This is a genomic window from Phocaeicola massiliensis B84634 = Timone 84634 = DSM 17679 = JCM 13223 (genome assembly GCF_000382445.1).
Taxonomy (GTDB): Bacteria; Bacteroidota; Bacteroidia; order Bacteroidales; family Bacteroidaceae; genus Phocaeicola; species Phocaeicola massiliensis.
Map to the genome: position 1 here is coordinate 632074 of NZ_KB905472.1, position 57671 is coordinate 689744.

Here is a 57671-nt window from a genome sequence, read left to right on the forward strand (position 1 = left end):
CTGATTCTGTTATCTATAAAGGTGACGATAACAAGTACTTCGAGAAGAATGGAAATACGGAAATGAATATTACTGACGAGATTCCATTTGAAATACCTGATAGCTGGAGTTGGGTAAGACTTAACGATATATGTTCTTATATCCAAAGAGGGAAGTCACCTAAATACTCTCTGATAAAGAAATACCCTGTTGTAGCGCAAAAGTGTAATCAATGGAGTGGTTTCTCAATAGATAAAGCCCAATTCATAGATCCAGATACTTTATCATCGTATGGTGAAGAACGTATTTTACAGGACGGAGATTTAATGTGGAACTCTACAGGATTGGGAACATTAGGACGAATGGCAATTTATTGTAGTACCTTAAACCCGTATGAATTGGCTGTGACAGATAGTCATGTTACTGTTATAAGAGCAATGAAAAAGTTTGTTCTGCCACAATACCTTTATTACTATTTCACAAGCAATACGGTACAATCTGTAATAGAAGATAAATCGGATGGTAGTACAAAACAAAAGGAGCTTGCAACTGCTACAGTAAAAACTTATCTAGTTCCGATTCCACCTCTGATGGAGCAAAGCCGAATTATCTCAAAGATTGAGCAATTAGCAAGTATTATGAGAGGATAAATGCGCAAACCGTTGAGATTGAGCTTCCTTTTGAATATCCTAACATTTGGTCTGTGCTACGTTTGAAAGACATATGCCAACTGATAGACGGTGAAAAAAGAAACGGAAAGGGCATCTGTCTGGATGCAAAATACCTACGTGGTAAATCATCTGCTACCATTGTAGAGAAAGGAAAATTTGTCTATGCCGGAGATAACATCATTCTTGTAGATGGTGAAAATTCAGGTGAAGTTTTCACTGTTCCGCAAGATGGGTATATGGGGAGTACATTCAAACAGTTATGGCTTTCTTCGGCTATATGGAAACCATATATTTTGGCTTTCATTCTGTTCTATAAAGAGGATTTGAGAAATTCAAAAAGAGGTGCGGCTATTCCGCACCTCAATAAAGAGTTATTCTACAATCTGCCTATTGGTATTCCACCTTATCAAGAACAGCAGCGTATTGCAGAACGGATAAATGAACTATCGCAGTTGCTCAAATAGTTTTTCTATTTGAGCAACAATGCGTTGTTGTTCTTTAATCGGAGGTAATGGTATTAATATTTCTTTTACTTTTGCTATACTTACACCACCTATAATGCCCGTTTTATTTAGGTTAAATAGTTCAAAGAACGATGGTGACTGTAGATAATAGTACATGTATTTCCCGATTCCAACAAATGGTGAGAAACAACATAACTTATTCCCAAAACATACATCTTGATTCAGTATTGCAATTTTTCTTCCGGCACTTCCACCTTCAATACACATCAATATTGAGTTATTGGGAGCAAGTCTAAAATCAGGTTCATATTGTTTCGGAATCGCAATGCCATTATCGTAAATAATCCGATTATTAAAATCAACATCCTTAGTTCCAATATAATAACGTCCTATAACATCTGTAAATTTTGATTTCTTTTCAGTTTCACTAATACTGTTGCCAGTGTAAATGTTTGCAATATGAGAAAGTCTTGTCCATACCCAATTCTTGGGAGTTTCAAAAGGTATCTGTTCTGTTATATCCAAGCACTTTTTACCTACCTGCTCATAATACTTGTTATCGTCACCTTTATAGATAACAGAATCAGACAGGACAGACTTCCTTAACTTACCCTCTTTTACGAGCTTTTGTTTCTCCTGCCGTATCTGCTCAAGTAATTCTCGTGCAGTTCCTTCTTCCGAAATCTGAGGGACGAGTTTACCCTGTATTGCTTCTTGAAGAATTGTTTTCTTTAGCCTTTCGCCAATAGTTGAATTCAGAGAATTCAATTCGCTTTGAAATTTATCATAATTATCTACGATTGGCAAGACTTCCTGTAATTTATCGCATATCCTATCTTGTTCCTTACGTGGTGGTATCGGAAGAAGTTTCGATTTTACATAATCGGATAAAACTCGTTGTTGTCCTGCAGTACCCTTGTATTTTGCTTCTTTGATAAAGAAGTCTGATTTAAGGATATATAGAAGATACCATCGAGCAAATGTATCAGCATATATCCTGATAACATTTAATTCTGTTGTTGCTGTTGCAATATTGCTTGGAACATCGCCAAGGATAAACGATTTCCTATTTTGGAAGCAGGGAGTAATTTTGGCATAAGCAATATCGCCCTTTTGCATTTTCGTAAAACCAGATTTGACATTCCTCCAATATCGTTTCTCAAAAGTATAAGAACTTCTATAACCTGCATCAATCAAAGCCATTGGCATAAAAGCAACTTCGAAATTATCTTCACAGATAACTTGTGGCGAATGATTGACTATATTCCCAAATCTTGCCCATTCCCACCCCTTTGGAATCTCAAACGGAATCTCCTCATCAATACATTTCACTTCCCCCGTAGCGAGAAACTTCTCATAATAGGAACTCAATGAATTTGTAAATACCATACATTATTAATGATAGTGAATTGTTTAACTAATAATGTATCAGACATGAACATTGAAAATTTTGGAACGTATCTTCGTCAAGGGAATATGGCGGAGAACACGATTGCGGCTTATCTATATGCCGTAAAAGAGTATTATTCCCGACATAAGGAACTGAACAAGCGCAACCTGCTTGTTTATAAGACTTATCTCATTGAAAAATTCAAGCCTAAAACCGTAAATCTACGTATTCAGGCAATGAACAAGTATCTTGACTATATGAATAAATCTCGTTTGAGATTAAAATCCGTCAAGGTACAACAGCGTAGTTATCTGGAAAATGTAATCAGCAATGCCGACTACGCTTTTCTGAAAAACAAACTAAAAAAGGAAGAAAACCAAGAATGGTATTTCGTAGTTCGTTTCCTTGCTGCTACAGGTGCACGAGTCAGTGAACTAATACAAATGAAGGTGGAACACGTGCAGATAGGTTATTTTGACATCTATACCAAAGGTGGCAAGATACGTCGTATCTATATTCCTAAATCACTCCGCAAGGAAGCTACGGAGTGGCTCAATAGCACCAATCGTACAAGCGGTTATCTATTCCTCAATCGCTTTGGCGAGCGTATCACCACCAGAGGTATTGCCCAACAGTTAAAAAACTATGCCACAAAATATGGTTTGAACGAGAAAGTGGTTTATCCTCATTCGTTCCGCCATCGCTTTGCCAAGAATTTCTTGGAGAAGTTCAACGATATTTCTTTACTTGCCGACCTGATGGGGCATGAAAGCATTGAAACCACTCGTATTTATTTGAGGCGTAGCAGTGCCGAGCAACAGGAAATTGTGGATAAGATTATAACTTGGTAAAGGCAATTTATCTGCGTTGCTGTGAGTTTTTCGTCTTCTGTTCTCCCCAAGGGAGTTCAGAGGATGAACCTCCGCTACCAGTTCCGACATGGACTTGCGCCTGACCACCTGCGGCAAGTTCAAAAGCCACTCCAAGTAGGTTGGCTTGTGCTTCATTGACCTGTTCCTGAGGCTCAAACACATCATTTATCAATTCATAGATGGTAGCTTCGTCTTTGGTGAAACTTTCCCATATCGGATTGAGCCAATCAACATGTTTTATAGAGTCGTATTTCTCATTACCTACCTGTGTCCAAATATGCAGACTGGGCTTATTATAATTGGGAATGAAATGGTGGATAAGTTCCGCCCCGGATGACAGACTGTAACGCTGAGGGTTAGCCTTACGGTCGAGCTGGTCAATGCGTAGATTCAACTTTTCTATAACAGAATCCTTTGCTTTGGATTGTCGGCCTGTTTTTTCTGCCATACGTATAGCCTTGTCTATCTCTTTCTGATAGCCGTTCCTTAATTGTTCAATCTCTTCCCTATGTTTTTCTTTCAGTTGAGACTTTTCAGACATTAGGGTTTTAATCTGATTTTTGAGTTTGGCAATCTGCTCATCCCTACTCGCAAGCTCTTTTTTCGCTTTAGCCAAATCCCCCTTGCCGAACCACGAAAGGATTGTGTTTTTCCCCTCTTGTGCTTTTTCAATGTCTGCCTGCAATTTGGCGATGTCTTCCTCATACCGATTTATTTGCTGTTTATAGTATTCTGAATTTGCCAGATGTTTTGCTGTAGAACCGACAATGCCACGCTGCAATCCGAATGGCTTCATGGCTGCTGCATAACTGTTCTGGTATTCGTGCAGTTTGCTACGTCGCATAACATCATCTGCCGATAGGCGTGCCCCGGACTTTGTTGCGTACTTCTTCTCACCCTCACGCTTTTTACGAAGTCGTTCTGTTGTTACAATGGGTACGATTGTGGCATGCAAGTGCGGAGTTTTCTCGTCCATGTGCAATACACAAGAAACAAGATTCTCGCTTCCGAAAGTATTTTTCAGCCATTTTAGATTGGCATCTATCCAATTATCCAACTTACCTTCCTTGGCAATCTTCATCATCTGTTCATGTGTTCCGGTCAAGATAATGCGGATGGCTTTCGTCTGGTTCTTGCCGACCTTGCGATGCAGTCTGGCATGGTCTATCCGATGTTGTATAGCATCCGTCCGGTTCTTCACCCCGGCAGGAAATACAACCAGTTCCCGATTGAGGTGCGTCCTATTTGCATCGGCATTGATGGGTACATATTTTTCCCTCTTGGCATCCTTCCTTTCTATATGGCATGACATACCAGAATCATTACCACTGCCACGTTGAAGGTGGCAGACTGCGTATTGCGTATTACTCATATCTTATTTCCTTTTCACTGATTCTTTGGTTGTAAAATCCCGCCTTTTGTGCCACAGGCATCCGGGTGTCGAGAGGGTATCCCTCCGCTTATGGGCTTTTTTACTGCCACTAGGAGAGTGAAAGCGGTGAAAATGCCCTAATAAGCTACGGGATTTTACAAACCCTTTCCCAAAGACAGCGAGCTGTCCTATTCATCTTTTTATTACATCTGTTCTACATCCACTAACTCCAATTTCAATTCATCAATGAGCATCTGCAAAGCCGGATTACGTTGTATCATTTTGGAGAGTATTATTTGCGGAGTATCTTTCATCAGAAGGAAATCTGCAATGTCCAATCCTTTTTTTCGTTGTTCATCTGTAGCGCATTGTTCCAGACTATCACTCAATACAACTTTGGAACATACGGAAGTAAGCAAAGGCATTTTGGTTTGCCAAACTTCTTTTGCTCCCAAGTCTGGGCATAGCATAACTGGCCTTCCTTTCAAAATACTTATCACATCAGGCTTGAAACATCCGTGCATTCCACCGGTAGCCAACCATATAAACTCCGGCATATAATGGGTCGCTACCAAAGCGGATTTTTCGCTTTCCACAATAGCTACTGGTTTGATCGGATTATCAGACAACAGATGTTCGCCAAACAGACATTGCTTCAAATGGTAATTTTGGAAATTTAGTTCCGTATGTACCCAACTTATATAACTTCTTGGCTCTTTTATCCGATGTCCTGTTTTTGAATCATACAACATTATTTTTCCTGTTCGTACATTACCCTGCCAATCAATTTGCCAATAGACGGTAGAACCGCCCCACTTCTTTGATGTACCAACATGATACAGTTGGAATATCCGGGAAGTCTCGTCTTTGCCCAATACTCCGGATAGGTAAATGTACAATGGATTCATGCCATAGTTGGTAAGAGTACGTTCCATTAGTTCATTGTCAACAAAAGAGGTAGGAGATGGCAAATGAGACTTAGGCTTGTCGACTTCAACGAAATCATCCTTTTTGTAATCCATCACCATTGGGTTATCATGAAAATAATCTGATGGAGTGTAATGGTATTGACAAGATTGTTCATGGTCGCATCTGCCTACATAATCAGGAAAAGTTATTTCTCCTTGACTATCTATGTACTTGACAAAGCATTGCTTCTTTCCACACTTCGGGCATGAAAGTTTTGAACCACGCTTATATTTTTGAAGAGAAAATCTATATTCAGCCATACTTCTTTGTCTTGTTATTGCAGTCCATGCAACTTGCACTTATTGCAGTTTTGCAGAAATCCTATGTAAGCGCAAAGTGCAAACTGCAACAACTGCAAACTGCAAAAGGTGTCGTTTATTGCAGTTTCTCATATTCACCTCGCTTTACCTTCTTGATAATCTTATTCGTGGCAAGATTAACCAAAGAGTACATCACCGACCTTTCCGACAACCCTACTTCTTTTCCGGCTTGAATAGCATCGGCAGTAGTGAAAGTTGCGGAAAGGCAATCAAGCAATTCTCTCTTTTGTGGTTCAACGCTCTCTCTCAGCATATATCTTTGAATGTTGGTATAACAGTTCTCAAAGTATTCACTCAATGCAATAGCTGATTTGGTTGAGTCAATATCCACAAAATCCTTGTGTGCTTCATTGCAAGCCCAGCGAAGAATCTGCAAGACTAAAGCCAAACGAGCCGTAATCATGGGAGCCTTAATCACTCTGCTATCCACCAATCCATCATCTTGGATTTGATTAACAGCCCGAATCGCATTATTGCGCCAGTTTGTAAAATAGGCTTTGGCTTCCGAAGAAAATTCCAGTACATTATGTATGGCTCTGTCATCTTCATTCTCTGTAAATGGCAAACTAATCACCTTATTTATAATAGAATCCCACATAGATGAGTATTTACCAAAAGTTGATACGGAAGAATCTTCATCCAAGCCCCAATCTGAAATTTCCTGAGACGATGGATAAACAAAAATTATTCTGTCTATCAGCCCATTGTCTTTATATCCTTTCTCTATTAGTTCGTGCATACGTGTCGTTTGCATCGTGCCGACAATATTTATAAAAGGATGCTCTATATGAATAGGTACAGGGATGCTGCACCTTGAAATATCCAATGGCTTTCCGCTGAATGCAGTCAATAACTGTTCAATGAGTTGCCCTTTGCTATATTGATTCACGGCATTAAACATTCCCATGATTTCATCCACATATACCACGACACCTCGCTGATTGTCATCCAGCGCACGCATTAAAGCCTCCGGTGTAAAATCGGATATGATGATTCTTCGTAAAACAGGTTTGTCCGGCAGTGAAGAGGATTTGTCTTTTTTGACCTTGTTGTTTTCAATCAAGCTATTATAATGCTCCATATCCAATTTGAATTGCTTGATGATTTTTGCATCATGCTTTCGGATAGGGCGGAATGCGAAATCCAAAGGTGGGGTTTTGCCCATTCCGGGACGACCTACCAATATCATATAGAGGGCAGGATTACTAATCCATCCACCACGAATACGGATATTGACAGCGTTGCCAATAGCGGTTGACACTGCCACCAAAAGAGAAGCCATCATGTACTCAATGGAATAATTTTCTTGCCGTGCTAAAGCCAATATCATATCTTGAATTTTGGCAGGAAAAGCATCCAAAGGAATCTTGCTTTCAAAGACCCCTTCAAATTCCATTCTGAGTGCATTGCATAAATTGGTTGAATCCATTAGAACCTGGTATTTCTTTTTGACTTTATGAATTGGGCGGCTTCATCCGCCAGTTCCTTCTGCGATTTCCGTTTGCCGTCATGAAGCCATGCGTCAATCTCCGATTTGAGAAACATGATACGCTTCCCTCTCTTATGAAACGGAATCTGGTGGCAACTCGTCCATCCGTAAACGGTCTGTTCCGCCGGATGGCTGGGTAGGTATTCGCACAGTTCTTTCAGGTTCATCCACTGGTCGACAGGCCGTACTTGTGGGATGTTGTTCAGACTGTCAATCTTGGAATCAAGTTTATTGAGCTTGTCCATCATCCATGACATTGCCTTAGGCAAATCTTCAAATGTAATGTTCATGTCTTCCATATCGTTATTAGTTGATTTTGCTGCAAAGTAATGGCAAATTTCAATACTGATTTATGGATGGCAAATATCACATAAAGAAACATCAGCAGGTCATAAGAATCATAAACTATATGCACTGATTATCAGTGCATATAATGACAAATTCCATTATTAGATTTTTTCGTTTATGCCTCTCGACATAAGGGAATCATCATCGAATCATAAGGTTGTGAAGATAAAAATGTATAGAAACAGAAAGCCACCCACATGAAAGATGCAGATGGCTTACAGAATAAGAAATCAATGTCGCTTTCTATACTTAGCGTAAATTATTTTTTAGAAATTTCTTAAGCGAGATTGTAGTTATACCCAATAGCTTAGACTTAAGTTGTAGCCCATTGTCTGATGTAAGCATAATTGGATTCTGTTCTTTATACTTTAATGCGACTGATAATATCATATTGTCAGGTGAACGTTTATCAAAGTCATCTGGCAATAAAGAAGTATCTGAGAACTCGTATAAAATCTCATGCTGTGACTCATTATTAAGATTACGTAAAGCCTTCTCCGCGTTTTGTCTTCGTTCTTCAGTTAATTTGATTTTCATCTTATCGAGCTCATCCGTCACCTTTGCAGACAAGATGATAGGATACTTTCTGTCAATCTTAGAAATAATATCGGGATAGTCCACAAAAACATTAGTATCAATGATATAATAGTTTTTCTTTGTTATACTTAATTCCTTCTTTTTCCGTTCAAATTGAGAAAGGTCAATTTTACCTACAACTCTCAACCCTATTGTGGAGGAGACCGTTGATACTGTTTTTTCTTCAGATATAGGTTGGACTATAGGGGCTGATGATTCTGACTCTTGCAAATTAGTTCTCCATACATTTGTTTTACCATCAAACTTATCACAATTATCTATAAACTGTAATACTGTAGGTGATACAGTGTGAAATTCGTTAAGAGGCATATCTGAAATAATGAGAGTCGTACTAAGCGAACGGCTTGTTGCTACATTAAAACGTCGATCTTCTAGTGCGAAACCCGGATTCCTTCCAGGAATGTATAGAATAGCATAATCAACAGTCATACCTTGGATTCTATCTATCGTTTCGATAGTTATATCCAGTTCAAGGTCAGACGTACAGAAACGTTTCTGCAGTTCCTTTACAGAATCTCTAAAAGGTGTTATGATAGCTAAAGAACGATCAGGGTAAAATTTTTCCAGCTTTTCAATCACATCTCGTATAATAGCATCTGCTTTATCTGAATAAACTCCATTGCGGACATCTAGTGTACAATGGTAAAGTACACCGCCATCTTGTGGAAATAAGACACTATTCGCTTTGGTAAAATCTAAATAGTCTTGCTTCACAGACACAAAACGATTTCCGTAAAAGTATTTTGTAAGGGAGGCTGATCGACTCGTGAGACGGAAAGTGGTTACTATACGATAAGATTTTATCGATGTCCCCAGCACCATAGACTTCAATCCTTCAACTTGTGTTGCCACATTCCACGAATTATATTGTGGATTGTTAAGTTTCACGATAGGTGGCAACTGCATAGGATCACCTACAATTAGGCAATCAATCCCCAACTGCTTAAACGCAACTATAGCCGTGAGAAAAGCCTGAGAAGCTTCTTCTATGACTACCAAATCGTATTGTGGCAAACCATACAGAGTCATCTTCTTTTCGCTAAAAACACTTGACAACTGATAGTTTGTCGCACAGAGCATTTCGCCACCAGGAACCTGCAAGTCGGCAGAGGCAGCTTTTACACCAGACACCTGTTTGCGTTCGTCAATAGAGAGATTTGTCTTGCTGACACGACCTTCCTTCACATACTTCTGCAAAGGCTTCTGCTTTATCAACTCGATAAGACCCTTGTTCGCCATGGTGGTGACGCAGACGGTTTTGCCAGCATCAAGATACGATGAAATCACAGAAGCGATGGTGTAACTCTTACCAGTTCCCGGAGGACCTTGTACGATACAACAATGTTCATTAGCGAGCGTGTCTATGATTGTGTCAGAAATGCCTGTTGGCTTCTGTTCATCAAATGCGAGTTCCTCGGGTGTCCATTCCTCATAATCTATAGTCGGTTCAAGGTTCAATTCATCGTTTGAAGAGAATGCATCCATATAGCTGGCAAGGTTGCGGAAATACTCTACAGGAGGAAATGGATTATGGACGATAAGTGAAAGACTTTTGCCATCAACCAACGCCTTTGACAAGATATCGTACAACTTAAAACTGAATCCAGAGCATGCAACATAGTCATAGTTGGAATCACCAGTATGAACATAGTACATTGGAGTCATGTCAGAACCAGAAGAATGAAAATCCTTATTGTCAACGAACTCATCCCAACGGCAGATCCACTCCGTAACGTGTTCACCTAATGCTTGCTTAGCACCTTTCTTAATTATGCACACGCCCTTCAGAACTTTCAAACGTGGAGCCATACGACGAGGGCATTTGAGGATAATCATGCCTGTCTCATGCTGAATGGAATCAACATAAGCAAGCGATAATTCACCTGTCTTAAATAAGTTCCGCATCTGCGAGCGATTGATCTTTTGTTGCTCGTCGATAGCCTCTTTCACTTGGTCAGCAAAGAATGACTTATAGTTTGCAAGTTTGATATTGTCAATCATAATCAATAGTCGTTATCGTTGTAATCATCGTTACCATCTTCCGCTTCTGCCATAGCACCAACATAGTGAGCGAATACGGCATCCATATTTGTACGAGCAGCCACACGAATCAAGGTGTATGCAGTACCTTTGGCATCTTCAAGTATGCCTGTATAAAGAGCCCTTACTACATCAACCTTCTCCTTGCCGGTAATCTTGATAACAACATCGTCTTTTTCTACGAGTTTCAGGAATTCCTCGGCGTTGTTAATGTAATGGAAGTTCTTGCCTTGTCCATCAAGATAAACGCAAATCTTCCACTTGTCATCAACCATCTTATTCCATACAGAAGGAGAAATATACATCACGCCACGAGCAGCACTACAAGCATGAATGTATCTGCCATCTTTAAGTTTGTGTACAGTTACATCACTCGCATTACGCACGAACTCTTCCATTGTTTCCTCAGGCTCTGCGTGCATCTCATTTCTGAGGTTCTGGTACAGACGCAACTGAGCAAGATAGTTGGTGTCGGCAATCTGCTCTGGCTTGATGTTACATTGAGCTAAGAGGTCTATTTCCTCCCTCGTTGGTGGTAATGATTCCAGTTCAAGAGGCGTTCCATGTGAGCGAAGGCGTTCTAATTCCTTTTTGGTGAAAATCTTCGGATGCTTACGTGTACGAGGTTTGTAAGGTCTGTCACCAACAGGTTGATAATTCTTGTCCTTATCAACAGATCCCATGTACCCATTACTGTCAGGATCATAATCCTTATGAGGCTTGTTTGATGAAGCGTGAGACGTGTTAGACATATGAGTATTAGAAGACGTTGTGCTGGCATTATCCGTTGTGTCAACATCTTCATCAACGTCAGCTTCTACATCGTCTGTTTCATCTGTGTCATCGTAGTCTTCAATATCCTCTTCATCAACCTGTTCATATGTGTCATACTGACCAAGGTCATTTTCTGGCTCTTCCTCTGCTGTAGATGACGTTGCTTGACCAACTAGTGATTCAGTTTGTTGCGACTGCTGTTGTGGACGAGAGTCAGAAGTTGACTGCTGCGATGCGGTTTGAATAGGTTCTTTTGGTGATGTCTCTGATTCTTCCCCAACTTCAAGTTCGTTAACAGGTCTTGACGTTACATCTTTATTTGGTGCACCAGGCTTGTCATCCTCGCGAATAGTTTTCGTATCGTCAACATGCTGATTTTCTGTTGATGTCTCTGTAGTTGCTTCAGTAGCAGAATCTGTTGGTTCATTCGTAGCATTGCTATAGTAATCGTTTTCTGTTTCGATAGGTTCTTCTTCCTCTGGCTCAACGTTGATGGTCAAATCCAACGATCTGAGATAAGCGCGGAACTTTTCATCGTATGCAAGTGAAGAGCAATACTTTTCGATGCACGCTTCTACAGAAACGCTATCATCAAGAACGTCTTCACATACATTATCATACACGTCAAAACCTACCAGTCGCTTCAATCTACTACAGAACTTTGTAAAGGTACGATTATGCTTCCATGAGCTTACATAATAAAGGTGGTTGTCATCGTTATAGATACGCTCCACATCATTATGTATAGTGTCATAACCGAGGTCTATTTTTTCACATACAACAAAATGATACTGCGACAGCTTTGTATTATAACGTTCGTAGAGTTCTTGGAATCGATCTGGGTTCTCGATAGCCGACAAGATAAGCAGACGAGGTCTGAGTATGGCAACCATATCAGCTGTTTCATCTTGTTTGCCTATAGGTGTTGCCACAAAATCAGAACTTGTCAGACATTTTATCTTCAGCATGTTGCAGACCTTGACAAACGAATCTGTATCATAAGGGAAAGCACTTGTCTGCATAACAAACTCATCGCCACGGAAGATATTCCTTTCCTGTGTCGCATCTGGATGGATAGCATAAAGTTCCGTAATATGCTTCTTCTGCCCCTTACCATTACGCCATTCTGCAGTTGGCGTTTTACGATAGTTGTCAACCAAAGTCTCATCTTGAATAGGCGAAGACAGCATCCAATTAATCACTATACTGCGGAAATTAGTTTCTTCCTCTCTTGGATGCGTAACACGAGCAAGGTAATAAAGGCAATCTTCAAAAGAGAGAGCTTTACAGAAGTTGATCTTCTCAAATAATTCACGAGCATCACGATTGTCAATAGAGTCAACAATAGCTTTGCAAGGAACCTTCTCTTGCCATTGAGGTACCTTGGCACGAACAGCATAACCAGCTATGTGAGGTGTATACAACAACTCCGGCTTTTGAACAGAATTCTCTGTTGGTATGCACACGCGGTTATTGAAACATCCATCTTCTACCCAGGATTCATATTCGACCAAGCGACGAGAGAAACATTTCGACCAGAAATAACAAGCAAATGTGCGGTTTGCGAGATACTTCAAGTCCTCTCGCGTCATATTCTGATGCACGTTCTCCGCCTTGAAATATTGTTTGATGATATCCTTGTTGCCTTCGAAGATGTAAGTGTCTGAAAGATACGACAATTCAGCCACACCATTTGCCTCAAAGTCGCACGTTGGAGAATATTCTGTTCCAAGTGTCAGCTCATGAGCAAGCTTGTATGTCGTTTCATTCGACTTGACCAGATACTTTATCTGCTTACGAAGTGTGTCATTTATGTCATACTCACTCTGTATCTTGACTACTTCACGTACAAACTGAATGTGAATGTCTGCAACGCTATTCTCATCGGCAGTAAACTTTGCAAGATAATCCTTAACCTTTGCGTCAATCCACATTTGCTTTGTGGTAATGAGATTGCGATTACCGTACTCTTCAGAGATAGCATGAAGCAAGTCCTTATTTGCCTTTAGAATATCGGGATGAACCTCGTTGGCAAGAGTGATGTACTTGAATGGCTCAGATACAGAATCCTCATCCATATTGACGATTATTACCTGATCTAGAGTCTTATAACCAGCATATTGAGTGCGAACTCTCAACTGCATAATTTGGTATTTCCTTTCTGCCCATTTATCCTTCAGGTCTTTAAGGTGCTTGGTCATCATCGCTACAACAGAATCCAAAGACTCTACTTCAATAGTTGAAAGCTTAGGCAAGATGTCTGAGAAAAGAATATCCTTGTTATCGGACTTAAGACCGAGTTTCCTGAACAATTTCATCCACTCTGACTTCTCGTTCTCATTGGCGGTTTCGATGTAAGACGAAGACACAAACTGCGCCTCCTTTACATACTTAGTTACCAGCGCCTCAATTTGTTCTTGCTGATAGGTGTCAGAAATGTAAAGTGATACACAATTGATAAGCGCGTTGTTATTGTCAAGTAACGGAATAGTCTTAAACTTATCAACAGATGCAATTTGCTTCTGGTTTACCTTTACCCATCGCCAGAAATCAACGTTATTGTTTATAACATTAACCGATTGACGCAAGTTTGCGTTCTGAGCAAGAATGTCAGTTGTGGTATTGATGTCAAACTTCACAATCTTGAACAGCTGACGCATATCCTGAGAGAAATCATCGGTATATTTCTGTGAGAGCACAACATACATCTTCGGACACCATGCTTTCTCGCACAGAATCTTTGCGTCCTCGTTGTATTCGATATACTGGATATTCAGTTCCCTTGCTCTTACTATGGTTCCGTCATAGGCAAGTAAAGGCATATCCTTGATGTCGTTGAAACTCATAGTATCATCAAAGAGTCTGTCTGCGTCACGCTTCAGGTACTCCAAGAATGTGAGCATAGTTGCCTCGTCAACAAGACCGGCATAGATAACCGCCTTATTCTTGATTACAACATCTGTGAAGAACGACTTGTCTGTGAAGGTCTTAACGCCAAACTGCTGACGCAAGAACGATTCCAGTTTCTTTACCTCTTCCTTCTCACGACCTTCAAAGTAATCATTCGATAGAGCATACATCATGCTATCCTGCAACCAAGCATGATTGATATTGTCAGCATAGGTGCTGTTCTGAGCATACGCATCCTGATTGAAGTATCGCACGTCATCGTTGCAAAGATATACCTCATTTTTGTGGATGTCAACACAACGCAAGACATAATCCTTGAAAACGTTTTCCTTCAACTGCGCTTCACAACCATACACATATTCAACAAATGCTTTGTTGGCGGCATAATTGTTTTCTATGGCAGCGTTTACTTTTGCTCGGAAATCGGCATCGCCAACTATGACAGTCGTGATGAAGGAGTCCTTGGTAAATTCGTTGAATCCAAGGTTAGTAAATATTGCAGTTATATTATCTTTCTCGTCATCAGCCAGGCTGTCAAAATAGATATGCGATAGTACGTTGATAAGATTCTCGCCCAACCATTTCTCACGTATTAAGCCATGAGCTTCTTCGTTGAAGAAGTAGTGATAATTGGTATAGTCGGTACTTGCACCACCATCCTCGGTAATGTACGGAACCTTTGTCTTGTTAGCCTTTAAATCAACTTCCTTTACTGCAAGATAACGATAGAATGCAACAGAATTGCTTGGTACGTTAAGCAACGCCATAGCATCCTCATTGGATAGAATGTAATCTGTAATCATAGACGCAGCAGAGAAAGACAGGAAATACTTGTCTGCAAATGATTTCCAATTTTCATCTTCCTCAAAATTTGCTCTTGATGCCTCGCAAAGATGCGGTACAAATCTACGCAAGAATCCTATTCCATTACAATTCGTGTCAAAATCATAGTAGAGACTTCCTGCTGTAAACAAATCGCCTTCGTATTCAATAAATATATTTTTCTTCGCAAACTCGTTTAGTTCATCCTCACTCAACCAATGTCTAATAAATCGTGTATTGTTTTCGGGAACTGTCAACCATGTCTGGAAATCAGTTTCCTCACATTTCTTTACAACAGCATCAACCTTTACATCAAGGCTCGAAGGAGAATGCTTGTACAAGAAATCCATGAATGCCTCCGATTGTCTTAACTCGTCAACTGGCAAGGAGTAGTCACCCAACTCCATAAGAATTATGAAGTCTTCGTCTGAAATGACTCCGTTCGCTGTCATGCCAGTCATGTCGTTAATAATATTGTCGATGCATTCAAAGGTTTGTTCACCATCCTTATCCACGCATGGAACAAAAGGCTCTTCTTTTATGAACTTTTCAAATTCTTCCTGGAACTCCTCTATAAACGTCTTATACACGCGTCTCTTCTTGCACTCATCAAAGTCTGGGATAAGTGCAAAGATAGAGTCAAGGTCGTATTTTTTGCTTTCAATAAGCTGCTTGATCCAATAAAAGAACTGTTTACCTGCAATACGAGCAATAACGTGATTGAGCTCGATATCCTCAATATCATCACGCTGTCCGTTGGGCACCATATCGGTATTCATTAGGAAATTGAAGCCCCAATCAGCCCGCTTTGCTGGCAGATAGCAATAAAGTATGGCATCATCAACTGGCGTCAACTTTCTTTCAGCTTTCTTGCACGCAAACTTTACCGCAGTCTTACGGAAGTTCATGTACTTCTCAGGTATTTTCTCATAACCATCCGAACGAAGAGAGTCTGGATTTTCCAAGACATCGTTTATCTTATCTGTAATATCCTCAGGAATATCATCTACAAGAGAATCTGATACACACCAGTCTTTATTGTCTTTCTCACGTACAATCGGTTCATCCTGACCATCAATAAAGATGCTAACCTTCTTGATGTTCGGGATAAACAATATGACGCGCTCTGATTCAAATACATCGGTAAACAAATCGATGTAGTTATCATCTCTGTCTTCATCGGTCAGAATTTCCTTATCTCGTGGTTGGAGAGCGAACTTTACTCTGAACTCTTCGTTAGGATGCTGACGGAATACAGACTTGATTTCATTATCGATCTCATTATGTTCCGTCCAGATTGGCAATATCTGCCACGGTGTATTGATTACATCCGTAGCAGACTTGTCGAACCTGAATGTGTAATTACCAGTATTGAGGAGAACATAGTCGTTGTCAAGGAAAACGGTCTTAAAACCAATACCTTTGTAGCCGATGGCTTCGGTATTGTCAGACTTCTCGCCATCATTTATATCACAAATAGCTGCAATATTCTTTGGATTGAAATATTCACCTGTATGCTCGAATGTTAAGTAGTTCTCGGTAATATGGAACTCTACATCAACAGGCAAAGGTTGAATCTTACCATCAATTTTTGTACGAAGAGGATAGTCGTTAGCATTCTGCAGCAACTCATAGATGAATACTTCCTTACCGCTTTGTGTAAGTTGCTTTTTGAGAGTATCAAGCGAACGAGCAATCTTCTTTGCAGCACCTGCAGGGTAACGCATAATGCCCTCGTAAAGACTGCTCACAATGTCTTTGGGGTAAATTGGTGTTATTTCCTCATGCAAGTCAATACCGAACTTGAGAGGATCGGTTTCAAGCAATACCCAAGTGAACTTGTAGTATGCATAGCGGTTGAACTCCTTGTTGCTTCTGAATGAGATAGACAGATTCTTTATACCACGTTCCTTATCTTCAATCTTTGTAAAATCAGTATTACGGATATCTGTTATCGTAAACCAACCTTCATTTCTTTGAGGCGCAAACTGACCAATAAACTGATTGTTCTCAAGACGCAATCTGCGTTTGATTTTAACGACCTCCTCGGAATCTACGTATTGGGTTGCTGCACGATTGTATTGTGGTCTTCTTTGCTCTTCGTGAGATTTTGGCTTAGCTTTTTCAATTACATACCTTATAGGTTTTTCTCCCGAGAAATCTGTCCAGAATGAAAACAATCCAGAATCTGTTAAAAATTCATAGAAATGATCGTACCCCAGATTCTTATAATTGATACCTACTTTTCCAACAGCACGTAAGAAATCATACTGGTTCACCCATCCATCACCCTTGTCAACCAGTTCAACCTTAGGCAAAGATTGATATATCTCACGTAATTTTTCTATTATTGATTTGCTGACCATATTCTATTAGATTTAGTTATTACAAGATCGTCATCATAATTTTCTGATTGTCTGTAGGTACGAGCAACTCCCGAATATCAACTTCAAGTATTCTTGCAGTTTCTACTAGAGTTTCAAGAGTGGGTTGAGTTGTGTTAGTACACCATTTGCTCACTGTAGCCTGATCTTTACCTATTTGGTCAGCAAGCCACTTGTTCGTTTTCTTCTTTTCTACGAGAACTACTTTGATACGATTAATGTTTTTATTTGTTGCCATATAATTACACTCTATTGTCTTATACCTTCAAAGATGCAAAATTATTTCGAAAAACAACAATATATTTTATTGTGACATAAAACTATTTACGTATTTACCTAATAATTTGATTTAGAATATAAAATTATAGTCAATAATACGGTAAATCAAGCTTAATCGTCTTGGTAGCCTCTTCCTTTTTAGCATCAACAACCTTTGCATACACTTGAGTTGTACGGACATTCGTATGACCAAGCATTTTGCTAACAGTATAAATGTCTGTTCCTCCGGCGAGTTGCAGGGTTGCATACGAGTGCCTAAAACAATGGTAGGTGATGTGCTTCGTTATTCCGGCTTCTGCAACCCATTTCTTTATCGGACGGTTAATCCATGACGGGTCTGGCAGTCCGCCAAAAACTAATTGTTCGCCGTCCTTCCTTTCACCACATAATTGAAATGCTTGTTCGGATATAGGCATATACTCAACGCCTTTGGTCTTTTGCTGAGTAAAGTTCAAACGGTAACCACCATTGAATACCTCTATCTCTGACCACTTCAACTTTTGAATGTCACAATGACGAAGCCCGGTAAGTGCAGAAAAGAGGGCGGCACGCTTCAACAACGGGTCGCATGGAGTTTGAGCCAAGCGGTTCAGTTCTTCAATGGTCAAGTATTCCCTACGGCTTTCTTGACCTTGAATACCCTTGATCTTTGCCCCAATATCAACCGTCAAATAGCCGTCAATGAAAGCCTGCTTCAATGCAGCCTTGAATATGGAGAAATAAGTGGATGCCGTATTTTGCGAGATAACACCTTTCTTGCCTCCTCCCTGTGGGGCGTTCAATAGGAACATACGGAATGATTCTATCAGCTTCAAGTCAATCTGTGAGAAAAGGATGGTATCTCCTTTCGCAAAGATTTTCAACAATTCATGTACACGCTTCCAGTTGATGATAATGGAATCGGAGCTATGGGCGTGGCGTAACCGTTGCACATGGTCGAAGTAGTCTATGAAGTTGCAACGTGAACGCTCTAGCTGCTCTGCCTGTTCTGCATCCGTTTCAGAATAAAGCGAAGCGTTATCGTATTCCTTTTGGCGCAGGCTCCTCACCTTGTCGGCATAGATACACGATTCTTGGTCTAATTGAGATTTGCATTGGATGATGCCGTTCAAGTCACGCTTTAGCTTATAAGTGGTCTTGCCGTCTTTGTCGGTTCGGGCATTCCGCGACTTATCCCATATGGGAGTGGTTATAGTACGGCTCAGATATTCACGCACTCTTTGGGGAGTGGGTTTGTCTGCTTGGAAAACCGGATAAGCTTCAACATACAGGTACCATTCCTCGCGGTATTCCGATTTGCGGAGTTTTACTGAAACTCGTGTATTGGCCAACGCTTTCTTCATTGCTTCATCCCTTTATATAGGTTATCAATTTCTTTCTTGGGCACATAAACGAAGTTACCTATCTGCCGGGTAGGGATAGAGTATTTACGGATATGTAGATAGACCGTACTGTCTTCTAAATGAAACTTCTTGGATATTTCGCCGATAGTATAACAGTCTTTAGGCTCCAAGCTATATAGTTTTGCAACGGGTTTGGGTTTTGTCAGAGCTTTCTTTCGTAGCGGATAGAGTTTCAGCAGTTCTTCTTTGCTGACACGGATTTGGTTAGTTCCAAGATTTATGTGCGAAATAGTCCCTTTATGTATCAGACGATACAGCGTATCTTTGCTGATGCCGAACATGGCATAAGCTTCCGACACCTTGATGTAATCTTGGTGCTTCGGGATGCTCTTTACAATTTCATCCAATCGCTGATTCCGCTTCTCTTCGTCTTTCCTGCGCTTATAGGCAATGTTGGAACAGCGTTTGGAGCAATACCACGATTCTATGGTCTTGGCGATGAACTCCTGACCACACACCTGGCATTTGCGCTTTATCTCGAACTTTGCTGCTGGCATAATGCTGATTTTTACTTGTTTGTATTCAATCCGTTTATATTTTGTCGCAGATTTCCGACTTTCTTATCGCGGCACAAATATGGTACAAATATACAATAAAAATCCGAGAAACAAGCAAATCCATCAGAAAGTGTTAAAAATAAAGTAGGGTGTAACTCATTGAGCTACACCCTACTTCTCTATCGTTAGTTATCGTTGTTTACCGATACTTACTTCACTTCCTCGAAGTCAGCATCCTGAATATCTTCTTTATTATTAGAAGAACCCTGATTAGCCTGTTGTCCTGCACCTGCACCCGGACCGGCCTGAGCGCCACCTTGTGCACCACTCTGAGCATACATTTCAGCGCTGGCAGCCTGGAATGCTGTATTCAGTTCAGCCATGGCAGTATCAATAGCAGCCAAATCCTGTGCTTTATGAGCATCTTTCAACTTCTGAAGAGCAGCTTCAATCGGGGCTTTCTTATCAGCCGGCAACTTGTCGCCTAATTCCTTCAACTGATTTTCAGTAGAGAAAATCATGGAGTCAGCTTGATTCAATTTGTCAATCTTTTCACGTTCCTTCTTGTCTGCTTCTGCATTAGCTTCAGCTTCGGCTTTCATCTTTTCGATTTCTTCCTTGCTCAAGCCGGATGATGCTTCGATGCGGATAGCTTGTTCCTTGCCGGTAGCTTTATCCTTGGCAGATACTTTCAAGATACCATTGGCGTCGATATCGAATGTCACCTCAATCTGAGGAACACCACGGCGGGCAGGAGCGATGCCTGTCAGGTTAAACTGACCGATTGACTTGTTTTGTGCGGCCATCGGACGTTCACCCTGAAGTACGTGGATAGTCACTTCAGTCTGGTTGTCGGCAGCTGTAGAGAAGGTTTCGCTTTTACGTGCCGGGATGGTAGTGTTTGCATCAATCAACTTAGTCATTACACCACCCAATGTTTCGATACCCATTGACAACGGAGTAACATCCAGCAATACCACACCTTTGATTTCATCTGTCAAAACAGCACCCTGAACGGCAGCACCTACAGCAACCACTTCGTCAGGATTAACACCCTTGGAAGGAGTCTTACCGAAGAATTTTTCTACCAATTCCTGAACAGCCGGAATACGTGAAGAACCACCAACAAGGATTACCTCATCGATATCAGAGTTGCTCAAACCTGCATCGCTCATAGCCTTCTTGCAAGGTTCAAGACAAGCCTGAATCAAATTGTGAGCTAAAGCTTCAAATTTAGCACGTGTCAAAGTCTTAACCAAGTGCTTAGGCATACCGTCTACGGGCATGATGTATGGCAGGTTGATTTCTGTTGAAGTAGAAGAAGACAATTCAATCTTAGCTTTTTCAGCAGCTTCTTTCAGACGTTGCATAGCCATCGGATCTTTTGTCAAATCCGCACCTTCGTCATTTTTGAATTCCTGTACCAACCAGTCAATGATTACTTGGTCGAAATCATCACCACCCAAGTGAGTATCACCATTAGTAGAAAGTACTTCAAACACACCACCACCAAATTCAAGGATAGAGATATCGAATGTACCACCACCAAGGTCGAATACAGCAATCTTCATATCTTTGTGAGCCTTATCAAGACCATAAGCCAAAGCAGCAGCTGTCGGTTCGTTCACAATACGTTTCACTTCCAGACCTGCAATCTGACCAGCTTCTTTAGTAGCCTGACGTTGTGAGTCTGAGAAGTATGCCGGAACGGTGATAACAGCTTCTGTAACTTCTTGTCCCAAATAATCCTCGGCTGTTTTCTTCATCTTCTGCAGGATCATAGCTGAAATTTCCTGCGGAGTATAAAGACGTCCGTCAATATCTACACGCGGAGTATTATTGTCACCTTTCACTACTTTATAAGGAACACGAGCAGTTTCCTTCTGTACCTGATCCCATGTTTCACCCATGAAACGTTTAATTGAGAAGATAGTACGCTGCGGATTAGTGATAGCCTGACGCTTTGCAGGGTCACCTACCTTACGTTCACCGCCATCGACAAATGCCACGATAGACGGAGTAGTACGTTTACCTTCGCTGTTAGCGATAACTACCGGTTCATTACCTTCAAATACTGAAACACATGAGTTTGTTGTTCCTAAGTCAATTCCAATAATCTTTCCCATAATTGTATATTTTTTATTTATTTGTTTTCAATTAAACTGATTTCCCGGCGAATGGTTCACAGAAATTTTTCTTTTCGTGCACCAATCGCACGTCTTTTATCAAGCAAACAGTATGCCAAGGCAGGGATGTTAGGAACAACTGACAAAATGGCGTATCCTTTTTCGCTACCGACCGACAGAAAAGGCAGAATCGTAGAAACACTGTCAGCTTTTGAATGGAAAAAATCTCAAGAGGTGTATGAAAAACGATAGAAACAATGGTTGGCCTTGGGTTTACCGCTTAAAAAAAGCTCCTTGTGTGGGAATTTTCTCTTTGTTTTCTGAATACAATAAAGAAGGAATGTCCGAATGAATGTTTGATTGTTGTTTATCAGTAGGCTGTATGTGTTGATTTATGTTTAATGAATGTCTACTGAGATACGGGTGACCGCTTGTTTGTATAGTAAAAAAGGAGGTGTGCAATTTGACACATCTCCTTCGTTTATTTCAATGATATCTACAGTAGTCTGTTTATTGTTTCTTCAAGACTAACAGTTCATTACCGTTTTCTCCGAGCAGATATACTTGACCGTTTTTTATTGAGAAACTTCTTGTTTCATTCAGCGCGTTCAGTACAGTGGTTTCCGTTTCCATGTCGGGACACATCATCATGGTGGTGGCGATATTTTCAAACTTCAGTGAATTGGCTGTTTTTTCATTCTGAAGCAAAGCACCGTTGATGGTATTGCAACCCACATTACCGTAAATGCGGTTCTCGTCGGTATTAAAACCAATAAACGGAGTGACTTCGGTAGTGCCCACTATTTTTTTGCCGTTTACCAACTCAATGGCCCATTCGCCTGAAAGGTCTGTCAGTGAAACCTGCGATTCGTCTTTTTTCTGCAACGTCAGCATCTTTTTGCCGTCTTCACTGCACAATGCAATGATTTCAGGCTGGTCTGATACGGTTTCATAGGACTTCACCTTGTTCAGTGCGTTCAGTACCATTTGTTCAGTCTGCATATCGGGACAAGCCATACGCGTACTTCCGATAGGACCGAAAGATAATGCTCCGGGGGTCAGCGAATCAGCTTCAAAAGTGCCCATCATACGGTTGCAACCACTGTTCCCATAGATACGTTTTTGAGCTACATCAAAGCCAATAAAAGGCATTTTTTTATCCGTGATTTTCTGTCCGTCCACTTCGGTGATATTCCATTCACCGTTCAAGGAAGAGAGTGTTAACATATTCTTACTGCCACCGCATGAAGCTAAGATTAGTGCACTGGCGCAAACTGCCGTCATTTTAAAAATTACTTTTTTCATCATACTTTTTTCGTTAAATCATTTAGTTTAGTCTGCAAAGCTATATATAATTCTTTATTTGCAGTAATAATAAACAATTTTTTTGTACCTTTGCCATACTTTATAAATTAACAAAAAATGATATGAAAATGTTTTTAAGTGTGCTATTGGGGGTGGTAGGATGCTATATAAGTTATGCACAGAGCGGCTATATAGTCTCCACTGCGTCCCGACAGGCAAATACTTTCGTAGAATCACCGGAAAAACAGTTTATCGATGACCATTTTAAATATTACAGTCTGTGCGACTGGACACCGGGAATGAAGTTTATGGTCATTCCGGAACGTAAAGACCTTGTCATCCCGGTCTTTAAATCGGCAGAGAACGGTAAGGATGTGAATTCCGGAGAACTGAAGAATAAGATTATGGAATTTTTGGGTACTGAAGTGACTGACCGAGGATTCGTGCATTTCAATTTTGACTGTGAGGGTAAACTTTACTACCATGAGGTGAAGAATATCACGTTGGAGCAATATTGCATGAAGCCCAAAGCCGGTATTCCTACTCTTGCTTATTTGGGTGATGTGGATATTGCCAAGGATTTGTTGGAAGGTGAAACGCTGTATATGCGCACCGACAAAGTGCGTATAGACGACCCCAACAGTACCTCTGGCTATAAGGAAGTGTACATCGGGATGAATGAAAAAGTGACAGTGATTGCCGTAGGAGTGGGCAGCCGTGCCTTCCCGGTGAAGATTGTATTCTCCGATGTCAAAGGAAACACGTATTATCAGCCGGTAGCTGTTTCAAAGACCAATTGTGGGATGCTTGACAATGATTTCATCATGGAAAAGAAAAATAAATATTTTCCCAATGCATTCGGTTTCAGTGATGCCAACGCCAAAAAGTCTCAAACATTGATGGAAAAATATGGTAAAAAGGCTATCTATCTGAAAGCAGAAACAGAATGTATAGACGATGCCGGCATGACAGTCAAATTGCCCAAATACACGCAGTTTGTCATTAAAAACATTATTGTAGAAAACGGAAGTCAGTCCGTGACGCTTGATTTGACTGCCACAGACGGAAAGCTTTACCGGATAAAGACGACTTTCGTACATGCAAGTGTCACCAATCTGGCCTTGCGTAATGATGGCTATTTTGCCGATGTGTTCGGCATTGGCGACCTGCGTGCCAAATATCCCGATACGACCGAAGAAACCTGGGATCTAATCAGCCACGGTGAAGTGCGCAAGGGCATGACAACAGACGAATGTCGCTTGTCTTTGGGATACCCCATCCGCGTGCATAAGGTAACGGGAGGATATGAAACTTGGTACTATCAAAGAAAATCCTTGGATTTTACTTATAAGAAACTGGAACGTATCAACTAATACCCAAAATATTTTGTTATCTTTGCCCGGTGAACGGTATGTTTTGCCGGGCAATTTATTTTTAATTAAAGAGAAGAAATGGGTAAAGTATTAATTATCGGTGCAGGCGGTGTAGGTACTGTCGTGGCACACAAAGTGGCTCAGAATCCGGATGTTTTTACAGACATTATGATTGCCAGCCGCACTAAATCAAAATGTGATGCAATCGTTAAAGCAATCGGTAATCCTGCTATTAAAACAGCTCAGGTTGATGCAGACAATGTAGATGAACTGGTAGAGCTTTTTAATAGTTTCAAACCCGAAATCGTTATTAATGTAGCCCTGCCTTATCAGGATCTTACCATCATGGAAGCCTGCCTGAAAGCCGGAGTGAATTATCTGGATACTGCCAATTATGAACCGAAAGATGAAGCTCACTTCGAATACAGTTGGCAATGGGCTTACAAGCAACGTTTTGAAGAAGCCGGCCTGACAGCTATTCTCGGTTGCGGTTTCGATCCGGGTGTAAGCGGCATCTATACGGCGTATGCTGCTAAACACCACTTTGATGAAATGCATTATTTGGATATTGTGGATTGCAATGCCGGTAACCATCATAAGGCATTTGCTACCAACTTCAATCCCGAAATCAATATCCGTGAAATCACTCAAAACGGACGTTATTATGAAGACGGCAAATGGGTGACCACCAAGCCGTTGGAATTTCATAAGGACCTGACTTATCCCAATATCGGTCCTCGTGATTCATATTTGTTGTATCACGAAGAACTGGAGTCGTTGGTCAAGAATTTCCCCACTATCAAGCGCGCTCGCTTCTGGATGACTTTCGGACAGGAATATCTGACTCATTTGCGTGTAATTCAGAATATCGGTATGGCACGTATCGATGAAATAGATTATAACGGTGTGAAAATAGTTCCTTTGCAATTCCTGAAAGCCGTATTGCCCAATCCGCAGGATTTGGGTGAAAACTACGAAGGTGAAACCTCTATCGGTTGCCGTATCCGTGGTGTCAAAGATGGTAAAGAACGTACTTACTATGTATACAATAACTGTAGCCATCAGGAAGCCTACAAGGAAACCGGCATGCAGGGTGTCAGCTATACTACCGGTGTACCTGCCATGATAGGTGCCATGATGTTCTTGAAAGGACTTTGGAAGAGACCGGGAGTATGGAATGTAGAAGAGTTTGATCCGGACCCGTTCATGGAACAGCTCAATAAGCAGGGTTTGCCTTGGCACGAAGTGTTGGACGGAGACTTGGAACTTTAAAAACAGGAATGGAATATGAACGTAGGAGACAAAGCCCCCGAAATATTGGGTCTGAATGAAAAGGGAGAAGAAATTCGTTTGAGCAATTACAAAGGAAAGAAAATAGTACTCTATTTTTATCCCAAAGACATGACTTCCGGTTGCACTGCACAGGCGTGCAACTTGCGTGACAATTATTCCGAATTGTGTGCTAAAGGTTATGAGGTAATCGGAGTGAGTGTAAACGATGCCAAATCGCATCAGAAGTTTATCGAGAAAAACGAACTGCCTTTTACTTTAATCGCAGATACCGACAAGAAATTGGTGGAGCAGTTTGGCGTATGGGGAGAGAAGAGTATGTACGGACGCAAATATATGGGTACTTTTCGTACTACTTTTATTATTAACGAAGAGGGTGTAATCGAGCGCGTCATTTCTCCCAAAGAGGTGAAGACAAAAGAACATGCCCAACAAATTTTATAATTTACTTAACAGACCAAAAAGAAATCTTATGGCTAAAAAAGATAACGAAGAAATTCCATTCACAGCAGGACCGGGTTCCGGAGCTAGCGAAAAATTGAAAGCGTTGCAAGCTGCAATGGATAAGATAGAGAAGAACTTCGGTAAAGGCTCTATCATGAAATTAGGAGATGAAAACGTTCAGCAGGTAGAGGTTATCCCGACCGGTTCCATCGCCTTGAACGCTGCACTCGGTGTAGGCGGTTATCCGAAGGGAAGAATCATCGAGATATACGGCCCTGAATCATCCGGTAAAACAACATTGGCTATCCATGCTATTGCCGAAGCTCAAAAAGCGGGAGGAATCGCTGCTTTTATTGATGCGGAACATGCATTCGATCGTTTCTATGCTTCCAAACTGGGAGTGGATGTAGATAACCTGTGGATCTCACAGCCGGACAATGGTGAGCAGGCATTGGAAATTGCGGAACAATTGATTCGCTCTTCAGCCATTGATATTATTGTTATTGACTCTGTTGCAGCATTGACACCGAAAGCTGAAATCGAAGGTGATATGGGTGATAATAAAGTGGGACTTCAGGCACGTTTGATGTCACAGGCACTGCGCAAGCTCACCTCTGCCATCAGTAAGACCAACACAACTTGTATCTTTATCAACCAGTTGCGTGAGAAAATCGGTGTAATGTTCGGTAATCCTGAAACAACTACCGGTGGTAATGCCTTGAAGTTCTATGCTTCGGTACGTTTGGATATCCGTCGCGCCACACAGTTGAAAGATGGCGAGGAAGTTATCGGAAATCAGACACGTGTAAAGGTGGTGAAGAATAAAGTGGCTCCTCCTTTCCGCAAAGCTGAATTCGATATTATGTTTGGCGAAGGTATTTCTAGAGCCGGAGAAATTATCGATTTGGGAGCCGAACTCGGCATTATTAAGAAAAGCGGTTCGTGGTACAGCTATAATGATACCAAACTGGGACAAGGTCGTGATGCTTCCAAACAGGTGATTCAGGACAATCCGGAATTGGCGGAAGAACTGGAAGGGCTTATCTTTGCCGCACTGAAGGATAAAGAATAAAGTACTTTGTTATATGTTTAGGCATGAATTTTATGGAACTAATCTTCCGTGGAATCCATGCCTAAACTATAAATGCCTTCATGGTTTATTTCTTCAGCTCAAAGCCTAGCATCAGACCGTCATAAGCTTCCGCCACACTGTTGATGGTAGCTGCGGTGGAGTTCACTTTCGATGCTGCTCCGGTAATGGTCTTTAGAATGGACATTAACTTGTCTGCTTTGAATACCATACTCATGTCATTCCCTGTTACCGTAACATAAGCCACTGTCTTCAGTCCCAGCTTGCCTGTCATGGTGATTGTCTTCGCGGCGTCATCAAATACATAACTCCCCGTGACCGTACGTTTTTTCATCTGATACGAGTAAGTTCCGTCTTCATTGAAGGTGTACCGGATATTATTCATACCCACTTTGTTATATACGGCTATCATTTTCTCTTCCACTTCCTTGGCAGCCATTTCACCACCGGCTTTTGCCAACAGGTTTTCACTTTCGAACTGACATTCAGGACCGGAGTATGTCCATGTGCCGATAACGGAAGAAGCTGTCGTAGCCTTATTTCCGACAACAGCTTTCGCCACTCCCGACAATATAGATTTCAAATCCTGAGCTCCGGCATTGGCAGACACCCCACACATCACCAATAAAATCCAAATACTTTTCAGTAAAGTTTTCTTTTTCATCTTTTTATAGGTTTATTAAACGGTTACAAAGATACGATAAAGCTTTCTATAAAACAATTTGATGCATATCAAACCTTTTCCGTTCTAATTTGTAGCTCAATGTATCTGATAATTTATTATCTTTGCTGCATAACACCATGAAAAACCAAAATAAATATGAGTATTGTAACCAATTTGAAATGTACATTGGCTGTCACAGCCGGATTATGTTCTTCGTTTGCTTACGCGCAAAAACATCCGCATGTTATCTTGATAATGACTGACCAACAACGGGGCGATGCCTTGGGCTGTATGGGTAATGAAGCTGTCATCTCTCCCAATCTGGACCGGTTGGCCGGCGAGGGAACACTGTTTATGAATGGGTATTCTTCTTGCCCCAGCAGTACTCCTGCCCGTGCGGGAATGCTCACCGGACTTTCTCCCTGGCATCACGGCTTGTTGGGGTATGGAGAAGTATCTCCCGAATATAAATATGAGATGCCCCAGATGATGAAAGATGCCGGTTATTACACTTTCGGTATTGGAAAGATGCATTGGCATCCGCAGCGCATCAAACACGGTTTTGAAGGAACCCTGTTGGATGAAAGTGGACGTATAGAAGACCCTAACTTTACCAGTGACTATCGCCAGTGGTTCCAAATACAGGCTCCCGGAAAGAATCCCGATGAGACCGGTATCGGCTGGAACGACCACAGTGCTTCCAACTATAAGTTGCCGGAAAACCTTCATCCCACCTATTGGACGGGAGAGATGGCTTGCCAACTTATCCAAAACTACGATAATAGTGAGAAACCATTATTCTTGAAGGTATCTTTTGCACGTCCTCATAGTCCGTATGATCCGCCGCAGCGATATATAGATATGTATAAAGATGCTCAGGTGCCCGATCCGTTTATCGGTGATTGGTGTGGTAAATGGGCAAAGGAACTTGCTCCTGAAAAGGCTGCTAAAGATGCTCCTTACGGCAACTTCGGTAACGAATATGCGCGTAATTCAAAACGTTATTATTATGCCAATATCACGTTTATAGACGAGCAGATAGGTCGCGTGATTAAGGCTTTGAAAGAAAAAGGTATGTATGACAATGCCTTGATAATCTTTGTCTCCGATCATGGTGACATGATGGGAGACCATTATCATTGGAGAAAGACATATCCGTATGAAGGCTCTACACATATTCCTTATATCGTGAAATGGCCTGCAGCAGAGAAGGTACTTCCGGGAAAGGTGGATGCTCCTGTAGAACTTCGCGACCTTCTTCCTACTTTCCTCGAAACAGCCGGGGTAACTGTTCCCACTGATATGGACGGACGTCCGTTGCTGGCATTGGCCAAAGGTACAGCAACCAACTGGCGCAAATATATCGATTTGGAACATGCTACATGTTATAGTGCCGATAATTATTGGTGTGCCCTGACAGACGGTAAGATTAAATACGTTTGGTATTTCCATACCGGGGAAGAACAACTGTTCGATATGGTAAAAGACCCGAAAGAACTGCATAATGCTGTCAATGACAAAAAATATAAAAAACGATTGGCAGAGATGCGTTCTGAAATGGTGCGCCATCTGAGCGAACGTGGCGAGGAGTTTGTGAAAGACGGACAATTGGTGGTGCGTGAAAAGACCATGCTCTACGGACCTAACTATCCGAAAAAGAAATGATACTCACATAATTATGGAGTTGTGTCAAAACGTGGATAGCCCGGTTTAGTTTTGACACACTTCCATACGATTCTTCCTTGCAATTTTCATAACTGATAGAAAGAGTCTTGCAATGTTTTCTTAAACTTCTTTGAAACAATCAGCTCTGTTATCTTCTCGAAAGGAGGGTACATGACGCAACGATTCTCCTTTATCATTATCAGATAATTAATATTGATGATATAAGATTGATGTATCTGCACAAAGCAGGGAGCGTACTCTGTTATCTGATGTGCTGTGGTGTTCTTTTTCAGTAGCAGGGGAACCTGATTGTTCAATACTACTTCCCATAATTTACGGTCGGAGTTATAGCGGAAGAATCCGATATCAATAGAACGGAGAACACGCAGATCATTGGTGGGAGTGGAAATCATAAATGTATGTTCGCCGGTAGAATATACTTGGGGTGGAATAGCCATCGGCGTAGCCGGTTCGTCCATCTTTTTCAGAAACCGGGTAATAATGCATTCCAGTTCCTTACGGTCTATCGGCTTCAATAAATAATCGAAAGCAGATTCACGGATGGCATTAATCATATATTTGTCGTAGGCAGTATAAAAAATCACTTGCATATTCCACGTGACACAACTGTTGATTTGCTCTAACAGTTCTATTCCTTTCATGTCGGGCAACTCTACATCCAGAAATAAGATATCGGGACGAAGCTTATCTATCATTTTCTTTCCGTTAGAACCATTACGGGCAATTCCCTCTACCACCAACTGACCGTAACGTTTTAGCTCCAAACAAAGGTTATCCGCCGAATACTCATCATCATCTATAATCAATATTTTATAAAGCCTGTCCATATAATTTGTTTGCTATTATTAATAAAACAAAAGTAGAGAAACATCTGTTAAGATACAAACCGACAATTCTGTATTTATGGATATTAGGCGTCAAACAGGAACTATTCGTGTGAAAATAGCTATTAAACAGCTTTTAAAAAGTTGTAATCGTAGCCTTGGGGAAGTATCACAACAAATTCGCACCCTGTTTCTCCTTCTTCCAATGGCACATTATTGATAGAGATATCTATATGCTTTTTGTTATTGTTGTTGAGCATCTGAACTGTTTGAAGAATCACTTTCATACCGGTTCCCGTACCCCGGTTATGGCTGTTTGCCTTATATCCTCCTCCGTTGTCTCTTATCTTGATGCAGATAGCTCCTGTCGGTTCACGCCTGATGTCAATCCACAGGTTCTTTTTCCCCTGTTTCTCCCTCAGTGCATGCTTAATAGCATTCTCTACCGGAATCTGGATCATCATGGAAGGAAGAATCTCGCGAGTGAGGTCGATTGTTTTATCTACATGGAGAGAAAGTGCGAAGGTATCTCCCATTGATTTACGTTCTAAATCAATGTAAGTATGTACAAAGTCTAGTTCTTCATCCAATGTGACACAGAGATGTTCGGTCAGCTCAAGGTTGCGGCGCATCAACTTCACCAACTGCCGCATATTTTCGCTGTATCCGTTGCTATGGCTGTTTATTTCCCTGCTCAGCACATTGAAGATGAAGTGAGGCGAAACACGGTTGCGGATATTTTCCATGCGCAGCGTGTTAATCATATGTTGGCTGCGCATTCTAAACAGGTGGCGTTGCTTCTTATTATAAAGATAGATAAAGACGGCCAATATTAATATCAGGAAACAGACGGACATCCACACATACATACGCTGGTGAAGTCCCAATACCTCGTTCTCTTTCTGCTGGATGAATATCTTTTGCTTCATCAGCGTAGTGTCCTGCCGGTATTTCAAGTCGATTTCGGCGGTACGCATCTTGATGCGTTCATTACGGGTGGAGTCGTCAATGCGCTGGTTTTCCCGCTGATAATAATAAGCTTTCTTATAATCTCCCGTTTCCTCGTAATAATGCTGTAAATACCGGTTACGGATGTGAAGCATGTTGGGTTCCACATAATCGGGTTTCACGGCTTCGGCAAGACGTTTGCGCGCCAATGCGAGATTATTCTGTTTCAGTGCCAGTTCTATCAGTTGTGTATCCAGATAATAGAGCGCACTGATGTTTCCGATAGACCGGAAGAAATCTTCACACTTAGCCAGATAGAAAGCAGCGGAATCTGTCTGATTCATCAGTAGGAATGTTTCTCCCAAATTCATCTCACTCAGATGAACTTCGAAAGCCATATCGGGATAACTGCGGGCAAACGCGAGTTCTTTTCTGAACATTTCGAGTGCATGCGGATAATCCTTGCGGAAGTAATAGGAGTTTCCACGATTGTTGAGGTAAATACATTTTTCGTAAGGCATCATTTCGCTATACCATTGGGCAGCCATGTCGTAATAATAATCGCATAATTCGAAGTCGCGCAGTTCCATATATACTTGTGCCAATCCGTAGTATGCCGGAAAACGTTTGGCTTCGGGAGTGCCCAGCGAGTCAAAAAAAGACAAGGATTTCCGATACCACAGAGCGCCTTTATCATATTGTCCTGTGCGCACGTAAGCATCGGCCAGGTTTATCGAAATGTCGGGCAGTACTTCTTTCCTGTCTCCGTTTAATCGATAGTTGAGTGCCTTGCTGAAACAAATGACCGCAGAGTCTACCAATGCCTGACGTGCGAGTACGTTTCCGCGCATATTATAGATATCGGCATACAAATCGGATATTTGAGGCGTGGGTGCGTTGCGGTGGCAATAAGCTTCTGCCTGATTCATGCATACAGCAGCGGAGTCCATATCCGACCGAAACATATAGGCTTTGGCCAGCAACATCACATAGTGATAATAAGTGGTACTGTCGGTTGTGGCAGTCATACGCTTCTGTGCCTCGGCACAAACATATCGGGGATTCTTGGACAAAGAATCGTTGACTTCTTGATAGAATTGGAGATATGTGTCAAAAGCATTGAATGATCTTTTCTGTTTTTCACCACAAGAAATGACACACATAGCTCCCAGTATTACACTCCAAAAGCCAATCGGCATCTTTATTCGTGTTTTCATAGTAGGTGTGCTAATAGTTTGTTTACAAACATACATAAAAAGAAAGAAATTGAAGCACAAATGTCCTACTTTTAAGTTTCTACCATTGATATTGGATGGAAAGAAGATATTCGCGTGGGCGGAGTTTTATCCATGAGGTAGAGCTTTGTACAGCCGAATAGAGGGTATAACTATATTCTTTCTTGTTTAATAAATTGGTGACGGAAGCTGTGAAGCACCATTTTCCCACACGCTGTACCAGTGAAGCGTCTGCCAACCATGTGTTGAGATGCTTTGTGCGGTCGATATCGTTATAAAAATGTTCTCCCGAAAGCCGTAAATCAGTATCGCCCCATCCTATGCTCAGGATCAGGCGCTGTGACAGATTCCACAGAGCATCCAGCTGTCTGTCGTTGCCTATTTTTGAACTCCCGCAACTCAATTTGGCTTGATACGCAGCTTCAAACAGTCGGGAAGGTGCCCATATTATCTTGGGTTCAACCGACAGATAGTCATAACGGTAGTCTTGAACCACTCCGTCATTGCATTGTTTTCCTTTTGTACGGCTCATGGTCAGTTCGACGGACGATTTCAGATTCCAGTCATATACTCCTTTGGACAGGACAGAATGTAGCGTGTAATTTTCGTCAGAGTTGCTTTTTTTATAAGGAGAAAGATAGAAGATGCCATCTTTATAATCACTCCGTGTCATTAAGTTATGGTCTGTGTGAAGATAGGCGAACGATGCTGTCCAAAAGAACTCCTTGACGGCATTTTTATATTCCAGATAGAAAGAGTAGAGTTGGCGTGTGTTTTCGGGGACATTGCCCGGATTGGTTATGATAGTCCTGTAGTTTCTTCGATACGAAACCGGATATATTTCATCCAATCTTCCGGTAGAACGGGTGATATTGCCTGACAGATACATTTTCCAGCGGGGAGTGAGTGTGTAGCGGAAGAACACGGAAGGATTCAGGAACAGATAATGACAGGACTGTTCAGGCAGATGGCTCCATTGGGCAGACAGTGCGGCTGTCAGAAGTATATCTTCCCGGTTCCACTCCAGATGGGGAGTGGCGTAGAACATATAGCGGTTGGCGGAATATGGGCCGGTCACGGAAGAAAGTTCACCCCGAAAACCTCCCGTGAGTTGGTAATTCACTCCGTTTTTCTTTCTCATCCAGTACAGGGAGTTGTCGGTATAGGCATTGCTGACATTCATTTCTTGATATTCCCGAAGAGGGGTGGAACTTTGCCGGTCGTCATCAAATGTCAGTTTCAGTGATGAGGGAAGATAGCTATAACGGAAAAAAGAGCGGATTCCCCATGTATATTTATCCCGGGTATGGAGTTGACTGAAGTAGTTTTTCATATCTAGTCCTGAATGCTTTATCTGTTGTGTGACACTTTTGTCACCTGAAATGGCTGACAAGCCGTTTTGCCAATCGCCTGTGAAAGAAAAGTTTTCGCGTGTGTAACGGTTGTCGGCATTATTTTCGTAATTCAGTTCACCGTTCAGACAGTCTGTGAGCAGCCGGTAATTCTGATTGTGGAGTGTGCGGACGGTGTCTTGAGCGAAATAGTAAGTCTCGTCACTGCCTTGTTGCTGGGTAGTACGGTCGTGGGTGTAATTGAAGAGCAGGCGCAGCTGCTTGTCTTCCGTCAGTCGGTAAAGTCGGTTGGCAGAGGTCGTATGGGTGTCGTTGAACAACAACCGTTGGCGGGATAGAGGCATTGTGATGCCGGGTAGTGGAAGAAAGGAGGGAGCTCCATCGTCTGTGATACGATCAAAACTGTTGCCTGCCGCCAACACTTCTTGTTCGGACTGCATATCGCGTCCTGTGTTGTTGGTCTTGTAATTATAAATAGTCTGCTGTTTACGATTCAGTTGCAGGGCGCTGAGTGAGGCATCGTATAGTACCTCTTCGCCGTACCCCCCGCTTCCGTTGGCTGTATAAATCCATTGCGAGCGCGCTTCCGGTTTCAACTTCAGATTGAGTGCAACGTCATCTGTAAAGGTCTTTCCCCGCAAGGACTTGATGGGCTGGTGTCCTTCTATCACTTCGGCAGACTGCACGGCATCTGCTTTCAAATTATTGTTTATCTGATTATAACGTCCTCCACTCACGTCCATCCCTTCGACATAGAAATTGCTGATTTCCTTTCCGTTATATTTGATGGTTCCGTTCTCTTCGACATTGATGCCGGGCAGTTTTTTAAGTACATCGCCTACGTTTCGGTCTTGAGAAGAGGTAAAGCGTGTGAGGTCATATTTCAGCGTATCCTGTCGGCCCCATATACGCCCGGGGCGGATTTGAACCTCTTTCAGCAAAATGGTTTCGGGTTCGAGCGCTATCTCCATCGGGTGAGTTGAGGTGATAGGCAGGAGTACTTTTTTGTAGCCCATATAGAGCACACCCAGCTTGACACTTTGGGGCGACGAAACCGTAAGGCGGAATCGTCCGTCGGTATCCGTCAAGGTATAATTGATGACCGTTGCATCGGCAGTATGTTGAATGATGACAGTAGCCGATTCGAGAGGTTGGCGGGTTTCCTTATCGGTCACCCGCCCCTCAATCGTGTTTTGTGCGTTTGTGTCGATGTTGCACATCAGTGCCAGCATAGAGAGAATGATTGCTGTTTTCATGGTGGAGCGCATGTGTTGGAATTTTATTTATCGGGGAGTTCTATCGGATTGTAAGGTATCGTGTAATTCTTGATTGGATTTCCATGTTCATCCTTGACAGTGACTTTCACGTTGGGAGCTGTGCTGGCAACATATCCCACCGGGTCTTTGAAGTAACGTTCGTAGATTTTATCCAAATCTTTGCGGCTTATGGATTCATAGCCTTTGGCATTGAAAAGAAGCGGTTTGGACTCTTTGAACTGTTGCAGGCCGGTGCAGAGAAACGAATAATGTCCCCGGCTGTCCTCTGCTTTGAGAATCAGTCCCGGTAGTCCGCACAGTTTCCAAGGGCCTTCACTGACGGGGATTTCCGTCGTGTACCATGCCGTGTAGTTGCGCCCGCGGAAACGGCAGGAGGCTTTCTGGCACCGATAAGTCAGGATAGTGGCAGTATCGGGCAGGAGAGTCCATTGCGGCTTGTCGTTTTTTTCCTCGCAGCGGAAGTTGGTAGTCACGATACGGTCGAGCGTTGTTACTTTTCCGGCAGGATGGTTTTTGTAGATGCGATAGGTGATGCGGGCATTGCCGTATGCGGAGGTATGTTCGGCCATGAGTTCTTGAGACACGTTGTTCTTCACGTCCTCCATAAGGACAGAGTCGCGGAGATAGGTGGTATAGCCGTAAAAAAGAGATGATTTCTTTCCCACTTCAAGCATCATGGTTTCCGAATTGGGTTTGCTGTCTGACCGGGTGGTGTCTTCAAGCATTTTCAATTCATACTGGGCGCGGAAGACAAGTTCGTCTATCGGTTCGCTCTTCTTGATATTGTCACCGGTGATGACTGTGATTTGTGCAACGGCAGCCGTGGCACAGACTCCGAAAACTAGCATCAGGGTCAGGATTTTCTTGTTCAGTTTCATCATATTACAAAAGTTTGAGGTTTATGATTCTCATGCTGCAAAGCTATCCTTTTCCTTTCTTTTGGCAGGTCGGAAGTTATTACTGAAATATTACGCAGTCTAAAAAAACTCCTCGCGTACATTGTACATCCGCCGATACCGTTTACCTTTGCCGAAAAGAAAAGAATATGGAAAAGCAAATAAAAACGGTCTGGATACTTACCATTATCACGGCTTTGCTGATTATAGGCGGACAGGCATACTGGCTTTACAATCAATATGGATATTCGGCGGACGAACACATGCGTAATCTTCATGCAGAAATTCTGAAACTGGAGAATGCCGAGTTTGAGGCACGTTACAAGCAGCGTACCGTCAATACTCCGATGACTTTGAGTTACAGCATCGAAATGCCCGACTTGACCAACAGTAAAGGAAATTCACGGTGTGTCATTACCCTTTACGAGAAATTTACGCAGAGTCAGGGTGATTCGCTGGCGGCGGGAGCTGTTGATGCCTTTAAGGAAAAAGAGATACGTCGCGATACATTCAGTGTGCCGACCTACAATATTCCCAGCGAACTTATTTTTGAGGCGACGAGCCGTTTCTCTACAGAACTGAGCTTTCCTCTCACCGTTACAAGGCTCGATTCTCTTTTTGAAGCCAATCATATCACGGCTACCGATATACGGCAGGTGAACATTGATTCCACCCTGTGGCGCGGCACTTACCATTCGCTGGAGAACTTGTTTCCTCCTCGTATGCTTGTTACTTATCCTTACAATCCCTTGGTGAAGCAGGCAATGACGGCTATTGTTACCGTACCTGTCAATCCGTTACTTAAGCAAATGATGTGGCAACTCACCGGAAGCATCTTGCTGGTGCTGGTGCTCGTCTGCTGCCTTGTCTACCAAATCAAGACGATACTGAAACAGCGGAAGATAGATGAAATGAGGAAGAGTTTTGTGAACACGATGATACATGAGTTGAAACGTCCTGTGCAGACACTGAAAATGTGTGTTGCCTTCCTCAACAATAAATCCATGCGCACAGATGAGGCCGCTATGGACGAAGTGCTGAAGGACTCCATGTTTGAGATTGACAACCTGTCTGCTTATCTGGCGAAAGTAAGAGATATGACGCGTGCCGATTATGAACATACACCACTCAATATCCGTACTTTCGATGTGTGTGAAACGATACAAAAACTGATTCGTCTCTGCAACATTCCCGCAGGAAAGAATGTCGTGATTACTCCGCATTTTGACATGACCACTCAGCTGGTTACGGCAGACCCCGTACATTTGGCAAACATCATCAGCAATCTGTTGGAGAATGCCATTAAATATTCGGGCAGTGAAGTCGCTATCAGCATTTCGTGCACCTTGCAGGCACACACACTGACCCTTGCCATATCCGACAATGGAATAGGTATCCCTGCTTCGGAGCAGAGTAAAATATTTGATAAATTCTATCGCGGGAATAATATTCCCGACCGTAATATTCCGGGTATCGGACTGGGCTTGAGCTATGTCAGACTGCTGACCGAAGCTCACCACGGAACGATAACCCTGACCAGCCAACCGGGGAAAGGCACTACTTTTGTGCTTTGCTTTCCTCAATAACTACTGTTTCACCCCATAACCCTGACACTAATGAAAGCATTAAAAATACTTTTTGCCGATGACGACTTGAAATACTCCATGCTCCTGAAACGTTTTCTAGAAGCCGAAGGGTACGAAGTGACATATGCCGGAAACGGTCGCATCGCTCTTGAACAGTTTCCTGCCGTGAAGCCCGACCTTGTTTTGCTGGATATCAATATGCCCGAACTGAACGGTTTTGAAGTGGCTGAACACATTCGTGCCCTAGACCGTAATGTGTTGCTTTTTTTTCTTTCCGACCGCAGTGATAAAGCTGACCGTCTGAAAGGATTCGACCTTCGTGCCAATGATTACCTCGCCAAGCCGTTCTATCCTGAGGAACTGCTTGCCCGCATCCGCGAGCGTTTTCAGTGCGGCGATGATATGGTGCAGACGGAAATGTATAGTTTCGGGAATACAGTGTTTAATTATACTACTAACGAAATACGCACCGGCAATAACAAGACTCTCATCACTTCGCGTCAGGCAGAGATACTCCGGATGCTTGCCAAAAACGTGAATGTATCTGTCGACCGTGACAGTCTGCTTAACAAAGTATGGGGTGCATCCTCGTATGCCAACTCTCTTGCGTTGAACGTGCAGATTAGTTATCTGCGGAGGGCACTTCGCAATGACAATACAGTCAAGATAGACTCACTGATGAGAAAAGGTTATATGTTGCGCGAAGACTCCTGAAAATAATCCTTCCATATTCGTTTTGTCATATCATGAAACATCCTTACCTTTACCCGAAAATAAACATCTAAGTAAAAAAAAGAATAAAATGGAAACAATATCTAATTCTGTCCTTACCGTCGGTGTCAGTGAGCACGGAGCTGAATTACAAAGTATTCAGAAAAATGGAAAAGAATACTTGTGGCAGGGAGACACCCGTTTTTGGGGACGCCGTTCACCTGTTCTCTTTCCCATCGTGGGGCGTGTGTGGGAAGACACTTACCGCTATGCGGGCAATTCTTACCGGATGGGGCAGCACGGCTTTGCCCGTGATATGGATTTCAAAGTGACATACAAAGGAGAGGACGGAATAGTTTACTGGTTGGAGTCGACTCCGGAAACGCTTGGAAAATATCCTTTTCTCTTCCGTTTGATGATTGGCTACCTGCTGGAAGGCAATCGGATTACAGTCAAATGGCGTGTAGAGAACCTTGGGCAGTTGGATATGTATTTCCAAATCGGTGCTCATCCTGCCTTTAACTTCCCCGGATTTGATGCATCGGTAGACGAACGTGGATTCTTTGCTTTCGACAGTAAAGAGGAACTGCGGTATATTGTTCCGGTGGAGAAGGGGTGCGTGTCACCGGAGCTTCATACATTGGAACGGGATGTGGACGGACTGATGAAAATAGATACACATACGTTTGACTGTGATACATATATCTTTCAGGATGCGCAACTCAAGAAAGTGACCTTGCTGGACAGGAAGAAGCAACCTCATATCAGTCTGGAGTTTGACACTCCGCTAGTGGCGTTGTGGTCGCCTGCCAAAGCTCATCCCGATTGTCCGTTTGTCTGCATTGAACCGTGGTATGGTCGTTGTGATGCCGTCGGGTTTGACGGAGAGCTGAAAGACAGGGAATGGATTCAGAAATTGGGAAGCAAAGAGGTGTTTGATGTGAGTTACAGCATCATTATAGAGAAGTAGCCGGAATAATTACCATGATAATAGTGTGTGGGTGTGTCAAAACGTGGATAATGCTGTCTTTTGGTTCGTAGGGGCGAGGTCCGCCCGCCCGAAAACAGTTTGCTTTGTGTCTTCGGGCAGGCAAACCCTGCCCCTACAGCTGACGATGGGATAGGTCGGTTTAGTTTTGACACACTCCCACAGTTTTAATCTGGCATCTGTAAATTTACTTACTTAACTCTTCCAACATTTGATGCCGGATGTTGCGGAAATGGTCGCTCTCGGTATCATACAGTGTCCAGTGGAATACAACCAGCCGGCATAGTTCCCGTGCCAGTTCGGGATTCTTCTTTTCCAACATTTTCAGAAGCGTATAGTCGGCAATACCGTCGCGCATAGCTTCCAGACGGATGGAACCATACAGTTTTCCGTTGTTAGGGTAGACTATCCAGCTGTCTCCTCCGGGTAGTGTATTGCCTCCTTCCTCATTCATGCGGGTTGTTTCCTTGTAAGGATCATTGCCGGTAAACCATTGGTTGAATCCCCAATGCAGATACCCTGTTGCCCCATATTTGAAGTTGAGCCAGTGAATGAGGCGGGTCTTGATGAGCGGTTGCTCCAAGAAACGGTTGGCAAAGTCGCCTTGAGGAGCAAGGCAGGTGTAGAACCACGTTTCGTCTCCCTGTTTTTGTCTTTCGCGATAGAAGTCATATCCCTCCTTGTAGAAGTTGAGTTGCGGCACCCAGATGTCGAGAATATTCTCAAGATCATGAGTATGGCAAGCTTCTATGATTTTGATGTCCGGACACTGCTGTTTCACAAATCGGGCGATAGCTACATAACTTTTTATATTGTCGCTTGTAGGCTCGTCGGCAATGTGTTGTGCATACAGTACTTCCGGATATGCTTCTTTCAGATGGGCGGCAAGCGAGGGAATAAACTGGCGATAGAAGTTGACAGCCTGTTCCGATTCCATAGGATATTGCACCAATTTCTTCTTGCCGTTCTCATACCGAGGGACATAGGGTGCGAATTGGCTGCTCCAGTCTCCCGTACGTCCGGCGATATGTCCGCCTTCGAGCATTTTCAATACACCGGCCCGGTGGAAGATGTCTATCATTTTGTCGAATCGCGAGTAGTCGAAAGTATAGGTTCCGTCTTTTTCTTCAAACTCGATATGTTCCAGCGGTGAGAGCAGGATAACGTTGGAATAGCATTCTTTCATTTTGTCGGCCAGTTCTTGTACCATTTCCCAGTAAACGTCCGAGTAAGGTTCCACCTCTTTCCCGCCATTGAATATTTTCATTTTGTCGGGTGATGTGCCAAACCAATTGGTTACCCATAAATCCGGTTGGGGCATTACGATGGGGTAAACTTTTACGCTGATTTCTTTTTTCAACTCAAAGATTTGGTTGCCCATTTTTCCTTTGAGGCTGAATGTGGCTTTATAGGTTCCGGCTTCCGCATTGGTGGGAACGGGAACGGAAATCCAGATGGGTTGCGCCACATCACGTGTCACGGATTGTCCGTTTTGCTCGATAATGGGGTCGGGATAGTAGTGTGAGAGAGAGGTGATGGCGTCTTTGGCACGGTCGGGTGTCTGCCGGCCCACCCGCACATAATCTACAAAACCCGTACGCGGGCTACTTTGTAACTGTGTTCCTTTTTCGTTGGTGAACGCCGTGACCTGTGCCGACAATTCCTTCAATGGCAGTGCGGCTCTCACTGCAAACTGGAAGGTGGCGTGCTCGCCTGCAGCCACTTCTTCTGTCTCGTTATACTCGGGGAAGAAGTTTGATTCTCTGAATACTTTCAGAAAGGGGTCTACTTGTGTAAATGTAATCCGATCTTCTGTGGTAGGTGTTCCACAGGCGGAAATGATAAATAAAAGGCAAATTAAATAAAGGTTTTTCATAAATCGATACTATTTAAATGATTATAATATTTTGTTTGCTGTTATCAGTTTCCCATTGGCGGATATGCCCTGTATCACCATTAACAGGGGGGGGCTTGCGGAGGAGCCGTAAAGATAATATCTGCTTTTCCCTTTTTTATCTTTATGTCGGGTTGCCAATAGACCGTTCTTCTTCTCATCTCTTTTTCTGTCCTCTCCGTTGAATCCGATTTTTTAAGGTAAAAATGAGTCGGTCTTTGAAAAAGAATAAAGAAAAGGGTATTCTCTCGAACCCCCTTTCCCATCACAGTTATGTTAAGACGATTATTCTGTTTTCAGAATGATTATCATTAACATTTTCTTATCGTTATACCTATTTACCAACTTATTCCAATGCACGTCCGGCTGTCATAGGCCAATATGGATTTTGATACATGGTTGAAGTTTTGACATCATTGGGGTCACTGGCGCTCAATGTGAAGTCTTGTACACCGAAAGGTTCCAGATAGAATGCCTTTTTCCATGTATATCCGTTGAACAATTGGTTGTTTATTTCGGTACGTCCCATTGGGCGGACATACTTGCTGACAGAAGCGGCTGAAATGTTAGCATTACTTGTTCCATCGGCTATCAAAGTTGATTTGCCGGTGGCATCTACATATTTTTTGTAAGCTTCGTCCCATAAGTTCATACCTTCCAGCATATAGTGTCCGGTAATGGCAGGATCCCATGAACGCCATCTTTTCAGGTCGTCCCAACGCATACCTTCCGAGATAAATTCGCAACGGCGTTCGCGACGGATGTTGTAGAGTGTTGCGTCTACTTTTTGGTCGCCGGAGAAGACTGCCAAATCACCATATACGGTACCGCTCACTACATTAGCTTCTTTGTCTAAGTTGGTGTTGGCTATGGTCAGTTCATAATCTTCGCTCACACCTGCACGGCGGCGGATAGCTTTCCAATAACCGGCGGCATCATTATCCAATGAACCGTTCTTTTCGTAGCATGCTTCGATATAGTTCAGGTAGGCTTCGGCAGCACGGAACACTACGGCTCCTGTCGTACAGATGATGGTATTACTCTTGTACTGGTCGTAATCATAGTTGTAGTATTTACGAGGACGGTATCCTGTAAAGTCTTGCAATTCTACGCTGCTTGTTACCAATGGAATGGTATCCAGAATCACAACTTCATTATTTTTGGCAACAGCAGGGTCGGCAGGATCGGAACGAACAATGTCTTCTTCACCGAATACAAAGAGTTGCAGACGTTCGTCACGTCCTTCTTTTTCCATTGATACGCTCAGGTCGCCTTTGTAACCCGAACCGTCGGCATAGTAGGGAAGTCCGTTTTTCATCAGGAAAGAAGTGATGTAGCTGCGTGAAAGTCCCAATTGGTCACCACCGGCAGATAGGATGTAAGCTGCATCGTGGGTATAACCGATGCTCAGGTTATATTGTTTCCAAAGCAATACTTCGGAAATGCTGCTTAAATCTTCTTGGCTGAACATATCGAAGTAGGGATTCCATCCGCTGGTTTGTCCCAAAACGGGATTCATCTGATGAGAGTTGCCTGTCAGTGTGCAATGGTCGGCAACGGCTTTGGCAGCACTCATGGCTTCAGTCAGGAAAAAGTTTATTTCTCCTGCAATGTCGAATGTTTTTCCCTGATTGTATTCCATGTCTTTTCCCGGCCATGTATCATCGCCCGGAACACGTCCGGTGCCTTTGTGATATTTTTCGAAGGTGGCTTCAAACAAGGCCACACGTGACTTGAGTAGCTGTGCAGTTTGTTTGTTGATGCGTTGGTTGTTCTGGAAACCTTGGTCTTTCAGGCGTGAGATGGCTGTATCAAGGTCTTTCAGGATGAAGCGTGCCACTTCATTACGCGGAGCACGCTGACTCAGTTCCTTCAGGATGGCTTGATCGTCGGGTAGCACTTCGTCGATAATGGGAAAATCGCCATAGCGGACCAATGCCTGATAGTATGCCAATGCACGGAAGAAATAAGCTTCGCCGATGTAGTGGCTCAGAATAGACTTGTCACCTTGTATGCTTCCCGCTTCTTCTTTTGGTAGAATTTGCTCAAGAAGCCAGTTCCATACACGGGCACGGGAAGTGTAAGTTTGAAAGTTCTTTCCCGAAGGTACTTGTTTTTCTCCTGCAAAATAGTCCAAGTCACCTGTTTGTGAAAACAGGTTGTCGGTATTATTGTCATTGAGTGTCATACCGCTGCGCCAGTTCTTGTCATGGTAAAGAGACTGCTGGCGAGAGTTTTGCAGATAAGAGTAGTAGTTGATAACGTATGCACCCACTTGATCTACGGTAGTGAAATAGGCTTCGGGGGTTACATTGGTTATCGGCTCACGATCCAAAAAGTCATTGCAGGAAGCCAATGTGGATGCTCCCAGACCGATAAGTGAGCAGATGTAGATATGTTTTAAACTTAATTTCATATTCGTATTTTTTTAGAAGTTAACATTTACACCGACAGATAAGGTTCTTTGCAACGGATATAGTTTACCCGGTCCCCAGTCGCCGCCCAATGTTTCGGGGTCGAATATGGAGCTGATACCTGTCCAAGTGAGCAGATTGTCACCGGAAACATAGAAACGTACAGATTCCATGGCAGCCTTTTTAGTCCAGCTTTTGGGTAAAGTATAACCTACTTGTACATTCTTTACGCGCAGGTATGCTGCATTCTGTAAATATCCGCTTTGAACTTCCTGATTCTTCTTGATATTTCCGAAGTATGGTTTCGGATAATAAGCATTGGTGTGTTCGGGTGTCCAATAATCCAAGTGCTCGGTGAAGCAAGCTGACTGCCATTCGTCACCGCTGGCTCCCCAGAAGTACGGACCGTCCAGCCAATAATCACGTTTCATGGTACCTTGCAGGAAGATAGAGAAGTCTAATCCTCTCCACGAGCCATCTACTGTGAAACCGAAATTGTAACGTGCATAACTGTTACCGATGATTTTCAGGTCACCATGGTCGTTAAGGGTTTTGGAACCGGAAGTCACTTCTCCGTCTCCGTTCAAGTCGGCATACATAATGTCGCCGGCGCCCCAATTTGAACCCCAGTTGGGTTTGTTGTTGGCTAAATGGGCATTCATCTCTTCTTGAGTCTGTGCGATACCTACTGTGGTGTATCCCCAGATGGTTCCGTCCAGCTTGTTGTTGTACCAACTGTAGATATCACCGCTTTCATTCGGATATTTCAGTACCTTACGTTGTCCGTCGGCCAAAGTGAAGCGTACTCCGTAGTTGAAGTCTTCGATACGGTCTCTCCATGATAATTCCATTTCCCAACCATAAGATTTCATGTCGGCATTGTTTATTTTCGGAGCAGATGCACCCAAAATACCGGGAAGGGTGGGAGCGGGACCTACCATGTCGTAAGTATAGCGTTGGTAGTAGTCAAATGAACCGGTCAGTCGGTTATCAAAAAGTCCGAAGTCTACACCGACGTTCCATGATTCTACGGTTTCCCATGTCAGTACACTGCTGACAATGCCCGGAAGTCCGGCTGTGTTTTGGCGTACTCCATTGATCAGCCATCCCGAGTTGGTGGTTCCGGTAGGCATACTTTGGAAGAATGGATACCAGGCTTCGGTTTCATTGTTTCCTAATTGACCCCATGAGCCTCTCAGCTTCAGAGTACCAATTATGTTTGACAGCGGCTTGAAGAACTCTTCACGTGAAATGTTCCATCCTACAGAGAACGATGGAAACAGTCCCCAGCGCTTGTCACCGATGAAGCGTGAAGAACCATCGTAGCGAAGGTTGGCTTCCAACAAATAGCGTTCTTTGTAATTGTAGTTGATACGTCCGAAGAAACCGGCAATGGCCAGTTCGGATGCACTGTTGTAAGCGTTTTTATTATCCTGTGTGGTATTCAGTTCAGGCACGCTGGGAGTGATAAGGTCTGTACCGAAGCCGGTCAGACCGCCTTTCTTGTAAAGCTCGGCATTGAAACCTGCCATTACTTTAAAATAATGGTCGCCTATGGTCTTTGAATAATCACTGAAAATATTGGTTGAGAAGTAGTCTTCGCTGGCACGATAGTCTTGTACTTCCGAATAACCGGCAGCGCCTCCGTTCCAAGACAACGGATACGGGTTGTTGTCGGTATCATAACCGTAGATGGGCAGTACAGCCCAATGGTATTTTTCATTGTATTGGCGCAAGCTGCCTTCTACATTGATGTGCCAGTCCTTGATAGGTTCGAATACAAATTGAATCTGATTGGTTATCCAGTTCTTTTCACTGGTTTGTTTTCCACCCTCTTCCATTTGTATAATTTCCATATCGGCAGACCAGTGTCCGTTGGGATCGACAACCGGACAAGTCGGCCAGCGGCGTGCGATATTGTGGAAGAACAGTCCTGTCATATAAGTCGGACGGTCATAGTTTTCGCGTGTCCATTTGTTGTTATAGTTCATGGTAACCCAATCGGCAAGTTTCACCGAAATCTTTCCATTCAGTGTATAACGCTGGAACTTGTCGCTACCATGACGTAACAGACCTTTTTGGTCAAGGAAGCTGCCACTTAACAAATAGGTAATCTTTTCATTACCACCATTGATGCTTAAATTATGTTCTTGTGAAGGTACCCAACTTTCATAGAATTCATCAAACCAGTTGGTATTGGCAAATGCGCCTCCATAGTTCTGCCAACGTCCGTTGCTACCGGCTACCGTACCGTAATACTCCGGTTTGGTGGGGTCGGTGTAACCTCCGCTCATGTATGTCTTGATGCGGTTCATATCGTCTTCATCGAAGATGACTGTTCCGTATGCATTGCGTTGAGCTTCATTGAAATAGGTGGCAAAATCCCATGAGTTGGTCATATTAGGTTTTTGGATGGCATCCGAAAAACGGAGATTACCTGAATAGTTGACTCTTGTTTTTCCACTGATACCGTTTTTGGTAGTAATTAAAATAACACCGAATGCAGCACGCGCACCATAAATAGAAGAAGAGGCGGCATCTTTCAGTACTGACACATTGGCAATATCGTTAGGGTTTACCGTATTCATGTCACCTTCGATTCCGTCAATCAAAATCAAGGGGTTACCACTGGAACCGTCACCGATGGTACCTGCACCACGGATGTTGATATTAAGAGAAGCATCCAATGCACCACCACTGTTTCCCACTGACATATTTAACCCCGGAATCTGACCTTGCAAGGCTTGTGCCACATTTTGTACGGGGCGTGATTCCAACACTTTGGAGTCGACCATACTCACGGCACCGGTTACATTTACTTTTTTCTGTGTACCATAACCCACTACAACGACTTCATCTAGCATTTGTGTGTCGTCTTTCAAGATGATGTTCAAGGGAGTTCCTGTCCACTTTACTTCCATCGTTTCATATCCCACAAAAGAAATCACCAATGTACTTCCTTTGGGAACGTTGTTCAAGGTAAAGTCTCCATCTATACCTGTAATGGTACCGTTGGTACTTCCTTTTACTACCACAGATGCACCGATAACGGTTTCACCTGTTCCGTCTTTTACGACTCCGGTACATGTGCCGTTTTGCTGGACAGCGTCAATACCCGTCACTCTTTCCCCGGATGATGCGTAAACTGCTCCTCCACTGATAGTTGAGAGGAATAGTAACATACCGACTGATTTGAGATGTTTTAACATATTACTATTATTTAATTGTTTGTGAAAAACATGTGAATCCATGAGCGGAATAAGTTCCAATAGAACTATGTTTTTAAGAATAATGGGAAAAAATAGTATGATAAACAGACTGTTTGAGCAGAAAAAGGAGTAGAATGTTTTAACTGAGACCCTTATATTCTACCCAATTTAATAGTAGTTTACCTTAGAATAAGGATGAAATTGGGATATAAAAGGTTATTCAGGTATGCTGAATAGCATTCTATTGCTTATATTTGTTATTTGATATTTTATAAAAATGATATTTTTTTAGAAAAACGAAGTGCTTCTTCTTTGTTTTCTTAAAAATATTGTATATTTGCGGTGTTAATCTAAAATTTATTGAAAAACATAGTTCTATTGGAACTTATCCGCTTGTTCTTGTTTTCGGTTTTCAAGCTTCATTAAGAAATACTTATGTATGTTCATTCCTTCCGGCAGGGTAGAAATAAAATGGAACCGTATGAATATTTGCAGAATATCTATCGCTGCCGAACCTGTTTGGGGAATAGGTACAGACTTTATTAAATAAATGAAATAATCGATTATCAGTATAGATATTCATCCGGATATACCTCTTAAAAAATGGGTATCGGATATCGCTGTCTTGATTGAATGAATGTGGCTGATTATCAGTATAATATATTTTATTTTAGGACCACTGGGACCAAGGACCACCTATGTGTGATTCCGGTCTTAAAATACAGGGTATAACAACTTGATAATGAAAGACTTTAGGCGTACAAGCCTTCCGGTCGTTTTTCTGCCTTTCGGAATCGGTTTATAAAGGCTTTATTTTTTATTTATAGTAGAACACGGCTCCGTTAAAATTCTCTCTTGATATTCTCCAATTTGCTGTCTTTATAAAAATCTTTTTTTTCATGAAAATCATTTTAAACAAGGATAAACATAGGCTACTTTCTCATCGCTTCTTCCTTCTCTTGCTGTTGCAGTCCTCCCACCAGTTTCACAAAGGCGTGGCTGGCTTCATAATATTGCCCGTTGTAAGACAACAGGTATTTTTCTTTCTGTACCAAAGAAGAAAACTGGTAATGGATGGTGATTTCGCTGTAAGGGCTCATTTCTTTATTCCGCTTTTAATATTGCGCTGTTAATGCTTCTATCCACACTATTGAACTCACGAGAGGTTTTCTTGCCGAAGTCGAAAGTATAAGCCAGTTTCACATAAGCGGTTTGCTGGTATATACGACTGGTTCTTGATTGCTCATACTGATAAGCATTTGTACAAGAGTATTCACGATAATTATTTTTATGAGTAAACGGATTCTCTGTTCCCATTTCTGCCATCCAGTTAGCTTTATTATAACGTAATGAGACCCCATATAGAGCCGGAGATTTCATGACTGCCAACTTCCTGCTATCCAATGTCTTTTGCTCCATGCGCTCAATGTAAATGATTTTATAAAATAATTAGCCTGCAAAGATGCCATAAAATTATCAGTTGACAATCCTTGCCCACCGGCAACTTTAAATTTCTCGTACTTTAAGGTTGAATTGATTCTCAGCTTGTCGGATATACGGCACGAAGCTATCAACTCTAGTTTCCATTTATCGTATGTGGTATTAGACAAATAACTGCTTATCAGCTTTTCTCCTTCTGAATAATAATCTACAGATACATTATTTTTAATTCGGGTGTGCCAAGAGTTTATTTGCAGATTTACAGGATTAAGCGTTGCGTCATAAGTAAAAAAGTACTCCTGAATAGTCGGGTTGGCAAGATTCGGATTACCACGCTGAATACGCAAAAAATCAATAGTCTGATCGGCAGTATTCACATAACTGATATCGGGCTGGAAATTTCCCATAGCAAATCCCAAGGAAAACTGATGGTTGGAATGCAACTGATACCGAATCCAAGAATTTGTGCGGAATGTCCAATCCTGACATTTAGGCTGAGTATGTAATTTATAATTTAATAAAGAGAATCCGGGATTAATCATCAAAGTTATCTTATTGTCGAACAGATGCTGCATATAGCTTAAATTAAGCAGAGACTCCCCTCTCCACAAATGTTGCCATGAGCGGTAGTCACCCTCATATAAAGATGAGGATATATGGTGGTCATGCAAAAAACTGACTCCTAACGAACTGTTTTTCCATGTCATATTATATACTCCCAGTGCCCTGAAAGAGTATAAGTCTTCATCGGCATGAGTAAAAGACTTCAGTTTGTTTTCCGTATAAATTCTACTATACGTATTGTGTGCATAATTTCCCGTTATGTTTATATGAATACGCTGCCGGGAAGTGGGATAGAATATGCCATCCACACACACAGAAGGTTTCAGGTTCTTTTCTGTTGTCGAACTCAAAGACAAGACATCCTCATACGTATTGTTTTCATAATGCAGCAGATTACTTTGATTATTCTCAGGAGTAGATTTGCCCACCAGTCCTGCAAGAGCATAGATATTATACTTCTCCGCTTTATAATTTACCTTAAACTGTGCATATTGCTGATTATCGCGCAAAAGAGCGTTTTGATTGACTAATGTTCTATGGATATAGGAATCTGATATATTCATCTTTTCCGTTTTGTTTTCCTGAATGCCATTATATTTATTCATGCCATATCCACCAAAAAAGGTATAGCTCCATTTGTTGCGATCCAGTTTCGCTCCCAAATTGTAATTACCGGAAAGATAGCCAATATTCTGCCATCCGTCCAATGAGACATACCCGCCCAGTTGATATGTCTTCGTTACATAATTAATGGAAGCTATATCCCCGATATAAATGCCCGAAGGGATATCATAATATTCTACTTTCTCAATATCTTTCGGGCGTAGGTTTTGTATTTCACGCAATTCTGCCTTAACACCATTTATATAAAGAGTTGCCTCTCCTCTTGCCGTTTTAACAACTCCTTTGTTGGCATTTACATTAAGTCCCGGAATCATTAAGTTATAAAGCAAATCATAGCCGGAATAAGCATGTTTCTTTTGTATTTTATCCGGAATTACCACAACATGATCTTTTTTACGTATTAAAGAATTTCCTCTTATAATAACTTCATCCAGCAAGACATCATCGCCGTCCAACACAAAAGAAGCTAAAGTATTGTCAGAATCCGACACTTGTATGTCTTTATACAAAGTGGAATAGCCAACGTTGCTGATTCTTACAATATATTTTCCGGATTGTACATTAGGAAATGTAAAAATGCCCAAGCTATCAGAAATGCATCCCTTTACCAAAACAGAATCCGTACCCAACAACTGAATGGTAGAAAAAGGCACTTCCTCCTTATTTATATCAACTATCTTACCTTTCACAACATATTGAGCTTGCAATGGCAGAACTATATATAAAATCAATAACCCAAAGAAGATTTTTTTATGCATATACAACAGCCTGTTAAATTTTAAATAAAAAGTAGGTCAAGTCCTCCCGATTCATTATATTAAAGGTTTCCTACATCTATAATAATGAATAGAAACGAACTTGACTAATATATGCGATAATTAACGCTGCTCTGTCTGATTAAATGGCAAAGATAAACAAATGGCGTGAGAAGTTCATGCTTGAAGTGCTACTTTTTTCTATGATGTCGGTAAAAGTGTTGTGCCACAACATTTTTCTTATGCGACGATTTATTTCCATTTTAGGAATTGAGCCTGACAAGGAAATAAATCGAAAGCTATGGGAAGAAGGGATTAGATTTGCAGCCATTGCAGCATAAATGTTAATTCAAAAATTAACGGACTATTATACTATGAATACCTACTTCTAATTCTTTTTCTAATCTTACCCAAAAGCCTTGTCCGTTTTTTTAAGGTGTAAATTGTTGAATGATAGGTGAATATACGTTGCAATTTCTATAAATGCAGGTTCAAAAACTCATAAAGGTGGGCCCTGGTCCTAGTGGTCCTAAAAATAGAGCTATATATTTAAAAATCAGATGGTTAATTTGTTTGTTCCGATGGGCGGTTTCGCATGTTTGACCGAGAGTGGTGTTTGCTTTCGGTACGTTGCGAAAAAGACCTTGGAGTTTTTGTTAAAGTTCAAGGTCTTTAAAAAAAACTCCAAGGTCTTTTTGTAAAACACTTTAGTGTTTTTTGCAGAATCTTTTCCGAGTTGTCTTAATGACAATGTCCACATTCACAACCTTCGTCATGGCTGCCGCAACCGTTTCCGCAGTCTCCGCAACTACATCCGCAACCTTCACCACTCATTGCATTCAGCATTTCCTGAATTTCTTCATTTGTGGCCGGACGTGATTCTGTTACTTCACCCACAAATGTCAGGTCTTTACCTGCATGGGGATGATTCAGGTCTACAGTCACTGTGTCGGCAGTCACTTCGCCCACAGTGGCATAGAAATGATGTCCTTCATTGTCTTGCAAAGGAATAACGGCTCCTTCGAAGATACGTTCTGCATCAAAGACACCATCGATGGTGAACATATCTTTGGATACAGTGCGTACACCTTCGGGCATATATTCTCCGTAAGCTTCTGCGCTTGGAATGACGAAATCGAATTTATCGCCTTTGTTCAGGGCGGCAACTTCGCTTTCAAAACGTTCAAGCGTGGTTCCCAATCCCGAAATGAATTGGAAAGGGTGCTCTGCGGTTGCTTCTTCTACTAATGTTTTTTGACCGTCTTGCATAACGTACAGTTTGTATGCTACGGTGATGTACTTATTTTCCATGTTTTTTATATTATAAATGTACTGAATTATGTGCGGGAATTGCTTTCCCGATGTGCAAAGATACAAATTAATTCATATCCCGACGGGTTATTCTATTTATATTAATAGACTTTGGTATATGTTTTTCTATGGCCGGTGTAACTTGTGTGATTTTCAGGTTTGCCTTTTTATATATAATAATCATGTTCTTGTTGGTATTGAAATATGATGGTGATAATTCAGAAGCTAAAATTGGATATGCAATGATGGCTTTGGAAGCTTATGGCTGTAAAGTTAATCATAAGAGCAATTATGATTTTTATCGCATTAAACAAGAGATTGATAGAAAGCAGCCTGTATACAGTATATGTTCCTTTTGAAAATTCAGGAGGTCTTAATAAGAAAACGCACGGCTTTGTGATAAAATGATTATTTAAAAGCCTGTTTGGTTACGAATAATAATTTATAAGAAAAAAAATCTTCATTTTATTTGTTTGTTACGAAAAACGCTTTACCTTTGCACTCATCAAAGCAACAAAGAAAAAAGATATATGAACGTTACTACTCTAAATAACCTGGCAGTCCTGCATATTATTCGCTTCGTGGTGATTACACCGGGAGAGTGAGAAAGGTTGTGTATGTGTAGTTGTACATATAAAGATATATTTGAAGGCCTTTCTCACATGAATGAGAAAGGCTTTTTTAGTAAAAGAAAGTTAGGACGTTTTAGACAATAGAATAAAATGAAAAATCAGTTACGAAGCTCTTATAGCACACAAGGTCGCCGAATGGCTGGGGCAAGGGCCCTTTGGGTGGCAAATGGCATGAAGAAAGAAATGATGGGAAAACCCATTATTGCAATAGTAAACTCGTTTACGCAATTTGTCCCCGGACATACGCACTTGCACGAGATAGGTCAGCAGGTGAAGGCTGAAATTGAGAAGTTGGGATGCTTTGCTGCCGAATTTAATACCATTGCCATCGATGACGGTATCGCGATGGGGCACGATGGGATGCTTTATTCACTGCCGAGCCGGGATATCATTGCCGACAGCGTGGAATATATGGTCAATGCCCATAAAGCGGATGCGATGGTATGCATCAGTAACTGTGACAAAATTACTCCGGGTATGCTTATGGCGGCCATGCGGCTGAATATTCCCACTGTGTTTGTATCGGGAGGACCGATGGAAGCAGGAGAATGGAACAACCGGCATCTCGACTTGATTGACGCGATGATTAAATCGGCAGATTCATCGGTCAGTGATGAAGAGGTGGCTCAAATAGAGAATAATGCTTGTCCCGGTTGCGGCTGTTGCTCGGGAATGTTTACCGCCAATTCTATGAATTGTCTGAATGAGGCTATCGGATTGGGACTGCCGGGAAACGGAACGATTCTGGCTACTCATGCCAACCGTACCCGGCTGTTTAAAGATGCGGCCGCATTAATTGTGAAGAATGCATATAAATATTATGAAGAAGGGGATGACAGCGTGTTGCCGCGAAGCATTGCCACGCGTGATGCTTTCCTCAATGCCATGACGTTGGATATAGCTATGGGAGGGTCTACCAATACGGTTCTTCACCTGTTGGCTATTGCCCACGAAGGCGGAGTGGACTTTAAAATGGATGACATCGATATGCTTTCACGTCGTGTGCCTTGTCTTTGCAAAGTAGCTCCCAATACACAGAAATACCACATTCAGGATGTAAATCGTGCGGGAGGTATCCTTAATATATTAGGTGAACTGGCCAAAGGCGGTCTGTTGAAAACGGATGTGAACCGTGTGGATGGTATGACACTGGCCGATGCTATCAGAAAATACAGTGTGACCGTAGATGAACCGGATGCTGAGGCTAAACGTATTTACTCTAGTGCACCGGGTAATAAGTTCAATATTACTTTGGGCTCTCAGAATGCTGCTTACAAAGAACTCGACACCGATCGTGCCAATGGTTGTATCCGTGACTTGGAACACGCTTACAGCAAGGACGGTGGGTTGGCTGTACTGAAGGGAAATATCGCTCAGGACGGTTGTGTGGTGAAAACAGCCGGAGTGGACGAAAGTATCTGGAAGTTTTCGGGTCCGGCCAAGGTGTTTGATTCACAGGATGCTGCTTGCGAGGGTATCTTGGGAGGAAAGGTGGTCAGTGGTGATGTCGTAGTAATTACCCACGAAGGGCCGAAAGGTGGTCCCGGTATGCAGGAAATGCTTTATCCTACTTCTTATATCAAATCAAAACATCTTGGAAAGGAGTGTGCTTTGATTACTGACGGACGTTTCAGCGGAGGTACATCAGGATTGAGTATCGGACATATTTCTCCTGAAGCTGCCGCAGGCGGCAACATCGGAAAGATAGTGGATGGCGATATTATCGAAATCGATATTCCGAACCGCAGTATCAATGTGAAACTGAGTGATGAAGAGCTTGCGGCGCGTCCCATGACTCCGGTGACCCGCAACCGCTATGTACCGAAGAGTCTGAAAGCCTATGCCGCCATGGTGAGTTCGGCAGACAAGGGCGGTGTGAGAATCATTGACTAATAAAAAAGAATAGATATTATATGGCAAAAGAACAAATAACAGGAGCAGAGGCCTTGATGCGTTCCTTGGAGTATCAGGGAGTAAAGACTCTTTTCGGATATCCGGGAGGCTCCATCATGCCTACTTTTGATGCTTTATATCATCATCGAGATACATTAAATCATATATTGGTTCGTCACGAACAAGGAGCTGCTCATGCGGCACAAGGTTTTGCCCGCGTGTCGGGTGAAGTGGGAGTCTGTCTGGTTACCAGCGGTCCCGGTGCCACGAATACTATCACCGGCATTGCTGATGCCATGATTGACAGTACGCCTATTGTGGTGATTGCCGGACAGGTGGGGGCTTCGTTCTTGGGAACAGATGCGTTTCAGGAGGTTGATTTGGTGGGTATCACTCAACCTATCTCCAAATGGAGCTATCAGATTCGTCGGGCAGAGGATGTGGCTTGGGCAGTGGCACGCGCTTTTTATATTGCCAAAAGCGGACGTCCCGGTCCTGTTGTGCTGGACTTTGCCAAGAATGCTCAGGTAGAAATGGTGGACTATGAACCGATGAGGCTTGATTTTATCCGTAGTTATGATCCTGAGCCCAACCCGGATAAAGAGTGTCTTCAGGAAGCTGCCGAACTGATAAACGGTGCTCGTAAACCATTGGTTTTGGTCGGTCAGGGAGTGGAGCTTGGTAATGCACAAGATGAATTGCGTGCCTTTGTCGAGAAAGCCGATATGCCTTGCGGATGCACTTTGCTGGGACTTTCTGCCTTGCCTACCGACCACAGGCTCAATAAAGGTATGCTGGGTATGCACGGTAATCTCGGTCCGAATGTCAAGACCAATGAATGTGATGTGTTGATAGCCGTGGGAATGCGTTTTGATGACCGTGTGACCGGCAAACTTGATACATACGCCCGACAAGCAAAGATCATTCATCTGGATATCGATTCATCGGAAATAGATAAGAATGTAAAGGTGGATGTGCCTGTCTTGGGTAATTGCAAGCAGACACTTGCCATATTGACGCAACTTATCGGCGAAAATGAACATACCGAATGGATTGACAGCTTTGCCGAATATGAAAAGACGGAATATGAACAGGTAATCAGGAAGGAGATTCATCCTTGTGAAGGTGCGCTGAATATGGGCGAGGTGGTTCGTGCTGTGAGCGAGGCTTCGCATCACGAAGCTATTTTGGTGACCGATGTAGGACAAAACCAGATGATGGCGGCACGTTACTTTAAGTATAGCAAGAATCGTAGTATTGTTACTTCCGGTGGATTGGGAACCATGGGGTTCGGTCTGCCTGCTGCAATCGGTGCCACTTTCGGTCATCCTGACCGCACTGTGTGCGTGTTTATGGGTGACGGAGGATTGCAGATGAATCTTCAGGAACTGGGGACCATTATGGAACAGAAAGCTCCGGTAAAGATTATTTTGCTGAACAATAATTATCTGGGCAATGTTCGTCAGTGGCAGGCGATGTTCTTCGGCCGCCGCTACTCGTTTACACCGATGTTGAATCCGGATTACATGAAAATAGCCGAAGCCTACGAGATTCCTTCCCGGCGTGTGATGAAGCGGGAAGAGTTGCAGGATGCCATCCATGAAATGCTGACCACCGAAGGTCCGTTCCTTTTGGAAGCTTGTGTGATAGAGGAAGGTAATGTGTTGCCGATGACACCTCCGGGAAGTTCGGTAAACCAGATGTTGTTAGAATGTTAAAAGAGTAAGCTTATGGATAAGACATTATATACATTAATCGTTCATTCGGAAAATATTGCCGGTTTGCTGAACCAGATTACTGCTGTGTTTACCCGCCGGCAGATTAATATAGAAAGTCTCAATGTTTCGGCTTCTTCTATCAAAGGAGTACATAAATACACTATTACAGTGTGGACTACCAAGGATATTATTGAAAAGGTGGTGAAGCAGATAGAAAAGAAAATCGATGTATTGCAGGCGCATTATTTCACTGATGACGAAATCTTTCTGCATGAGATAGCACTCTATAAGGTGTCCATACCTGAGTTTCAGTCCAATCCCATCGCATCGAAAGTAATCCGCCGTTACAATGCACGCATTGTGGAAGTGAACCCTGTCTTTGCTATTGTCGAGAAGGCAGGAATGACAGAGGAAATCACTTCTCTGTATGAGGAGTTGCAGGCATTGGGTTGCGTATTGCAGTTTGTCCGTTCGGGGCGTGTGGCTATCACTACCAGCTGCTTTGAGCGTGTCAATGAGTATCTTACACAGCGTGAGGAAAAATATCGTCAACAGAAGGAAAGAAAGGAGCTGTAATGAGTGACAATAAAGTTGGAACGTACAAGTTTGTGGCAGAGCCTTTTCATTGCGATTTCACCGGAAAACTGACAATGAGTGTATTGGGGAATCATCTGTTGAATTGTGCCGGATTTCATGCCGCCGACCGTGGATTCGGTATTGCCACATTGAATGAGAACCATTATACATGGGTACTTTCCCGTTTGGCTATTGAGTTGGAGGAGATGCCTTGCGAGTATGAGTCTTTCAGTATTCAGACGTGGGTGGAGAATGTTTATCGCCTTTTTACCGACCGTAACTTTGCCATTCTTGACCACGAGGGGAATGCAGTGGGCTATGCCCGTTCGGTGTGGGCGATGATAAGTATGGAAACTCGTAAACCTGCCGATCTGCTGACTCTTCACGGAGGGAGCATCACCGACTATGTGTGTGATAAAGATTGCCCTATCTCCAAGCCCGGTCGCATCAAAGTGACCGAGAAGACGCCTCTTGTGGAGTATCGGACAAAATACAGTGATATCGACATCAACGGGCATGTAAACAGTATTAAGTATATCGAACACATCCTCGATTTGTTTCCCATCGAAGTATTCAAGGAAAAGCGGGTAAAGCGTTTTGAAATGGCATACGTGGCCGAAAGTTATTATGGCGATACTTTGAGTTTCTATCGTGAGGAAGTGGGAGAGGGAGAGTATGACATAGAAGTAAGAAAGAACGGTACGGAAGTAGTCGTTCGCAGTAAAGTGATATTGATTTAATTTAATAATAATAGGATGGCGTAGTGCTGTCCGTAAAAATTAGTTTTAAAAATGGCACAATTGAATTTTGGCGGTGTTACAGAAACTGTAGTTATCCGCGATGAATTTCCTTTGGAAAAAGCACGTGAAGTATTGAAAGATGAAACAATCGCTGTAATCGGTTATGGTGTACAGGGTCCGGGGCAGTCTTTGAACCTGCGTGACAATGGTTTTAATGTAATCGTTGGTCAGCGTCCGGGAAAAACATATGAAAAAGCGGTTGCTGACGGATGGGTTCCGGGAGAAACTCTGTTCGGCATTGAAGAAGCCTGCCAGAAAGCAAGCATTATTATGTGTCTGTTGTCTGATGCAGCTGTTATGTCTGTATGGCCCACTATTAAACCTTGTCTTACTCCGGGTAAGGCTCTTTATTTCTCTCATGGTTTTGCCATTACTTGGAGCGACCGTACAGGTGTGGTTCCTCCTGCCGATGTTGACGTAATCATGGTTGCCCCCAAAGGTTCGGGTACTTCATTGCGTACCATGT

At 42.5% G+C, this 57671-nt stretch carries 41 protein-coding genes (1 of these 41 running past the window's edge); 17 read left to right on the plus strand and 24 right to left on the minus strand.

Features of this window, described 5'->3' with window-relative positions:
• Positions 1 to 629 (plus strand): restriction endonuclease subunit S (locus tag HMPREF1534_RS16350; protein ID WP_005936647.1); only part of this gene is annotated, 629 nt, incomplete at its 5' end.
• A gap of 62 nt (positions 630 to 691) precedes the next feature.
• Entirely contained in the window at positions 692 to 1114 is a 423-nt protein-coding gene (locus HMPREF1534_RS16345) for a restriction endonuclease subunit S (RefSeq protein ID WP_018451903.1), read from the plus strand.
• Here HMPREF1534_RS16345 and HMPREF1534_RS16340 read toward each other — a convergent pair.
• Positions 1094 to 2503, minus strand: coding sequence for a restriction endonuclease subunit S (locus tag HMPREF1534_RS16340; protein ID WP_005936650.1), 1410 nt, complete (start codon positions 2501 to 2503; stop codon positions 1094 to 1096). The genes HMPREF1534_RS16345 and HMPREF1534_RS16340 overlap by 21 nt on opposite strands.
• A 45-nt stretch (positions 2504 to 2548) precedes the next feature.
• Between HMPREF1534_RS16340 and HMPREF1534_RS16335 the strand changes: the two genes are divergently transcribed.
• A complete protein-coding gene (locus HMPREF1534_RS16335) occupies positions 2549 to 3355 on the plus strand; it encodes a tyrosine-type recombinase/integrase (protein WP_005936653.1) in 807 nt (268 codons plus the stop codon).
• A gap of 7 nt (positions 3356 to 3362) precedes the next feature.
• On the opposite strand, the gene mobV is transcribed toward HMPREF1534_RS16335, so the two are convergent.
• The 11 genes from mobV to HMPREF1534_RS16275 form a co-directional block, all read right to left on the minus strand.
• Positions 3363 to 4748, minus strand: coding sequence for a MobV family relaxase (mobV, locus tag HMPREF1534_RS16330; protein ID WP_005936656.1), 1386 nt, complete (start codon positions 4746 to 4748; stop codon positions 3363 to 3365).
• Between the two features lie 203 nt (positions 4749 to 4951).
• On the minus strand, positions 4952 to 5977 hold the full coding sequence (locus HMPREF1534_RS16325) for a DUF6371 domain-containing protein (RefSeq protein WP_005936659.1): 1026 nt from the start codon (positions 5975 to 5977) through the stop codon (positions 4952 to 4954).
• 115 nt (positions 5978 to 6092) lie between these two features.
• Positions 6093 to 7466 (minus strand): DUF3987 domain-containing protein, encoded by a 1374-nt coding sequence (locus tag HMPREF1534_RS16320; RefSeq protein WP_005936662.1) that lies wholly within the window; start codon positions 7464 to 7466, stop codon positions 6093 to 6095.
• Positions 7466 to 7825, minus strand: coding sequence for a helix-turn-helix domain-containing protein (locus HMPREF1534_RS16315; protein WP_005936665.1), 360 nt, complete (start codon positions 7823 to 7825; stop codon positions 7466 to 7468). Before HMPREF1534_RS16315 ends, HMPREF1534_RS16320 begins: the two co-directional genes overlap by 1 nt.
• A 298-nt stretch (positions 7826 to 8123) precedes the next feature.
• Entirely contained in the window at positions 8124 to 10472 is a 2349-nt protein-coding gene (locus tag HMPREF1534_RS16310) for a PIN domain-containing protein (RefSeq protein WP_005936668.1), read from the minus strand.
• A 2-nt stretch (positions 10473 to 10474) separates the two neighbouring features.
• Positions 10475 to 17383: a sacsin N-terminal ATP-binding-like domain-containing protein gene (locus tag HMPREF1534_RS16305; protein WP_005936670.1), complete on the minus strand. Its 6909-nt coding sequence runs from the start codon at positions 17381 to 17383 to the stop codon at positions 10475 to 10477.
• Positions 17384 to 17402: 19 nt separating this feature from the next.
• On the minus strand, positions 17403 to 17639 hold the full coding sequence (locus HMPREF1534_RS16300; RefSeq protein ID WP_005936672.1) for a helix-turn-helix transcriptional regulator: 237 nt from the start codon (positions 17637 to 17639) through the stop codon (positions 17403 to 17405).
• Positions 17640 to 17769: 130 nt separating this feature from the next.
• Positions 17770 to 19023: a site-specific integrase gene (locus HMPREF1534_RS16295; RefSeq protein WP_005936674.1), complete on the minus strand. Its 1254-nt coding sequence runs from the start codon at positions 19021 to 19023 to the stop codon at positions 17770 to 17772.
• Positions 19020 to 19580 (minus strand): helix-turn-helix domain-containing protein, encoded by a 561-nt coding sequence (locus tag HMPREF1534_RS16290; RefSeq protein ID WP_005936676.1) that lies wholly within the window; start codon positions 19578 to 19580, stop codon positions 19020 to 19022. The genes HMPREF1534_RS16295 and HMPREF1534_RS16290 overlap by 4 nt, the downstream gene beginning before the upstream one ends.
• A 209-nt stretch (positions 19581 to 19789) precedes the next feature.
• The gene (gene dnaK / locus HMPREF1534_RS16285; protein WP_005936685.1) at positions 19790 to 21706 is read right to left on the minus strand and encodes a molecular chaperone DnaK; all 1917 of its coding nucleotides are present in this window, start codon (positions 21704 to 21706) and stop codon (positions 19790 to 19792) included.
• A gap of 510 nt (positions 21707 to 22216) precedes the next feature.
• Positions 22217 to 23011 (minus strand): META domain-containing protein, encoded by a 795-nt coding sequence (locus HMPREF1534_RS16275; RefSeq protein WP_025066740.1) that lies wholly within the window; start codon positions 23009 to 23011, stop codon positions 22217 to 22219.
• A 122-nt stretch (positions 23012 to 23133) separates the two neighbouring features.
• On the opposite strand from HMPREF1534_RS16275, the gene HMPREF1534_RS16270 reads away from it, so the two are divergent.
• From HMPREF1534_RS16270 to recA, 4 genes are all read left to right on the plus strand, one after another.
• Positions 23134 to 24384, plus strand: coding sequence for a hypothetical protein (locus HMPREF1534_RS16270; protein ID WP_018451895.1), 1251 nt, complete (start codon positions 23134 to 23136; stop codon positions 24382 to 24384).
• A gap of 78 nt (positions 24385 to 24462) precedes the next feature.
• Positions 24463 to 25656: a saccharopine dehydrogenase family protein gene (locus tag HMPREF1534_RS16265; protein WP_005936696.1), complete on the plus strand. Its 1194-nt coding sequence runs from the start codon at positions 24463 to 24465 to the stop codon at positions 25654 to 25656.
• Between the two features lie 15 nt (positions 25657 to 25671).
• Positions 25672 to 26118 (plus strand): thioredoxin-dependent thiol peroxidase, encoded by a 447-nt coding sequence (gene bcp, locus HMPREF1534_RS16260; RefSeq protein ID WP_005936698.1) that lies wholly within the window; start codon positions 25672 to 25674, stop codon positions 26116 to 26118.
• A gap of 28 nt (positions 26119 to 26146) precedes the next feature.
• Positions 26147 to 27190, plus strand: a complete 1044-nt coding sequence (recA, locus tag HMPREF1534_RS16255; RefSeq protein ID WP_005936700.1) for a recombinase RecA — start codon at positions 26147 to 26149, stop codon at positions 27188 to 27190.
• Between the two features lie 85 nt (positions 27191 to 27275).
• Here recA and HMPREF1534_RS16250 read toward each other — a convergent pair whose 3' ends face one another.
• Positions 27276 to 27872: a DUF4923 family protein gene (locus HMPREF1534_RS16250; protein WP_005936703.1), complete on the minus strand. Its 597-nt coding sequence runs from the start codon at positions 27870 to 27872 to the stop codon at positions 27276 to 27278.
• Positions 27873 to 28028: 156 nt separating this feature from the next.
• On the opposite strand from HMPREF1534_RS16250, the gene HMPREF1534_RS16245 reads away from it, so the two are divergent.
• Positions 28029 to 29537, plus strand: a complete 1509-nt coding sequence (locus tag HMPREF1534_RS16245) for an arylsulfatase (protein WP_005936705.1) — start codon at positions 28029 to 28031, stop codon at positions 29535 to 29537.
• 86 nt (positions 29538 to 29623) lie between these two features.
• Here HMPREF1534_RS16245 and HMPREF1534_RS16240 read toward each other — a convergent pair whose 3' ends face one another.
• The 4 genes from HMPREF1534_RS16240 to HMPREF1534_RS16225 all read right to left on the minus strand — a co-directional run bounded on the left by HMPREF1534_RS16240 (position 29624) and on the right by HMPREF1534_RS16225 (position 36075).
• On the minus strand, positions 29624 to 30385 hold the full coding sequence (locus tag HMPREF1534_RS16240; protein WP_005936708.1) for a LytR/AlgR family response regulator transcription factor: 762 nt from the start codon (positions 30383 to 30385) through the stop codon (positions 29624 to 29626).
• Positions 30386 to 30507: 122 nt separating this feature from the next.
• Complete coding sequence (locus HMPREF1534_RS16235; RefSeq protein WP_005936711.1) at positions 30508 to 32529, minus strand: tetratricopeptide repeat-containing sensor histidine kinase; 2022 nt, start codon at positions 32527 to 32529, stop codon at positions 30508 to 30510.
• A gap of 97 nt (positions 32530 to 32626) precedes the next feature.
• Positions 32627 to 35173 carry a TonB-dependent receptor gene (locus tag HMPREF1534_RS16230; protein ID WP_026231433.1) on the minus strand — a complete coding sequence of 849 codons (2547 nt, stop codon included), beginning with the start codon at positions 35171 to 35173 and terminating at the stop codon, positions 32627 to 32629.
• A 23-nt stretch (positions 35174 to 35196) separates the two neighbouring features.
• The gene (locus HMPREF1534_RS16225) at positions 35197 to 36075 is read right to left on the minus strand and encodes a GLPGLI family protein (RefSeq protein WP_018451893.1); all 879 of its coding nucleotides are present in this window, start codon (positions 36073 to 36075) and stop codon (positions 35197 to 35199) included.
• Between the two features lie 164 nt (positions 36076 to 36239).
• Between HMPREF1534_RS16225 and HMPREF1534_RS16220 the strand changes: the two genes are divergently transcribed.
• The 3 genes from HMPREF1534_RS16220 (at position 36240) to HMPREF1534_RS16210 (ending at position 39357) form a co-directional block, all read left to right on the plus strand.
• Positions 36240 to 37676: a sensor histidine kinase gene (locus HMPREF1534_RS16220; protein ID WP_005936716.1), complete on the plus strand. Its 1437-nt coding sequence runs from the start codon at positions 36240 to 36242 to the stop codon at positions 37674 to 37676.
• Between the two features lie 30 nt (positions 37677 to 37706).
• Positions 37707 to 38390, plus strand: coding sequence for a response regulator transcription factor (locus HMPREF1534_RS16215; RefSeq protein ID WP_005936718.1), 684 nt, complete (start codon positions 37707 to 37709; stop codon positions 38388 to 38390).
• A gap of 88 nt (positions 38391 to 38478) precedes the next feature.
• The gene (locus HMPREF1534_RS16210) at positions 38479 to 39357 is read left to right on the plus strand and encodes an aldose 1-epimerase family protein (RefSeq protein ID WP_005936721.1); all 879 of its coding nucleotides are present in this window, start codon (positions 38479 to 38481) and stop codon (positions 39355 to 39357) included.
• 205 nt (positions 39358 to 39562) lie between these two features.
• On the opposite strand, the gene HMPREF1534_RS16205 is transcribed toward HMPREF1534_RS16210, so the two are convergent.
• The 6 genes from HMPREF1534_RS16205 to HMPREF1534_RS16190 all read right to left on the minus strand — a co-directional run bounded on the left by HMPREF1534_RS16205 (position 39563) and on the right by HMPREF1534_RS16190 (position 50278).
• Positions 39563 to 41251 carry a DUF4091 domain-containing protein gene (locus tag HMPREF1534_RS16205; protein WP_005936723.1) on the minus strand — a complete coding sequence of 563 codons (1689 nt, stop codon included), beginning with the start codon at positions 41249 to 41251 and terminating at the stop codon, positions 39563 to 39565.
• Positions 41252 to 41615: 364 nt separating this feature from the next.
• Positions 41616 to 43685: a RagB/SusD family nutrient uptake outer membrane protein gene (locus tag HMPREF1534_RS16200; protein ID WP_005936725.1), complete on the minus strand. Its 2070-nt coding sequence runs from the start codon at positions 43683 to 43685 to the stop codon at positions 41616 to 41618.
• A 12-nt stretch (positions 43686 to 43697) separates the two neighbouring features.
• Positions 43698 to 46892, minus strand: coding sequence for a SusC/RagA family TonB-linked outer membrane protein (locus tag HMPREF1534_RS16195; protein WP_005936727.1), 3195 nt, complete (start codon positions 46890 to 46892; stop codon positions 43698 to 43700).
• 932 nt (positions 46893 to 47824) lie between these two features.
• Positions 47825 to 47992, minus strand: a complete 168-nt coding sequence (locus tag HMPREF1534_RS20605; RefSeq protein WP_005936733.1) for a hypothetical protein — start codon at positions 47990 to 47992, stop codon at positions 47825 to 47827.
• Positions 47993 to 47996: 4 nt separating this feature from the next.
• On the minus strand, positions 47997 to 48311 hold the full coding sequence (locus HMPREF1534_RS19475) for a hypothetical protein (RefSeq protein WP_128081308.1): 315 nt from the start codon (positions 48309 to 48311) through the stop codon (positions 47997 to 47999).
• Entirely contained in the window at positions 48269 to 50278 is a 2010-nt protein-coding gene (locus HMPREF1534_RS16190) for a TonB-dependent receptor (protein ID WP_005936738.1), read from the minus strand. Before HMPREF1534_RS16190 ends, HMPREF1534_RS19475 begins: the two co-directional genes overlap by 43 nt.
• A gap of 143 nt (positions 50279 to 50421) precedes the next feature.
• Here HMPREF1534_RS16190 and HMPREF1534_RS0118795 point away from each other — a divergent pair, with 143 nt between their 5' ends.
• Positions 50422 to 50616, plus strand: coding sequence for a hypothetical protein (locus HMPREF1534_RS0118795; RefSeq protein WP_018451891.1), 195 nt, complete (start codon positions 50422 to 50424; stop codon positions 50614 to 50616).
• A gap of 400 nt (positions 50617 to 51016) precedes the next feature.
• Here the strand turns inward: HMPREF1534_RS0118795 and HMPREF1534_RS16185 are convergent, their stop codons facing one another.
• Positions 51017 to 51586, minus strand: coding sequence for an FKBP-type peptidyl-prolyl cis-trans isomerase (locus HMPREF1534_RS16185; RefSeq protein WP_005936742.1), 570 nt, complete (start codon positions 51584 to 51586; stop codon positions 51017 to 51019).
• Positions 51587 to 52308: 722 nt separating this feature from the next.
• Between HMPREF1534_RS16185 and ilvD the strand changes: the two genes are divergently transcribed.
• The 5 genes in view from ilvD to ilvC are tightly spaced (at most 51 nt apart) and all read left to right on the plus strand, a layout consistent with a single transcriptional unit that may run on beyond the window.
• The gene (gene ilvD / locus HMPREF1534_RS16180) at positions 52309 to 54111 is read left to right on the plus strand and encodes a dihydroxy-acid dehydratase (protein ID WP_005936748.1); all 1803 of its coding nucleotides are present in this window, start codon (positions 52309 to 52311) and stop codon (positions 54109 to 54111) included.
• 20 nt (positions 54112 to 54131) lie between these two features.
• The gene (ilvB, locus tag HMPREF1534_RS16175; RefSeq protein WP_005936751.1) at positions 54132 to 55829 is read left to right on the plus strand and encodes a biosynthetic-type acetolactate synthase large subunit; all 1698 of its coding nucleotides are present in this window, start codon (positions 54132 to 54134) and stop codon (positions 55827 to 55829) included.
• A 12-nt stretch (positions 55830 to 55841) separates the two neighbouring features.
• Positions 55842 to 56405, plus strand: a complete 564-nt coding sequence (ilvN, locus tag HMPREF1534_RS16170) for an acetolactate synthase small subunit (protein ID WP_005936753.1) — start codon at positions 55842 to 55844, stop codon at positions 56403 to 56405.
• A complete protein-coding gene (locus tag HMPREF1534_RS16165; protein WP_005936755.1) occupies positions 56405 to 57145 on the plus strand; it encodes an acyl-[acyl-carrier-protein] thioesterase in 741 nt (246 codons plus the stop codon). Before ilvN ends, HMPREF1534_RS16165 begins: the two co-directional genes overlap by 1 nt.
• A gap of 51 nt (positions 57146 to 57196) precedes the next feature.
• A protein-coding gene (gene ilvC / locus HMPREF1534_RS16160) for a ketol-acid reductoisomerase (RefSeq protein WP_005936757.1) crosses the window boundary here: on the plus strand, positions 57197 to 57671 show its 5' end (the start). The gene runs 569 nt beyond the window's last position; 475 of the gene's 1044 nt are visible here — the first part of the coding sequence; its start codon is at positions 57197 to 57199; its stop codon lies beyond the right edge, outside the window.

What these genes read in the sequence shown, in the direction of transcription:
- HMPREF1534_RS16325 (WP_005936659.1), bottom strand. Translation starts at nt 5,977, where the DNA reads ATGGCTGAATATAGATTTTCTCTTCAAAAATATAAGCGTGGTTCAAAA.
- HMPREF1534_RS16340 (WP_005936650.1), bottom strand. Translation starts at nt 2,503, where the DNA reads ATGGTATTTACAAATTCATTGAGTTCCTATTATGAGAAGTTTCTCGCT.
- HMPREF1534_RS16230 (WP_026231433.1), bottom strand. Translation starts at nt 35,173, where the DNA reads ATGAAAACAGCAATCATTCTCTCTATGCTGGCACTGATGTGCAACATC.
- HMPREF1534_RS19475 (WP_128081308.1), bottom strand. Translation starts at nt 48,311, where the DNA reads ATGGAGCAAAAGACATTGGATAGCAGGAAGTTGGCAGTCATGAAATCT.
- ilvD (WP_005936748.1), top strand. Translation starts at nt 52,309, where the DNA reads ATGAAAAATCAGTTACGAAGCTCTTATAGCACACAAGGTCGCCGAATG.
- HMPREF1534_RS16165 (WP_005936755.1), top strand. Translation starts at nt 56,405, where the DNA reads ATGAGTGACAATAAAGTTGGAACGTACAAGTTTGTGGCAGAGCCTTTT.
- HMPREF1534_RS16305 (WP_005936670.1), bottom strand. Translation starts at nt 17,383, where the DNA reads ATGGTCAGCAAATCAATAATAGAAAAATTACGTGAGATATATCAATCT.
- HMPREF1534_RS16215 (WP_005936718.1), top strand. Translation starts at nt 37,707, where the DNA reads ATGAAAGCATTAAAAATACTTTTTGCCGATGACGACTTGAAATACTCC.
- bcp (WP_005936698.1), top strand. Translation starts at nt 25,672, where the DNA reads ATGAACGTAGGAGACAAAGCCCCCGAAATATTGGGTCTGAATGAAAAG.
- HMPREF1534_RS16210 (WP_005936721.1), top strand. Translation starts at nt 38,479, where the DNA reads ATGGAAACAATATCTAATTCTGTCCTTACCGTCGGTGTCAGTGAGCAC.
- HMPREF1534_RS16185 (WP_005936742.1), bottom strand. Translation starts at nt 51,586, where the DNA reads ATGGAAAATAAGTACATCACCGTAGCATACAAACTGTACGTTATGCAA.
- HMPREF1534_RS16190 (WP_005936738.1), bottom strand. Translation starts at nt 50,278, where the DNA reads ATGCATAAAAAAATCTTCTTTGGGTTATTGATTTTATATATAGTTCTG.
- mobV (WP_005936656.1), bottom strand. Translation starts at nt 4,748, where the DNA reads ATGAGTAATACGCAATACGCAGTCTGCCACCTTCAACGTGGCAGTGGT.
- HMPREF1534_RS16205 (WP_005936723.1), bottom strand. Translation starts at nt 41,251, where the DNA reads ATGAAAAACCTTTATTTAATTTGCCTTTTATTTATCATTTCCGCCTGT.
- HMPREF1534_RS16320 (WP_005936662.1), bottom strand. Translation starts at nt 7,466, where the DNA reads ATGGATTCAACCAATTTATGCAATGCACTCAGAATGGAATTTGAAGGG.
- dnaK (WP_005936685.1), bottom strand. Translation starts at nt 21,706, where the DNA reads ATGGGAAAGATTATTGGAATTGACTTAGGAACAACAAACTCATGTGTT.
- HMPREF1534_RS16270 (WP_018451895.1), top strand. Translation starts at nt 23,134, where the DNA reads ATGAAAATGTTTTTAAGTGTGCTATTGGGGGTGGTAGGATGCTATATA.
- HMPREF1534_RS16225 (WP_018451893.1), bottom strand. Translation starts at nt 36,075, where the DNA reads ATGATGAAACTGAACAAGAAAATCCTGACCCTGATGCTAGTTTTCGGA.
- HMPREF1534_RS16240 (WP_005936708.1), bottom strand. Translation starts at nt 30,385, where the DNA reads ATGGACAGGCTTTATAAAATATTGATTATAGATGATGATGAGTATTCG.
- HMPREF1534_RS16300 (WP_005936672.1), bottom strand. Translation starts at nt 17,639, where the DNA reads ATGGCAACAAATAAAAACATTAATCGTATCAAAGTAGTTCTCGTAGAA.
- HMPREF1534_RS16220 (WP_005936716.1), top strand. Translation starts at nt 36,240, where the DNA reads ATGGAAAAGCAAATAAAAACGGTCTGGATACTTACCATTATCACGGCT.
- ilvN (WP_005936753.1), top strand. Translation starts at nt 55,842, where the DNA reads ATGGATAAGACATTATATACATTAATCGTTCATTCGGAAAATATTGCC.
- HMPREF1534_RS0118795 (WP_018451891.1), top strand. Translation starts at nt 50,422, where the DNA reads ATGGCAAAGATAAACAAATGGCGTGAGAAGTTCATGCTTGAAGTGCTA.
- HMPREF1534_RS20605 (WP_005936733.1), bottom strand. Translation starts at nt 47,992, where the DNA reads ATGAGCCCTTACAGCGAAATCACCATCCATTACCAGTTTTCTTCTTTG.
- HMPREF1534_RS16335 (WP_005936653.1), top strand. Translation starts at nt 2,549, where the DNA reads ATGAACATTGAAAATTTTGGAACGTATCTTCGTCAAGGGAATATGGCG.
- HMPREF1534_RS16200 (WP_005936725.1), bottom strand. Translation starts at nt 43,685, where the DNA reads ATGAAATTAAGTTTAAAACATATCTACATCTGCTCACTTATCGGTCTG.
- HMPREF1534_RS16315 (WP_005936665.1), bottom strand. Translation starts at nt 7,825, where the DNA reads ATGGAAGACATGAACATTACATTTGAAGATTTGCCTAAGGCAATGTCA.
- HMPREF1534_RS16245 (WP_005936705.1), top strand. Translation starts at nt 28,029, where the DNA reads ATGAGTATTGTAACCAATTTGAAATGTACATTGGCTGTCACAGCCGGA.
- ilvB (WP_005936751.1), top strand. Translation starts at nt 54,132, where the DNA reads ATGGCAAAAGAACAAATAACAGGAGCAGAGGCCTTGATGCGTTCCTTG.
- HMPREF1534_RS16290 (WP_005936676.1), bottom strand. Translation starts at nt 19,580, where the DNA reads ATGCCAGCAGCAAAGTTCGAGATAAAGCGCAAATGCCAGGTGTGTGGT.
- HMPREF1534_RS16275 (WP_025066740.1), bottom strand. Translation starts at nt 23,011, where the DNA reads ATGAAAAAAGTAATTTTTAAAATGACGGCAGTTTGCGCCAGTGCACTA.
- HMPREF1534_RS16195 (WP_005936727.1), bottom strand. Translation starts at nt 46,892, where the DNA reads ATGTTAAAACATCTCAAATCAGTCGGTATGTTACTATTCCTCTCAACT.
- HMPREF1534_RS16250 (WP_005936703.1), bottom strand. Translation starts at nt 27,872, where the DNA reads ATGAAAAAGAAAACTTTACTGAAAAGTATTTGGATTTTATTGGTGATG.
- recA (WP_005936700.1), top strand. Translation starts at nt 26,147, where the DNA reads ATGGCTAAAAAAGATAACGAAGAAATTCCATTCACAGCAGGACCGGGT.
- HMPREF1534_RS16310 (WP_005936668.1), bottom strand. Translation starts at nt 10,472, where the DNA reads ATGATTGACAATATCAAACTTGCAAACTATAAGTCATTCTTTGCTGAC.
- HMPREF1534_RS16235 (WP_005936711.1), bottom strand. Translation starts at nt 32,529, where the DNA reads ATGCCGATTGGCTTTTGGAGTGTAATACTGGGAGCTATGTGTGTCATT.
- HMPREF1534_RS16265 (WP_005936696.1), top strand. Translation starts at nt 24,463, where the DNA reads ATGGGTAAAGTATTAATTATCGGTGCAGGCGGTGTAGGTACTGTCGTG.
- HMPREF1534_RS16295 (WP_005936674.1), bottom strand. Translation starts at nt 19,023, where the DNA reads ATGAAGAAAGCGTTGGCCAATACACGAGTTTCAGTAAAACTCCGCAAA.